Genomic DNA, 57,671 nt, shown 5'->3' on the forward strand with positions numbered 1-57,671 from the left:
TTGGGCACGCGCGCGGCGGGCACAGTAGAAGCACTACCGCTATCTACCGGGAGAGACCCATGACAACAGCCCGAATAACAGCCCACGCCACAACCCAAAACGCACCCAACAGACTCCGAATCCACCGAACCCCACCCCGCGCCCACAGCGTCGGTAGATGGGGCGAGGAACTGACCGCCCGCATCCTGGAGACGAATGGCTACCGGATTCTCGAGAGGAATTGGCGCCCGCCTGCCGGACTGGAATACGAACAAATCCGCGGTGAGCTCGACCTGATCGCCATTGACCCCGAGGACGAACTGGTTTTTATTGAAGTCAAGACCCGCAGCAGCGAAGATTTTGGGCACCCGTTCGCATCCATTGACCGCGATAAGGCGCGCCGCACGCGCTCGCTGGCGATTCTTTGGTGCAGGCTGCGCGAGAACCTGGATTTTCCGCGCTTTCGCATTGACGCAATTGCGGTGACTGGATCCTGCGAAACCTTCACCTTCGAGCATCTGAAGGCGGTGGCGTAATGGGATTCGCACGCACCTATTCCGTGGCGCTCGTGGGCTTGCGTGGGCACATTGTTGACGTCGAGGCTGATATTTCACAGGGCCTGCCCGGCTTCGTGCTGCTGGGCCTGCCCGATACCGCCCTTAACGAGTCGAAAGAGCGTGTACGCTCCGCCGCGAAGAATACCGGCATCACCCTCACTCAGCACCGGCTCACCGTGAACCTGACCCCGGCGACCCTACCCAAGCGCGGCTCTGCGTTTGATCTAGCCATTGTGGTTGCGGCGCTACAGGCGGAGAAGAAACTTCACCCCAGCGGCGATAGCGTTTTTCTGGGTGAGCTGGGACTGGACGGAACGCTACGCCCTGTGCCGGGCATCCTGCCGGCAGTCAAAGCTGCCGTGGATGCCGGACACCACCGCGTGATTGTGCCCGCCGAAAATGCTGAGGAGGCGGCGCTCATCCCCGGCGCGCAGGTGAGCGGTTTCCGCTGCTTGGCAGAGGTTTTTGCCGCTCTCGGCGCGGAGAGTCAGAAGCTGACCTACCCGCCCGCCCCGCAGACTGAGGCGAGCGTACCGGTAGCGAAACCGGCTGAAATTCCCTCGGATATGAGCGATGTCGCCGGTCAGTCACAGGGCCGTTTCGCCCTGGAAATTGCCGCTGCGGGTGGTCACCATATGCTGCTGACCGGACCGCCTGGTTCGGGTAAAACCATGCTGGCGGAGCGCCTGCCGAGCATCCTGCCGACCCTCGACAACGATGCCGCGATGGAGGTGACCGCGATTCGTTCCCTCTGCTCGGCGGGGGAGCACCTGAGCGAGCTGGTGCGTCAGCCGCCGTTTGAGGCGCCGCATCATAGCGCCTCCGCGCCGGCGATTTTGGGTGGCGGCAGCGGCATTCCCCGCCCGGGCTGCGTGTCTAAAGCGCACCGCGGCGTGCTCTTTCTCGATGAGGCGCCGGAGTTTAAACGCACGGTGCTCGATTCGCTCCGTCAACCCCTGGAGTCGGGGACCGTGACTCTGGACCGTTCGAGTGCATCGGCGACGTATCCGGCGCGTTTTCAGCTGATTCTGGCGGCGAACCCGTGCCCCTGTGGCATGAACGTGGGTACCGGTACGGAGTGCACGTGTGCTCCGCGTGAGCGTCGCGCCTATTTTGGGCGGCTGTCCGGCCCGCTGGTGGACCGTATTGACGTGAATGTGACGGTTCCGAAGGTGTCGTCCACGGAGCTTGCGGGCGGTCAGGTGAATGAGAGCTCGGCGCAGATTCGCGAGCGCGTTATGGCGGCGAGGCAGGCTCAGCGGGAGCGCCTGGAACCGTACGGGTTGAAAACGAATGCGGAGATGAACGGCAAAATTTTGCGAGGTCCGCTGCGTCTGGATGCGAAGCTCACCGGCGAGCTGAACGCCGCCGTGGATCGCGGAACGCTGACGGCTCGCGGCTATGACCGGGTGTTGCGTATCGCCTGGACCCTCGCTGATTTGGAAGGTGCCGCCTACCCGAGCCGGGAGCATCTGGATGTGGCGCTTTTCCTGCGGCAGCAGGGGCAGCTGAAATAGGGACAGCTGACATAGCGTGCTGGTTTATAGAAGGAATCACCCACGAGAGGAGAAGAACGTCATGAGTGAGAAGAAACTGAGAAAACGAGTTGAAGATACCGAATTGAAAGATTATGGGCTGAGAGAAACAGCACTGGAAGAGCAAGCGCCAGAAGAGAGCGCGGCTGAGGATTTTGTACAGGAGGTACTGCAGATCCGCCTGCCCGGTCGCACTCTGGATGTGCACGCCCTGGTGCGTGAGAGGGCGGCTCATATCCTGTCGCTGGGGCAGGAACCTTCGCCGAGCCCATACAACGGGGCGCGGTTGCCGGGATTCCTCGCCTCCTGCCTGAACCCGGTGTATCTGGAAGAGATGAATCAGCAGAAACTGAGCCGGGAGGAACAGCCGGGAGAGGAGCTACAGGGTGAGGGGCTACAGAGCGAGCGCCCCGAACCTGCGGTGGGCACAGCCTCCAGCGGCTCTGATCCTGTACATCTGTTCACTCCTGAGCCCCTGTTCAATCCCGCCCTCAGCGCGCCGGAGCTTGAGGCGGCGTGCCGTGAGTACATCCGCTGCTGCACCGCTCAACTGATGCGCTACGCGGAGCCCGCCGATGAGCTCGTGGTCGAATCCCTCGCCAGCCTGGGTGCGCCGCTGACCCTGCACTACCTGTTGACCGGGCATATCCCGGATGAGTACACCTGGGAGAACGGCGAACCGGACGAACAGCTCAGCGAATTTCTGCACTCGGTGGGTGCGCCTGTGGCAGGGGAGTCCGCCCTGTTCTCCAGCGCGAATGGCTACTACACGCCGGGTGAGCATCAGATGAGCCGCGATAAGTTCGGCAAGTTGCTCGCGACCCGCCGCCTGCGCTGGAACCGCCGCATGGAACGCACCCTGAACGCGGAGGCGCATATGGCGGCAACCTGCGGGGCGTGGCTGGTCACTCCTGCTGATCCGCTGTGGCCGCCGCAGCTGAACGATTTGGGGCCTGCTCGACCATACGGGCTGTGGTGCCGAGGCGATTCGCGGCACCTGCTGGATTTGGCCTCTACCCCGAGCGTGGCGCTGGTCGGTTCGCGTGACCCGAGCATCTACGGTACGGAGGCGACGACCCACCTCGCCGCTGAGCTGGCGCGCCACGGGTACACGGTGATTTCTGGCGGTGCGATGGGCATTGATATTGCGGCGCATCGGGCGGCGCTGACCCAGCAGGGTAGCGACCTGCCGACCATCGCTTTCATGGCGGGTGGGTTGGACCGGCTGTACCCGGCGCAGAACTCGGATGCGCTGAACATGATTATTGACCGAGGGCTCATCATGAGCGAGGTGAGCGTGGGTAATACCCCCACGCGGTGGCGTTTTCTGGAGCGTAACCGGCTGATTGCGGCGTTAGCGCGGCATACCATTGTGGTGGAGGCACGTTGGCGTTCCGGTGCGCTGAATACGGCTCGTCACGCAATGGAGATTGGGCGTACTCTCTGGGCGGTTCCGGGCCAGATTAACTCGCCGAATTCGGTGGGCACGAACCGTCTGCTACGTGATGGACTAGCGCAAACACTTACCGAGGCCGCCGACATTCTCGAATACGATGCCGCCGCGGGTTTCGAGCTGGGCACCGAGCACGAGAGCGAGTGGGATCAGGCTGCCTCCTCTAGCACGCTGGATGAGCTGACCGAACGGCAGGGCAGGGTCTGGGATGACTTGAGCCCGCGCTCCTACCGTGGCGTGGACGAGATTGCCGCAGCCCTTGGGTTGAGTGCTCGCGACGTGATGGCTGATCTGTTCCACCTGGAGCGCTGCGGCCTAGCGGAGAGTAGCGGAACAAGCTGGAGAAAGGTCCGCCCGGCTGTTGCAGCGTAGAAGAGCCCCTGAACACCCCTACTGAACACCTGAGGCAGTAGCGGGTTGTGAGAGCCGGTCATGACAGGGCGGCATGTAGAGGAGACTGAACCTCTCTACAATTGGGGTAGGCCTGCGCGTACTGGTGCGGAGCCTACCCCGCCGCCCTATCGGCAGATGCGTGGGGAATAGAAATACAACGTCGAGAAGCATCAATGCCGCTAGACCCAGGAGCCGGAACCACGAAAGGAGGGACGCATGACCCCCGCCCGCCAGCACGAAAACTGGGCTGAAAACCGGAACGAGAACCCGGAAGAATACCGGGACGAGAACCGGGATGATGATCCCTCTGCGACCCTGCCGGTGACCTATACCCGCAGCCTCGCCGCAGATAACCCACAGAGGCACGGTGAACGCCTGGATTCAGCCCTGTCCGGCTCCGCCTTACCTGAATCAGCGCTGGGCGTTTCTGGCGAAGTATTCCGCCCCGTCCTGGACCGTTTTGAGCGTTTTCTGCGTTATGAGAAGCACCGTTCTGAAGAGACGATTCGTTCCTATATTTCGGATTTGGAGGGCTTTTTCGGTTATATGGCGCGCCGCGGTGTGCGGCATCTGGAGAGTATTGATGCGTCCCTGATTCGTGAGTGGTTGGGTTCGCTACATCTGCGGCAGGCGGCTCGTTCTACGGTGGCTCGCCGCGGCTCGACCCTGCGTACGTTCTTCACCTGGGCTCAGGATGAGGAACTGGTGCACGCCAATCCCACGCGCGGTATGCGCACCCCCAAGCGGGAGAATCACCTGCCGCCGGTGCTGAGCCAGGAGCAGATGAACCAGTTACTGACTACTCTGCAGAAGCGCCGGGTGCAGGATCCTCGTGATGCGCGCCTGCTGCGCCTGGAAGCTGTGGTTGAGGTGCTGTACGCCTCGGGCATGCGTATCTCTGAGCTGACCGGCCTGGATTTGCAAAGTGTGGACCGGGCAAATAAGACGGTGCGCGTGCTGGGTAAGGGCAATAAGGAGCGAGTGGTGCCGTTGGGTACCCCGGCGCTCAAGGCGTTGAATCGTTGGGTTTCGTATGGTCGTCCGCAGTGGATTCCGGAGGGCGCTCAGGGCGTGACGGCTCTGTTTATTGGCCCTCGGGGTGGGCGTGCGAATGCCCGTCAGATTCGTGAGGATCTGACCCGCTTGCTGCGCACGGTGGAGAACACAACCGCCTCGGGTGCGCACGTTTTGCGTCATTCGGCGGCGACTCATCTGGTTGATGGTGGTGCCGATATTCGTTCGGTGCAGGAGCTATTGGGGCATTCGTCGTTGGCGACCACGCAGATTTACACGCACGTGTCGATGAAGCGTCTGGCGGAGACGTATGCTCGGGCGCATCCGCGAGCATAGGGGTGGAACCCGAAAGTTAGCTGTCTCTCTATTTGAATCTTGCCCGTGCGGGTTGTACGATTCAATCTAAGCTATACACTGTTCAATGTCTATCTGGATATCCTGTGCACCCTAAACTTTCTGCACAGCGATGTTTATTCAAAGCCGCTGAACAAGGTAGCATAGGTAACAGGCTAACCGTGGTATCCGTCTCTACGGAGGCACCGCGTACGAGTATTAAAAACTAGAAAGGTCGCACCGCATGCGCGCACTCGTTTGCCCCGGACAGGGTTCTCAGAAGAAAGGCTTCCTGAGCCCCTGGCTCGAGATTGAAGGTGTGCGTGAGCACCTGGAACGACTCTCCGAAGCGGCAGGCATCGACCTAATTCACTACGGCACTGAAGCCGAAGAAGAAACCATCAAGGACACCGCAATCGCCCAGCCCCTCATCGTGGCTGCAGGCATCGTCACCGGTCGCCTCGCACTGCACGAACTCGACGGTGAAGAGCTCATCTTCGCGGGCCACTCCGTCGGCGAAATCACAGCAGCGGCACTTGCAGGCGTACTCAGCGACGAAGACGCAATGCGTTTCGTGCGCGTGCGCGCCAACGGCATGGCGGAGGCGGCAGCCGCCTCCCCGACCGGCATGGCTGCAGTACTCGGAGGCGTTGAAGAAAACGTCCGCGAAGCCATCGACGCAGCAGGCCTCGTCGCAGCAAACTCCAACGGCGGCGGCCAGATCGTAGCCGCAGGCCCCATCCCCGCCATTGAAGCATTCGCCGCGAACCCGCCCGCACGCGCACGCGTCATCCCTCTGAAGGTCGCTGGCGCATTCCACACCGAGGCAATGGCACCCGCCGTGCCCGCACTGGAAGAGTTCGCCGTTGCCCTGCAGGTATCCGACCCGACCTCCGCGCTACTGACCAACCGCGACGGTTCCGCAGTGGCATCCGGTGAAGAGTTCGTCAAGACCCTCGTCTCCCAGGTGACCAGCCCCGTGCGCTGGGATTTGTGCATGGCAACCCTGCTTGAACGTGAAGTCGCCAGCATTATCGAGGTCGCCCCCGCAGGCACCCTGGTCGGGCTGGCAAAGCGCGCGATGCGCGGCGTGCCCGGCACCTCCATCAACGCTCCGGAGGACCTCGCCTCACTGAAGGGCTAAACGCCAGAGGAGAGAACCCAGCTCTCCCTGCGCTAGGAACCCTTCACACTAGACATGCACTTTAGATATGCGAGGCACACAGTGTCTTGCGAGCATCAGCACTAAGGATTGAATACGTGACTACCCTCAAGCAGTACGAAATCAACCGCTACTCCCGCATCCTCGGTTACGGCGCAGCCCGCGGTGAGGTCATCGTCCCCAACGATGACATCGTTGAGGCAATCGACTCCTCCGACGAGTGGATAAAGCAGCGCACCGGCATCGCAACTCGCCACCGCGCCAGCGAAAACCAGTCCGTAACTGACCTCGCCATCGGTGCCGCCAAGGACGCCCTGGCGGCATCCGGTGTAGCCGGTGAGGACATTGAGGCGGTCATCATCTCGACCATCTCGCACCCCTACGCAACTCCCTCCCTGGCAACCCTGGTCGCCGATGCAATCGGCTCCAAGTGCCCCGCATACGATATCTCCGCAGCGTGTGCAGGTTTCTGCTACGGCATCGCCCAGGCAGACGCCCTCGTCCGCGCAGGCACCGCAAAGCACGCGCTGGTCATCGGCGTTGAGAAGCTCTCCGACTTCATTGACAACACCGAACGCACCATCTCCTTCCTGCTCGGCGACGGCGCAGGCGCAGCAGTCGTGGGCGTTTCCGACGAACCCGGTATCGCTCCCACTGTATGGGGTTCGGACGGCTCCCGCTGGGGCACCGTTGGCATGGACCGCTCGATGCTAGACATTCGCAACCGCGACTTCGTAGCAAACCCCGTACAGGAAGGCGAAAAGATCTGGCCCACCCTGCGACAGGACGGCCCCTCCGTCTTCCGCTGGGCAGTATGGGAAATGGCAAAGGTCGCCAAGCAGGCACTCGAAACCGCCGGCATCATCCCCGACGAGCTTGGCGCGCTCATCCCGCACCAGGCAAACGCCCGCATCATTGACCAGATGGTCAAGACCCTCAAGCTTCCCGACACGGTGGCAGTGGCACGCGATATCGTTGATGCTGGTAACACCTCCGCCGCATCGGTCCCCCTCGCCGCACATCGCCTGCTTAAGGAGAACCCGGAACTCTCCGGCAAGTTCGCCCTGCAGATTGGCTTCGGTGCCGGCCTGGCATTCGCAGCTCAGGTAGTCGTCCTTCCCTAAGGAAAACCACAAGAGCCCGATGCTCACCGCCCCTCATAACCGGCACCACACCGGTGCACGAGAAAGAAAATAAAGCGGGAAAGCATCCCCTAAACTCCGAGTTTCCGCATGCGTACACCACGTAGACACGATAAACTCGGTAATGCACGCGTACCCCCAACCGGCGGGTGCGATGACCATCGAACAACAAAGGAGCCCCTGAATGGCTAACAAGGAAGAGATCCTCGCAGGTCTGGCAGAAATCGTTAACGAAGAGACCGGCGTTGAGGTTGAGGACGTTCAGCTAGACAAGTCCTTCACCGAGGACCTGGACATCGACTCCATCTCGATGATGACCATCGTCGTGAACGCTGAGGAGAAGTTCGAGGTGACCATCCCGGACGAAGAGGTCAAGAACCTCAAGACCGTTGGCGACGCAGTCGAGTTCATCGCGAACGCTGCCTAAGCTATCACCAATAACGATGCGGCGCGGGCTCTCACCGGCCCGCGCCGCATCGCTGTTTACCCAACTAACCCAATACACCCCGGGAATACAGCGAGGAACCCGCAGTGCGGACCCCACGCGGAACACACACGTATACCCCCCGGGACCTACAGGTTTTTATCCACACACCACCGGATAAACCACCAAATCGACCACCGAAGAGAAAGTGCCACAATGTCTCGAAAAGTGCTGGTGACCGGCCTCGGCGCGACCACCCCCATTGGCGGCGACGTCCCCACCACCTGGGAAAACGCAACCAAGGGCGTATCTGGTGTATCTACCCTTGATTACCCCTGGGTCAAGGAATACGACCTGCCCGTATACATTGCAGGCCAGCTCGCCGTGCCCGCCCTCGAATCCGGCCGCCTCACCAAGGTAGAAGCAAAGCGCCTGGATCCCTCGGGTCAGCTCGCCCTCATCGCCGCACGCGAAGCATGGGAAGACGCAGGATTCACCGGCCCCGACGCCGACTCTGCAGAAGAAGTTGACCCCGAGCGCACCGGCGTAGCCTTCGGCACCGGCATTGGTGGCGTGTGGACCCTCCTCGACGCATGGGACACCCTCCGTGAGAAGGGTCCCCGCCGCGTCCTACCCATGACTGTTCCGATGCTTATGCCCAACGGTAACGCAGCAGCAGTCTCCATGAACCTCAAGGCACGTGCCGCAGCGCAGACCGTCGTCTCCGCATGTGCATCCTCCACCGAGGCCATGCAGCTGGGTGCCGAAATGATTCGTAGCGGCAAGGCTGACGTGGTCATCGTTGGTGGCGCTGAAGCAGCTATCCACCCGCTACCCATGGCAGCATTCGCCAAGATGCAGGCACTCTCCTCCCGGAACAACGAACCCGAAAAGGCATCTCGCCCCTACGACGTCGACCGCGATGGCTTCGTCATGGGTGAAGGTGCAGCAGCACTCATCCTCGAATCTGAAGAGCATGCCAAGGCACGCGGCGCACGCGTCTACGCGGAACTAGCAGGCACCGGCGTATCCGCCGACTCCTACCACATCACCGCACCGGACCCCGCAGCACTCGGCGCAACCCGCGCACTGCGCGAAGCCCTCGAAGATGGCAACATTGACCCGAAGACCGTCGTGCACATCAACGCGCACGCCACCAGTACCCCTGCCGGTGACCTGCCTGAAGCAACCGCAATGCACGAAACCTTCGGCGAGCACACCAAGAACATCGCCGTCTCCGCAACCAAGTCCATGACCGGCCACCTGCTCGGCGGTGCGGGTGCCCTTGAGGCTGTGCTGACCGTCCTGGCTCTGCACCACCGTATCGCACCCTGCACCATCAACCTGGACAACAAGGACCCCCAGATTGACCTGGATGTGGTGACCGAGGCTCGCGAGCTACCCGCCGGCGACATCGTGGCACTGTCGAACTCCTTCGGTTTCGGCGGTCACAATGCTGTTGTAGCGTTCCGCTCAGTAGAGGGCTAAAACTCTTCGACAGCCTCATAGAAAGGGCACGTCGGAAATGCTAGCGGGGGAGTGCCATCTCTGCGGCGCCCCTAATCATCAATAACCCAGCCGCCTTGAAGATGGAGTCCCGTCGTATTCCCGAGAGGCACCCTCTGGAGGCTTGGCAATAAACAGGGGCGCCTGCGATAGATGTCTATCGTAGGCGCCCCTGTTTGCGTATGAAGTTTTACCTGCGGGTTAGTTGTTTGAGAAGTTGTACCGTACACCGCTCGCGGGGGAGTGCCCCCACCTCGCGTGTCCGGTACACACTCTAGGTCGCCTGCCCCTCGGGGAAAGATATAAAGGGGTAGCTTCTCGGGGTAGTTTGCCTCAGTCCGGGGCATATGAGGTCGGTGTGGGGCTGAGTTTCGTGTGCAGCTCTCCTGAGTGTGGGTAGGCAGGGTTTTACACGTTATAAACGGGTGGCGTATTCGCTCCTGTACTGCGAATACGCCACCCAAACACACCACACTCCACAAGACAATGCAGAGCGCACGGGATCAACCATCCCGTAAGGTTCCCGTAACTCCCATCGCGCACCGCGGTAGGCGACGACAGAAGAATGGGAGTTTATGACCGGTTGACACACACAGAGCCCCATAGAAAGGTGGACGCTGTGCGTTCTTCTGGAAGTTTATCGGAAGAGCTCCCCCGCCGGTTCCGCTTTTCTAGCTTCAAATGGCAGAAGCTTAAGGGTTTGATGTGAGTGCTCGGATGGTCCGAATCATGTCGTTCCCAACGGAACCGGTTTATCGGTGATGGGCGCTCCTGTAGATAAGAATAACCTTAAACCACCCCTGAACTAATCCTTAAACCAATAATTTAATCTTATTTTATAATTCCTTGTCGTAAAGGTAGTGATGGGTGTTCAATATGCTCTGGGTAATCCGCTGGAAACCGCTGTAACTCTTTGGCCTGTTTAGCACTCTCCACCGTTATGAAACCGTGATAAATCATCCCCGAAAAGTTGAAGAACAGAACTCCTAAATGACTCCACAGGTGACTGTCGATAGAAGCAAGCTGATGGGTCTTGAAAACGTACTCGGAACGTGGTCACAAAACGTCATCTTGTCACGGAAGTTATCCCAGAGAAAACAAATTAAAACCCCGGCGTGCGCTGTGGCATAATCAGTATCAACATCGTGCTCCGGGGTCGGTGAAATTCCGAACCGGCGGTCACAGCCCGCGAACCACTCTCGCAGGCAGGCAAAGAATCATACGAATCTTCGCATCCGGGCAGGACGCCAAGACTCCGCTAGAGACGCCCGCTTGCAAGAGAGGCCGAACCGGTGAAAATCCGGTGCCGACAGTACAGTCTGGATGGAAGGTAGCACGAGCAGAAAAAGGCAGGAGCGCACTCCGCCGAGCCTCCCGAGAAACCTCGAGGTAGCGTGTAGGGTGCACCGAAGCAGTTATTTGAGAAAACTGTTGCTCGAGAAAAATACTTGAGAAAACCGTTGCCCAAGGGCACAGCGGTTTTCTGTATGACGGGGGAGAGGCACCTTTCGTAGGTGCCGGTACATTATTCCCCTCGACCGCAGTCACTGATTTCAGCCATGGTGGGCTGATTCGCCGCTCCCGCCTCAGCACGGATACCGGGCACTCCCTAAGAACCCCGCGTTAGCCGCGCCTTTTTCTGTTCCTCTCCCCGGAGCCGCCGCAGATGCGCACACAGCGCATCCGACACACGGTCCAACTCAGAGAGGAAAGAAACAATGGACATTGTGCGGTGGCTCTTCGACGCACAAATTCACGTGGGGGACCAGTCTCTCCTCGTGCGCGAAGTTCTCGGAAACGCATTCGGCTTGGCATCGGCGCTCGGTGGCATGCGACGCAAAGTATGGGCGTGGCCCGTCGGCATTCTCGGCAACCTACTGCTCCTCACTGTCTTCCTGGGCGCCCTCGTCGGCAGCCCGCACCCCGTGACCATGCTCGGCCAGGCAGGCCGACAGGTCATGTTTATTGCCGTGTCCATCTGGGGCTGGCACCGCTGGCGCGTAACCCGCGCCTCCGGCGGTGACGCCTCCGAAGGTGTCGCGGTAATCCCCAAGTGGGCTACCAACACCGAACGCACAGGCCTGGTTGTCGCTATGGTTGCAGGTACTCTGCTGCTCACCCCCATCTTCCGCGCCCTCGGCTCCTACGAACCGGTCTGGTCCGACGCCTGGATCTTCACCGGCTCACTGCTCGCCACTTACGGTATGGCGCGCGGTTGGGTTGAATTCTGGCTCATCTGGGTTGCCGTTGACCTGGTCGGTGTGCCGCTACTGTGGAACGCAGGCTACTACGCAACCTCCTTCATGTACGTGTTCTACGGATGCTTCACCCTGATTGGCTTCTTCGTCTGGTGGCGCACCCGCAACCTGGAGGCGCAGAAGACTCAGGTGCAGACCCAGTTCCCCGACGTGGCCGTTGAGGTAACCGATGTACAGAAGGGTCGTGCTTAAGATGTCGCAGAACCCCTCGCTGCAGGTGCTGGCGAGCGCACACCAGCCCGCAACTGTTGCCCCGAGTGTATCTTTGCCGCACAACGATTTGGACTACTCCGCCGCGGAGTACGGGCACCTTGCCGGGCTGGCCGCCGCACGCACTCTCCAGCTGCCCGGCCCCGAGCAGACTCTCAGCCACGCAGAAGCTATGACCCTGGCACTGCAGGCGGCACGCCAGGGTATCCGCGGCGCGAACCCGCTTGTCGGCGCCGTTATCACCGACGCGCACGGGCACGTGCTGCACGTGGGCTACCACCGAGGTGCAGGCACCCCGCACGCCGAAGCCGACGCTCTCGCCGCCGCCCGTGCTGCGGGAACTGACCTTACCGGCGCCCGCATGTACGTGAGTCTCGAGCCCTGCAACCATACCGGACGCACCGGCCCCTGCTCCCACGCCGTCGCCGAGGCGGGCATTAGCGAACTCTACTACGCCTACAGCGACGACACCGAAAACGCTGCCGGAGGTGCCGCCTACCTGCGCTCGCAGGGCGTCACCGTGCACGCCATGGAGGAATTCGCGAACGCATCCTACCTGCTGAACGAGCGCTGGTTCATTGCCGCCGCCGAACGCCGCCCTTTCATCACCGCAAAGAGCGCCTCCACCCTGGACGGGTTCATCGCGGCTGCTGACGGCACGAGCAAGTGGATTACCGGCCCCGCCGCGCGCATTGACGGGCACCTGATTCGTCACCGCGCCGACGCCGTCATGATCGGCACCCGAACCACCCTCATGGACGACCCGACCCTGGACGCGCGCGACGCCAACGGGGAACGCTTCAAGAAGCAGCCGCTGCGCGTGGTCATGGGCAAAACCGAGATTACCGAGAACTACCGCGTGCGCGGCCTCAACCCGCCCGAAGGTGTGGAGGCGGACCCGCAGAACTTCCTACAGGTCTTCACCCACGACCCGCGTGAACTGCTCGACGAGCTGTACGCCCGCGGGGTGCGGCACCTCATGATTGAGGGCGGCCCCGGCATGGTCGGCCTCTTCGCCGGTGAAGACCTCATCGACGAGATGGTCTGGTACCGCGCTCCCATGATCATGGGGCAAGGTAAGAGCGCCGTGTACCGTCTGTTCGTGGACACCCTGGCGCAGGCACTGCGCATGAAGCTGGATGACCTGGGCATGTTCCCGGCGGTGCGCGTGCTCGGCAATGACACCGCAACGCACCTGGTGCCGGCACCTCGCGGAACTGCGCAGGACTCCGGGTAGCGGCGCACCCCGGCGAAGCTGGATGCCTGCCACGCGCCCGAACCGAGGCTGGACTAGTCGCGGCTGGACTAGCATCCGCCTGGGTTGAGCGCGGGCGGGGGAGTAATACCTCAAGGAGAACCTCCGCCTGCGCCCGAATAGTTGGCGCTGGCTAGTTCATGCCAGCTGATTCATACCGGCTGGTTCGCATGCTGGCACAAAACCTCCCCGTCACGGGGAATATTCGAAAAATACGTATAGTTATACCGACGAACAAACCATCGCCGCCCGTCGCCCTCAACGACGACGCCCCGGCGGACACGGCGAGAAAAGGAAAGCACACATGTTTACCGGAATCATTGGCGCCCTCGGCACCGTAGAATCCATCACTCCCATCGAAGGTAGCGACGCAGCCTACCTGACCCTCAACGCCGGAGATGTCGTCGCCGACCTCGAACACGGCGGATCCCTCGCCGTCAACGGTGTATGCCTCACCGCTATCGACCTCGACCAGCTACAGCCCGGCCAGTTCCGCACCTACGCCATGGGCGAGACGCTGCGCCGCACCAACCTCGGCAACCTGAACCCGGGTGACACCGTCAACCTGGAGCGCTGCCTGCCCGCCGGTGGCCGCTTCGACGGTCACGTCGTGCAGGGTCACGTGGATGCGGTGGGCACCCTCGCATCCGTTACTGCGCACGAGGCATGGAGTACCCTGCGCTTCAACTTGCCCGCCGACCTGGCACCCCTGCTCGCTGAGAAGGGATCCATCGCTGTTTCTGGAGTGTCTCTGACCGTCACCGCAGTATCTGAGCCCGGCGAAACCCCCGCGTGGTTCGAGGTTGGCCTGATTCCCGAAACTCTGAAGGCAACCAACCTCGGCGCTCTCAAGGTCGGCGACAGCGTGAACCTTGAGACCGATGCGCTCGCTAAGTACGTGCAACGTCTGACCGCATTCGCTGGCGTACCGCAGACCGGCCCTGCACACTCCGGTGAGCAGGTTGCGCCGCGCCGCGCCGACGCCGCAACCGTCCTTGACAGCGTGCAGACCGCAGTGGACGCTATCGCCGCAGGTCGCGCCGTAGTCGTCGTCGACGATGAAGACCGCGAAAACGAAGGCGATATCATCTTCGCTGCCGAGCACGCAACCCCCGAGCTGATGGGCTTCATGATCCGCTACACCTCCGGCGTGGTCTGCGCGCCCCTGAGCAATAAGCGTGCCGACGAGATGAACCTGCCGCCCATGGTTGCCAACAACGAGGACCCCAAGGGCACCGCATACACCGTCTCTTGCGATGCGGCATCCGGCGTGAGCACCGGCATCTCCGCGGCAGATCGCGCACGCACCGTGCAGATCCTCGCGGATACTTCCTCCACCCCGGCTGACATCACCCGCCCGGGCCACATCTTCCCGCTGCGCGCCGTTGACGGCGGCGTGGCGGAGCGTCCCGGCCACACTGAAGCCGCAGTGGAACTCTCCCGCGCGGCGGGCCTGTCCGGTGTGGGTGTTATCGCCGAGGTTGTGCACGACGACGGTTCCATGATGCGTTTCGACGCCCTGCGCGCCTTCGCCACCGAACATAACCTACCCATGATCTCTATCGAAGACCTCATCAAGTACGTAGCTAAAGCGTAGGAGAACGCATGAGCGAAAACCCTAACACCCAGGCAACGCCGGGCACCTTGGCAGATCCGGTCATCTTGGTCGAGCCGGTTGAGGCGCAGGCTGAAGAGCTCAGCGCCAAATCCCTGCGCATCGCCTCCCAGCTCGCTGAAGGCTATCGAGTCAGCCCCCTCGACATGGTGCCCAGCCCCAGCCCGCTGCTGGTCGAAAGCACCGAAGAGGTCGCCGTACCCACCCCCCAGGGTCTGTTCGGTTTGCGCGCCTGGCGATTTGCAGATGGTGCCGAGCACCTCAGTGCCCGTGCCCTCGACCCTGATGGTGCCCCCGTACCTGCCGAGGATGGGGGAGCGCCCGCAGTACGTGTCCATTCTGAATGCGCCACCGGTGACATTTTCGGTTCCTTCCGATGCGATTGCGGCCCCCAGCTGGAGAACGGCCTGCGCATCCTCAACCGCACCGGCGGGTACCTCATCTACGTGCGCAACCACGAAGGACGCGGCATCGGCCTGGTCAACAAGCTCCGTGCCTACGCGCTGCAGGATGCCGGACTCGACACCCTCGACGCGAACCTGGTGCTCGGCCTGGACGGCGACATGCGCGACTACTCGCAGGCGGCACTGATCCTGCAGGAACTCGGTATGAACGAGCTGAGGCTCGTGACCAACAACCCCGCCAAGCGGGAGGCGCTCGAAAGCCTCGGCCTGCAGGTTACCGAACTCATCCCGGACGAAATTCCCGCTCGAGTCGAGAACGCACACTACCTGCAGACCAAGCGTGAGCGCATGCGCCATATGCTCAAAAGCGCATAGCGCACAGATTAGAAACCCTGCAGATAGCCCGTGTAACCCCCTGCACACTAAACTTTTCAAAAACCCACAACCCACAAGGAGAACACAATGAGCGGCGTAGGCGCAGCAGATATCACCCTCAACCCCGAAGACTACAGGGGCTTCAAGCTCGCAATCGTAGCGGCAAGCTGGCACACCCAGGTCATGGACGGCCTCATCGACGGTGCGCAGCGTGCAGCACGCGACGCAGGCCTCGAGCCGACCCTCGTGCGCGTTCCCGGTACCTTCGAACTGCCCGTCGCAGCAACCCGCCTCGCTGAGAAGTTTGACGCAATCGTCGCGCTCGGCGTGGTGATCCGCGGCGGCACCCCCCACTTCGACTACGTCTGCCAGGGCGCAACCAACGGCCTGACCGACGTGTCCGTGCTGACCGGCCGCCCCATCGGCTTCGGCGTGCTCACCTGCGACAACGAGCAGCAGGCACTCGACCGTGCAGGCCTGGAAGGTTCTAACGAAGATAAGGGCTACGAGGCAACCGCAGCGGCACTGCAGACCGCAGCAACCCTCAAGCAGTTCAGCAACTAACACCACTGAACGGTACGCGGCTCAGTTTCACGAAGAGACCTATTGACTCTTCACCGTGAAACTGGGTTGCAGCACCGGTTAAACTGAAACAACCCGCGCACCGGACTTACCGGGCTTTATCAGGCATAATCGGGCGTCTATGAATCTGGCATGTATGCACCAGAAAGATACATGCCGGCACATACGGTAAACCCCCGCGCGGCAGCTAAGGGACACAGCGCACCGACGCGCTCCCACCCCAACACCAAGGAGTACAGCAATGCAGGATTTGGGCACTATCACCCCCAGCCTCGAAGAATTTCGCGCCCGCGCAGCCAGCACCCGCGTCATTCCCGTACACATCAAAATCCTCGCCGACTCACTCACCCCCATCGGCATCTACCGAGCCCTCGTACTCCAAAACGACCAGGGCGAACCGGTCGAAGCAGCCCACGGTACCTTCCTGCTCGAATCCGCCAAAATCTCTGCAGAAGGCGAATCCGCAGCCTGGGACCGCTACTCCTTCATCGGCGCGTCCTCCCGCTCCACTCTCACCACCGTCGACGGCGCAGTCCACTGGCAGGGACGCACCCCCGCTGGCGCACCCGTCGACGGTGACCCCGTAGAAGCCATCGCCAAGACCCTGCAGATGCTCTACACCGAACCCGACCCGACCCTGCCGCCGCTCACCTCCGGATTGGTCGGCTACCTCGGCTGGGACGTCGTCCGCCACTGGGAGCACCTACCCTTCCCGCCTGCTGATGACGTGAACCTACCCGAATTTGCACTCAACATGGTCTCCGACATGGCAATCCACGACAATAAGGACGGCACCGTCCTACTCGTCGCCAACGCCATCAACTTCAACGGCACCAGCGAAAACGTCGACGGCGCCTACGAAGATGCCGTCGCGCGCCTGCACAGCATGCTCCGCCGCCTACAGCGCGGCGCCGCAGCCACCACCTCCATTCTCTCCGGCGTGGCAGACGTAGACCGTAAGGTCCGCGAAGACGTCACCCTCACCTGGAGCGAACAGGGCTTTAAGGATGCCATCGACCGCTCCAAGAAAAACATCATCGACGGCGACGTCTTCCAAATCGTGCTCTCACGCCGATTCGAAGCCGAAACCAACGCCAAGGCCCTCGACGTGTACCGTGTACTGCGCCAGTCCAACCCCTCGCCGTACATGTACCTCTTCAACTTCGAAGACAGCAACGGCACCCCCTTCCATATTGTCGGATCCTCCCCGGAGGCGCTCGTCACCCTCAAGGACGGCATCGCCAGCACCCACCCCATCGCCGGTTCCCGCCCGCGCGGCGCAACCCGCGAAGAGGACCTCGCGCTCGCTGAGGAGTTGCTCGCCGACCAGAAGGAACGCTCTGAACACCTTATGCTCGTCGACCTGGCACGCAACGACCTCTCGCGCATCGCCAAGCCCGGCACTGTGTCCGTCGACCAGTTCATGATCATTGAGCGTTTCAGCCACATCATGCACATTTCATCCGCCGTTAGCGCCGAACTCGACCCGCAGTTCAGTGCCTACGATGTGCTACGTGTCGCCTTCCCGGCGGGCACCCTTTCCGGCGCGCCCAAGCCGCGCGCCATGCAGCTCATCGACGAATATGAACCCACCCGCCGCGGCGTCTACGGCGGCGTGTGCGGCTACTTTGACTTCGCCGGCAACATGGACATGGCAATCGCCATCCGCACCGCCGTCCTCAAGGAAGGCACCGCCTACGTACAGGCAGGTGCGGGCCTCGTCATGGACTCCAACCCGGACTCCGAAACCCTCGAAACCGTCAACAAGTCCGCCGCCCCGCTGCGCGCGGTGCTGACCGCCTCCGGCCTGGCACCGCTGGACGCAGACGCAGCCCTCAACGCCACCAAGTAACCCAAGGAGACACCATGAGCACCGTTCTCGACGAGATCATTGTCGGCGTCCGCGAAGACCTCGCCGCCCGTGTACAGCAGGTTCCCCTTGAGGAAATAAAGAAGCGCGCCCTCGCAGCTGCACCCGCCCGCGATGCACTCGACTCCCTACGCGGCGAAGTACCCGGCGGCGGCAACGGCACCACCGCACGCATTATTTCTGAGGTGAAGCGCTCCTCACCCTCCAAGGGTGCACTCGGCGAAATCCCGGACCCCGCCGCGCTCGCCGCACGCTACGAAGCAGGGGGCGCCGCAGCAATTTCCGTGCTCACCGAACAGCGCCGATTCAACGGCTCCCTCGCCGATCTTGACGCAGTCCGCGCCGCCGTGAACATCCCCGTGCTGCGCAAGGACTTCACCGTCGACGAATACCAGATCTGGGAGGCACGCGCACACGGCGCCGACCTGGTGCTGCTCATTGTCGCAGCCCTCGACGAGCAGACCCTGTGCGAGTTCCTCGAACTCACCGAATCGCTCGGCATGAATGCCCTCGTCGAAACCCACACCCCCGAAGAAATCGAAGTCGCCCAGCGCATCGGCGCCAAGATTGTGGGTATCAACGTGCGTAACCTCAAGACCCTCGAAGTCAACAACGAGCACTACGCATCCCTCGCAGCGCACCTGCCCAACTCCGTCATCAAGGTCGCTGAATCCGGTGTCGCCGGCATCGAGGACGTGCGCGCCTACGCCGGCGCTGGCGCCGATGCGGTCCTCATCGGTGAAGCGCTGGTACGCTCCGGCGATCCGGAGGGTACCGTGCGTGAATTCTCCAAGGTGCCTGTGACCCGATAGGTCGTTCTCTTGTCATAAGGCCGGTGTCTGCCATGAAGCAGGCACCGGCCTTACTCTTTCTCAACGTCATATTACCCGCAGGTCGTGCGTTCACATTGAGATGCAGTCAGTTCGTTGATAGTCTACCCAAGGATAGTTCACCAAACTGCACCACATATATTGATTGGGTAACACGCACCACATCAAATGGACGCGGTGTCGGGACATCCATCATGCGTCCACACTACACTCGCGAGAATACTTATGGCTCAATCCCCAGAAAAATCTGTGTCCTTCATCGAACGCACCCTCTCTTCCGGTTCCTCCACCCGTCCCGTGCCCACCCTCGAAGCATCGCGTTCCTCAGCTGAAACCCTGGGGAGTAACACCGAGTTAACCAACCCCCAGAAGCTGGCCGCCTACCGCACCTGGATGCCCGCCCTCATCATCTGGGCACTAGCCTGCGCAACCCACCTCGGCACCTTCGCATACTCGCTCGCAGAAGACCAGCGAAACCCCCTCAGCCACGAGAACAAGAGCCATAATGGTTTCCTCTCCTACCTCAACATATGGGACGCCGGCTGGTACCGGGGAATCTATAAGGAGTGGTACCCCACCGAACTACCCCTGCGCGCCGACGGGTCCGTATCCTTCAACTCCTGGGCCTTCATGCCCCTCCACTCAATGATCAGCGGTAAAGTCGCTGACATTTTCGGTATCGAGTACCGCCTTGCCGCGGTCGGAGTCAGCCTCGCCGCCGGCCTCGCCTTGGCCGTTGTGCTCTACCGCCTCTTCATCGGCTCCCTGAACTGGCGTGACCGCGGCACCTTCGACACCCGCCCACTCGTTGGCGACGAAAGCCGAAACCGCATCGCCCTGTGGGCGCTCGCCGTGTACGCGTTCAGCCCGGCAAGCCCCATCTTCGTCACCGGTTACGCCGAGGCTCTTTCCACTCTGCTCCTTGCCCTGAGTGTGTGGTGTGTGGTGTGTGGCCGCTACATTCTGCTCCTTCCTGTGGCACTTCTGACGGCACTGTCCCGCCCGCTGGGTGTACCACTCGGCGCGTTCATAGGCCTATGGTGGTTCTGGTGCACCGTTTCTGACTATCTTGCCCGCCGCTCCGATGACTCCTCGCAGTCTGTCCTGTCGGATGCGTGGGCCGCGTTCCGCGGACGCTTCGTCCAGCTCCTCGGTGCCCTACTGGTCTGCAGTTTCGCCTTCGTACACCCCCTGCACGCGGCTCTGCGCACCGGACGCATGGACGCCTACCTCGCCACGGAACTCGGCTGGAGCTTCCGCAAGGTCGAAGACGGCCACCAGTACTTCGCCCAGTGGGTCCACCAATTCAACCTCTACTACGTGGGCTCCGTACCCGCCATCATCATGTGGGCCGCCCTGGTGCTCCTCATCCTGAGCTTCTACTGGTGGATGTCGCAGAAATTCACCCGCACCCTGCTACACCCCGCCCTGCGGCTGTGGACCGCCTGCTACGCCGGATACCTGTTCATCTTCTGGCTCCCGACGTCATCCACCGTACGTATTCTGCTGCCGCTGTTCCCCCTGTCGCTACTAATCGCCGCGTACCTGCCGAAGAGCCGCATGTACCGCCTCCTGCTGGTACTGGTGGGTCTGCTCGGCTCCGCCCTGTGGATGCGTCTGCTCTGGGGCGGCCCGGACGTGATTGGCCCCGTCTGGCTGCTGCCCTAAAATCAAAAATAGCTGCATAAAGCCGGTGCTCGGTTCTTGTCACGCAACAGGAACCGGGCACCGGCTTTTCACCTATTAGAGAGCTCTTAGCGGCCCGTATAGTCCGCGTCCGCGATATCCTTCGGCCAGCGCGCCTTACGGAACGGCGCCCACGTGAAGGCTGCCGCCACAAGCAGCAAACCACTGATGATGAATGCTGGAACAAAGCCCCACGCATCCGCAATCAACCCAGCCACCAGCGGGCCCAAAATCATACCGAAATCACTAAACATCTGATACACTGCCAACACCTGACCACCACTGCGGCGAGTACCAATCACATCAGACACCGCAGCCTGAATCGACGGGCCCATAAATGCCGCACCAATACCCAAGCACCCCGTCAACGACACAAACACCCACGCCACCGGCGCGAACCCCATAAACGTCACCGCAGAACCCGCCAACAGCAGACCCGAAAACGCCATCACACGGCGACCAAAACGATCGGAAAAACGACCCGAGAACGTCTGCGTCAACGCATTACCCAACGAGTTCGTCGCCATCGCCAAAGAAGCCAATAGAGTACCCGCCACTGAATTCGACATATCGCCGCCAGTCGCCAAGTACGCCGCCGCCAACGGAATAATCGACGACTGCACACCAAACACCGACCAGCCAATCGCCCAATTTGAAACCAGCGCAGAACGGTAATTTGAGAACTTTAACGCGTCACGAACCGTCATCGCCGGCAGATCGCTCTCACCCCAAGAAGACTCAGGCTTAGCGCCCTTACCGGATGCACCAGCAGGTGAATCCGTCAGCAACTCATCAGCCGACTCAGAAGTAGGGGAAGGTGCCGCTGACGGCAACGACCCGGCGCCCTTACCCTCAGCCAGCGCCGCCGCCTCCATAATGGCGTCACGCTCCGCCTCCAGCGCCGCCTGCGAAGGCATCAAGAACCACACAATCAGGCCCGCCGCCAACAGCGAAAAACCATACACAATGAACGGCGCACGCATACCAAAGGGTGCCAGCGCGCTCGCAATAACCGGGCCCAGCAGGTTACCCAGCAGGAACGCCGTCGCATAATAGCCCGAAATACGGCCACGCATATGCGCCGGGGACAGACGCACCAGCAGACCCATCGCAGAGACCGTGAACATAACCGAGCCGATACCCGCCACCGCACGCGAACCCAGCAGCACCCAATAATCCCAGGCGAACGCAATCATAAACGACGTCACCGACACAATCAGCATGCCAATCGTGTACACCGGACGTTCACCCCAACGGGTAATCATCTGACCCGCCGACGGCGCAAAAATCAGGCGCGTAATAGCCAACGCAGAAACCACCATCGTCGCCATAGCGACCGTGGCATTAAAATTCTGCGCATAATTTGGCAGCACCGGCGCCACCAAACCAAAACCCACCGCAATCATGAACGACGCAGCAATCAGAACCTTCAAACCGGTTGGCACGCGGTTCGGATCAATCGTGCGCGGGTCAAAAACAGGCGGTGTTTTGGCAGGGTTCCTCATGCTCGTCCTCGAAATAGTGCGGTGCCTTACGGCAGCCGCGGGCCCCACCCGCAACTGCCCATCATGTATTCGGCTAAAAAACTTAACAGTGTCCAGTCTACTCGCCGACAGCCGGGCACGCGCGTCGCCTCGACCAGTCAAACCGCCCAAACCGGTAAGCTAGTAGTGTGAATGAAACGATGATAATAATCTGCGCAATCGTGCTGGGTGTACTGGTTATCGCCGGTGTAGTTTTCGCCATTCTGCGCCGACCCAAGAAGACCGCGAATCTGCAGTCTTTGCGTCAGGAAGCGGCAGAAGCCTCTGGCGGTTCGGCGGAAGAACCTAAAAGCCTGGCACCTCGCGCTATTGAACTTGATATGCCCGACCCGTCCGCGGGGCGCCTGGTCCGCCTGCGTGCCCGTCTGGCACGCTCCAACAACATGCTCGGCCAGGGCCTGCTGGCTCTGCTCTCCCGCGACCGCATCGACCAGGATGTCTGGGACGAGGTTGAAGAAACCCTGCTGCTCGCCGACCTCGGTTCTGAGCCGACCACCCGTCTAGTGGAGGCGCTGCAGCAGCGTGTGCGCGTTGAGGGTACGAGCAACCCCGCCGCCGTGAAGAAGATGCTCCGCGAAGAGCTTGTGAAGATTGTTCGCCCCGACATGGACCGCGAACTGAAGACCGCCGGCAGCGATGGCAACCCCGGAGTGGTGCTAGTTGTTGGCGTGAACGGCGTGGGTAAGACCACGACTGTCGGCAAGATCGCCCGCGTGCTGGTCGCTGACGGTCAGTCCCTGATTCTGGGTGCTGCGGATACGTTCCGTGCGGCTGCGTCTGAGCAGCTGACCACCTGGGGTGACCGCGTGGGCGTGAAGACCGTGCGTTCCGAGAAGGAAGGCGCCGACCCTGCATCCGTTGCATTTGATGCTGTGAAGGCTGGTAAGGAGCAGGGTGTTGACACTGTGCTCGTGGACACCGCGGGCCGTCTGCAGAACAAGTCCGGTCTGATGGATCAGCTCGGCAAAATCAAGCGCGTTATCGAGAAGGAAGCGCCGGTCACCGAGGTTCTGCTCGTGATTGACGCGACCACCGGCCAGAACGGTATGGTTCAGGCGAAGGTCTTCGGCGATATCGTGGATGTCACCGGTATCGTACTGACTAAGCTCGACGGCACCGCAAAGGGCGGCATCGTGGTTGCTATCCAGGAGGAGCTCGGCGTTCCCGTCAAGCTTATCGGCTTGGGTGAAGGTCCGGACGACCTAGCGCCGTTCGACCCGGAAGCGTTCGTGGACGCACTGCTGGACTAACATCCTCATATTCCGCCGAGAAGCCACATGTGTTTTGAGAAGCCACCAAAGACGTGGCTTTTCGAAACACGTGTGGCTTTTCGCGGTTAACGGGCGTGTAATGATGGCGGGCAGTATACGAGGCGAGACTCTGGGGTATTCTGAGGGATATTCTGAAACTAGAAGATGAAACACCCCTCAGACGGCCCCGATCATCGCACACCATACAACCCAATTCACCCCGAAGTTCAGCGAAGGAGTTACCATGGCAGCCACCAACCTCCTTGGAACTCTTCCCGACCCCAACTACTGGCGCCTACCTATGCTCCAACGGCGCGTGCGACGGCCTTGCCCAGCTCGTTACACCGTACAGCCTTTCCCACACCCAGCTGGCTGAGGCTACCGGCATTGCTGACGAAGCTACCGTGAACAGCTGGGTTGAAGCAGCGCCGCCCCGACCTCTCGGCGGATGCTCCCGCGCCCCTGGAACCCGCGCTGCGGTACCTGGATGGAACCTACCTTCCCGACCCCGCAAATTGGCCTGGCGATAACGCCTACGACCTGGGTTGTGGCTGTTAATTTCGCTGCGTGACGTGTCTATGTTGTGCGGTTTTGTTTTCACAGGTATGAGCAATACAGAACAAATGTGCATTATGATGCAAAGTCTGTTGAACGGGTTCCAAAATGACGTCAGAAAACTTTTTCAACATGCACATGGGACGCATATAACACGCTGGGGATAGGGGGAGAAAGTGGCTGAACGTTTAATCCGTCCTGTAGACTTTAAATGATTGAAATTTGATAAAGGAGAAGAGTTATGTCAGAGCTGACCACTCAAAATCAGGCGGAGGAGCAGGGCCCGGCCCGCACTGTCGTCGTGGCAGAAGATGAGGCATTGATTCGCCTCGACATCGTCGAAATTCTGAAGGACCAGGGTTTCGATGTAGTCGCTGAGACTGACAACGGCAAGACCGCCGTCGAGCTAGCGCAGAAGCACCGCCCGGACCTGGTCCTCATGGATGTGAAGATGCCGATTATGGACGGCATCACCGCAGCTGAAGAAATCGCGAAGGAACAGATTGCTCCCGTCGTTCTGCTGACCGCATTCAGCCAGAAGGAACTCGTTGACCGTGCCGTTGAGGCAGGCGCTATGGCGTACGTTGTCAAGCCGTTCTCCCCGAATGACCTGGTTCCCGCAATCGAGGTGGCAATCAGCCGCTACGAGCAAATTCGCGCCCTCGAGAAGGAAGTTGGCACCATCCGCGACCAGTTCGAGACCCGTAAGCTGGTTGACCGTGCAAAGTCGCTGCTCATCACTAAGATGAACCTGACCGAGCCGGAAGCATTCCGTTGGATTCAGAAGACCTCCATGGACCGCCGCCTGTCTATGCGTGAAGTTTCTGACACCATCATCAAGCAGCTCTCCTAAATACGAGACATACACAGTACACATCGGTATAGGTATGAACGTACGCTACGGCGAAGACTAGGAATCGCCCGTATGCGCCTTCGGTTGGTCAGCATCTGACCTGCACCTTTTCTGACACGCTAACGCCCCATCCCTCACAATGAAGCTTAAGGACGGGGCGTTAACGTTTTATCTTCTGAAGCTCACACCCTGCCAGAGCAGTCGGAGCGTTTCTATGTCAGTGCTGCAGGCAACTCAGTACCACAAGAGGCGCAGTGTCGGACAGGCTTAGCGCATGTAGCGGCTCAAATCGTCTTCGTTATTGTTGGGGCCGCTAATCGGGCGGTCCGTGGGGGAGCCAGCCCAGAGCATGCCGCCGGTACCGAGCATCACGCCCAGCCACCAGAAGCTACCGGGGTTATTAATTGCGGTCACCAGGCACACCAGCATCACACCGATCGCGATGGGCAGGACAATGCGCTTGGCGCGCACAATCTTCGGGTAACGCTTGAAATAGGGGGTGCGCTCGCGGGCCATGGTGCTCCTTCTGGTCGTACCTTCTGGTGGGGGTGCTGTGTACCCCGTGCTTCTACGATTTTAGGCTACTTGCTGAGGCTGTAGGACTTCATGCTGCGGAAGATTATACTGCGGGAGATTATGCAGTGGGGCGGGGGATCAGCATGTTGGTGATGCGCGCCGTGCAGGTGGTGCGGCCGCGCTCATCCACAATGTCGATGGAGTGGATGCACAGGGTGCGTCCGAGCTTGACGGCGGTGCAGGTGGCGGTGACCATGCCGGAGACTGCCGGGCGCACGTGGGTTGCGTTGATGTCCACACCGACTGCTACGAGGTCTTCACCACCATGCACGCCCGCTGAGAGTGAACCGAGGGTTTCGGCAAGGACCACGTTGGCGCCGCCGTGCAGCAGACCGATGGGCTGGGTGTTGCCGGCGACGGGCATGGTTGCGACGGTGCGTTCTTCGGTGAGTTCCTGGAACTTAATGCCCATGGCGGGAATAAGCTCGCCCAGGCCGTGGGGGAAGTAGGAGTGCAAGTGTTCGGGGATGCCACTTTCGATTAGCTGCGCCTTGATTTCTTCTGCGGTGAGGGTGGTGGGTGCTGCCGCACGGACGGGTGCGTGCTGTGTGTTGTTTTTAGTCATGCCTTCCAGTGTACTCCCCGGTTAGGGTGCCTTTGGTGCAACGGTCGGTTTCTTGGTCAGCGTCCGGGTATGATTCAGCCCCGCCTCCTAAACGGGGAGGCGGGGCTGAAAAACGCTATGTGAGCGGATGAGAATTAGGCGGAAATAGCTTCTGCCTTTTCGATGTCTTCGTCGCGGATTTCTTTATCGGGGTTCACGCCGCTTGCCTTGGAGATACGCTCGGTCAGGGCTGCGATGGTTGCGTCACCGGTCACGTTGGTTGCGGTACCGAAGGAGTCCTGAGCCAGGTATAGGGCAATCATCAGAGCAATCATGGAGGTGTCAAAGCCAAGCATGGACTGCAGCAGACCGATTGCGGTCATCACGCCACCGCCGGGAACGCCGGGAGCGGCCACCATCATCACGCCAAGCACCAGAATCATGGGGATCAGGCTACCAAAATCAGGGTGCTGACCGGTCATGAACAGCACTGCCACCGAGCAGGAGGTAATGGTAATCATAGATCCGGAAAGGTGGATGGTTGCGCACAGCGGGATAGCGAAGTCCACTACGCGGGGAGAAATGCCAGCCTTCTTAGCTGAACGCACGGTCACCGGGATAGTTGCAGCCGAAGACTGGGTACCGATTGCGGTGAAGTATGCCGGGAGCATGGTCTTGAGCATCTGGATGGGGTTACGGCGGGAAATTGCACCAGCCACCGAATACTGCAGGGCCAGGGTGACCCAGTGCAGGATAATCACCATGACAAAGACGAGGCCGAAGACCGAGAGAATCTTCGCTACCTGACCGGCGAGGGTCATGTTCGCGAACACGCCCACAATGTGCACCGGCAGCAGGGGGATAATTACGTAGCCGAGCATCTTTTCAACGATGACCTGGAAGTCCTCGAAGAGGTTCAGCATCGCACGGGTCTTCAGCGCGGTAATGCCCAGACCCAGGATGAAGGAGAGAATCAGCGCGCTGAGTACCCCCATAATCGGGGTTAGCTCGATGGAGATGTAACCCTTGGACAGTGCGTTCTCCGGGTTGTCGAATGATGCCAGCTGCTGACCCTGCAGAATGATGGGGTAGAGCAGCAGTGCGCAGGCCAGTGCCAGGAAGCCAGCAAGGATGCTGGAGATGTACGCCAGACCCACGGTGATACCGAGCATCTTACCGGCGCCCTGAGCGAGGGAACCAATGCCGGGCACGATGAAGCCGATAATAATCAGCGGAATCGCGAAGCTCAGGAAAGCGCTGAATACGGTGGAGAAGGAGACGAAGATCTGCACAATGAGGTCAGTGGAGATGGCTGCGCCGGTGGCGTCATTGATGCCGCTAATCATTCCGGGGGTCAGCGTGCCAATCAGCACGCCCGATGCGATGGCGATAATAATCCACGCGAGGAGGGGGAGTTTTTTGAGTACCTTCATAGTTTCCTCAATGAGGGTTCGTTGTGTTAAGTGCGGGAGGGGCCCTCACAGTCCGGTGAATCCTGTCGGTGAATTCTGGGTAGAGTTCTGCCTATGAATACACGGGGTGTGGGGGTTTCCTACGCTGGAGGCGATAATAAGGTTATATATTATCCGGAAACTGTATTATTATCCACCTTACACAGTGGCTTGGGGCACAATCTTTGGGAAGAAAACTCACCAAATACACCCCACCGGTACCTATATATGAGGTAAAACTCTTTCCACACACCCCATTATTCCGCTATATGGCTATATGGCACAGCACCGGCACCCAATACGGCGCGGGCACCCCCCACAAGACTGACCAGACGCCATCACAAAACCAGCCATCACAAAACCAGCCATCACGAAACCCTCTGTCACGAAGTTAGCCACCGAGAAAACTCAGACTCGATACACTAGAGGGGTGACTACAGAGAACAAAACCCTCCTGCTCATTGACGGACACTCCCTCGCCCTACGCTCCTTCTTCGGTATCTACACCATGGCCGAAAAGACCGGACAGCACATCTTCGTGCGCAGCGACGGCCAACACACCGAAGCCGTCCACGCCTTCCTCTCCACCCTGCTGAGCATCATCAAAGACAACCAGCCCAGCCACATCGCCGTAGCCTTCGACCTGCCCGGCGGCACCTTCCGTACCGCCGAATACGGCGAATACAAGGGCGGTCGCAACGCCATCCCTGAAGCCTTCAACGGCCAGATCGACCTCATCAAAAAGATGCTTGGCGCGCTCAATATCCCCGCGCTCACCTACGAAAACTACGAAGCCGACGACATCGTCGCAACCCTCACCCACCGCGGTATCGAAGCCGGCTACCAGGTCCTCATCCTCTCCGGCGACCGCGACATCTTCCAGCTTGTCACCGACGACGTCACCCTGCTCTACCCGGTCACCACCGGCCCCTCCAAAGGTATTCAGCGCATGGACCCCGCCGCCGTCGAAAAGAAAACCAAGGTGCCCCCGCACATGTACCCCGACCTTGCCGCCCTCACCGGCGAACAGGCGGACAACCTGCCCGGCGTGCCCGGCGTGGGCCCCGGCTTCGCCGCCAAGTGGCTCAGCGAATACGGTTCCCTCGATGCCATCATTGAAAACAGCGACAAAATTGGCGGCAAAAAGGGAGAGGCGCTACGCGAAAACATCGACAACGTGGTGCGCAACCGCCGTCTCAACCAGCTTGTCAAGGACCTTGACCTGAACGTCACTCTCGAAGACGCCGCATTCACCCCCGACCTGGATGCACTCAACACCTTCTTCGACGAAGTAGAGTTCCGCACCATCCGCAAGCGTGCAGCCGACACCCTCGGCCCCATCGTGCGCGCCGCAGGCTCCACAAGTTCAGCCGCAGAAGCAGGGGAGGAGGGTGCAACCAAGAAGGCACCCACAGGCCCCGTCTACGCACCCATTGCTACCAGTGCACCCACCAAAAACGCAGACGCAGCGGCATTCCGCGCCTTCTGCGCCGCCGCAGCCGAAGAAAACTACGGTAGTGACGAACAGGGCGCGCCCATTGCCGTACCCGAACGCCTCGAAGGTGCCGTGACCCTCTACCCGGTCACCAGCCTGCCCGTAGCGCGCCCCGCCATCGGCGACGCACCCGCCGTCAAGGTCACCAAAACCAAGATCCGCGCCGCCGAAGAAAACCCCGAACTGCTCGGCATGCTCCTCACCAGCAAGAGCATCAGCCTCTGGATTGACACCCGCACCATCGACCCGGAACTCGACGCCGCCCTCGCCGCCTGGCTCTCCGATGAAGCAGCCCGCAAAATCGTCATGGACCTCAAAAACCAGCGCAAACTCCTGCGCGCCTACGGCTACGAACTCGCCGGCGCCGTCGAAGACCCCGCACTGTCCTCCTACATGTGCGGCTTCATCCCCACCGCAACCCGTAAGCTCTTCTCCGAACGCATGGAAGACGTCGCCGAACGCTACCTCTGGATCCCCAAGGACCCCTACGCGCAGCTCGTCTTCCAGCCCGAAGAAGAGGCAGCACCCTCCCTCTTCAGCCTGCCTGGCGAAGCCGAACCCGTCGAAAACCTGCGCTACTTCACGCAAATCAGCCGCATCATCCACGAACTCGCGCGCCTGCTGCACTTTGAAATGGAAGAGCACGGCCAGCTGAAAGTCTACGAAGAAATCGAACTGCCGTTGCTCTACGTCCTCGCAGACATGGAACAGGCAGGCATCGCCGTCTCTGACGCACTCCTGACCGAACTGCACGACACCTTCTCGGCACGTGCCGCCCAGTCACAGGACGCCGCACGCGCCATCATCGGCGACACCGTCGAAACCGACGACGGCGAAGAACCCCTCAACCTCGCCTCCGTCAAACAGCTGCAGACCGTGCTCTTCAACAAGCTCGCCCTGCCGCATACCCGCAAAATCAAGTCTGGCTACTCCACTGACGCCGAATCCGTCACCGAACTGCTCTCCAAAATCTCCCCGGAGTCCGACGGTGCCGCATTCCTCGCTGCGCTCGCCGCCTACCGCGACAACATCAAACTCGTCCAGACCGTCGAAGGCCTGCAGAAAGCAGCCGCCGACGACGGACGCGTGCACACCACCTTCCAGCAGGGTGCCGCCTCCACCGGTCGACTCTCCTCAACCGCGCCGAACCTGCAGAACATCCCGATCCGCACCGAGGAAGGCCGCCGCATCCGTGGAGCCTTCATCGTCGCGCCTGCACCCGTTGACGGCGTGGAGTACGAGGGTCTGCTCACCGCCGACTACTCGCAGATCGAAATGCGCATCATGGTGCACCTCGCCGCCGATGAGAAGCTTATTGCAGCCTACGAAGCGGGGGAGGACCTGCACCGTTACGTTGGCTCCGAAGTCTTCGGCGTAGCCCCCGAAGAAGTCACCCCCGAGCAGCGCTCCAAGGTCAAGGCAATGTCCTACGGTCTGGCATACGGCCTGTCCCGATTCGGCCTCGCCAAGCAGCTGAACATCAGCTCCGACGAGGCAGGCGAACTGCGCACCAACTACTTCAAGCGCTTCGGACGCGTGGGACGATTCCTGCGCGGTGTGCTCAAGCAGGCACACCAGGACGGCTACACCGAAACCATTTTCGGCCGCCGCCGCGTGCTGTCCGACCTGGACTCGCCCAACCGCGTACGCCGTGAAGCCGCCGAACGCGCCGCCCTCAACGCCCCGATTCAGGGCACCGCCGCGGACATCATCAAGATCGCCATGATCAGCATTCACCGCCGCCTGCGCGAAGAGGGCTTCAAGACCCGGATGCTGCTGCAGGTGCACGACGAAATTATCCTTGAGGTCGCTACCGGTGAGCGTGAAGCTGCCGAACGCTTGCTAGCCGAGGAGATGAGCGGTGCCGCATCCCTGCGTGTTCCTCTGGATGTGCAGGTCGGCTGGGGCAAGTCCTGGCAGGAGGCGGGCCACTAGGCTCAGCTCCTCAGTTCCCGCTTGGAAAATAGTGCTCATCCTGGGGGCCACTTGGAAAGGCGGTGCTCAGCTTTGCTCCGCACGGAAAGCGGTATTCGTCCTCGTTCCTACAGGGGCACCCCCACCCTTCCCAGGTTGAGAGGAACGAGGACGAACGTTGTCCCCTCATCACCCCCTCCGCAAACTGCAACTCTAAAACCGCAAATAAGTACGGGAATCCCGGGCGCGTAACCATTGACGACACGCCCGGGATTCCCGTACACTGTTAATCGCGTGTACCAACGTACGGGTTTTCTATGCTCTTTTTCTCCTTAAGAAAACGGGGAGAAAACGGGCATAGACCGCTCGCACACCCTGCCTAGAGCATCTGCTTCCGGTGGGTGGTACACAATGTAAGTATCCGTCAGCTCGACGTTTCCTCACCCCATTCAAAGGTGCTAGCGGTCCTATGCCGTGCGCGCCGGGGTGAAAAAGTGAGCCGGTCGACGCCTCCACCCGGGGGTGTTGAGTGGTGAACCGGCAGCGTCGACCTATTAGAAACCCAATTGGAGCCCTCACTACATGAGCACCAACATCCCTCAGGTCGCAATCAACGACATCGGCGACGAGCAGGCATTCCTCGAGGCTGTCGAGAAGACCATTAAGGTCTTCAACGACGGCGATCTCGTCTCCGGCCAGGTCGTTAAGATCGACCACGATGAGGTTCTGCTCGACATCGGTTACAAGACCGAAGGCGTCATTCCCTCCCGCGAGCTGTCCATCAAGCACGACATCGACCCCTCTGAGGTTGTCGAGCTCGGCTCCGAGGTTGAGGCACTCGTCCTCACCAAGGAGGACAAGGAAGGTCGCCTGATCCTTTCCAAGAAGCGCGCACAGTACGAGCGTGCATGGGGCGACATCGAGAAGGTCAAGGAAAACGACGGTGTCGTTACCGGTACCGTTATCGAGGTTGTCAAGGGTGGCCTTATCCTCGACATCGGTCTGCGTGGCTTCCTGCCCGCATCTCTCGTTGAGATGCGCCGCGTCCGCGACCTCGCACCTTACATCGGTCAGCAGATCGAAGCTAAGATCATCGAGCTGGACAAGAACCGCAACAACGTTGTTCTGTCCCGCCGTGCATACCTGGAAGAGACTCAGTCCGCTGTTCGCTCCTCCTTCCTCAACGAGCTGGAGAAGGGTCAGGTCCGCGAGGGCGTTGTCTCCTCCATCGTCAACTTCGGTGCATTCGTGGACCTGGGTGGCGTGGACGGTCTGGTTCACGTTTCCGAGCTGTCCTGGAAGCACATCGACCACCCGTCCGAGGTTGTCGAGGTTGGCCAGCCCGTTACCGTCGAGGTTCTCGAGGTGGACCTGGACCGCGAGCGCGTGTCCCTGTCCCTCAAGGCAACCCAGGAAGATCCGTGGCAGGCATTTGCTCGCACCCACGCTCTGGGTCAGATTGTGCCCGGCAAGGTCACCAAGCTCGTTCCCTTCGGTGCATTCGTGCGCGTTGAGGACGGCATCGAGGGCCTCGTCCACATCTCCGAGCTGGCAACCCGCCACGTTGACTTGGCTGAGCAGGTCGTCTCCGTTGGTGAAGAGGTCTTCGTTAAGATCATCGACATCGACATGGACCGCCGCCGCATCTCCCTGTCCCTCAAGCAGGCAAACGAGGGCGTTGACCCCAACGCTACCGAGTTTGACCCCGCTCTGTACGGCATGGCTGCAGAGTATGACGAGGCTGGCAACTACAAGTACCCCGAGGGCTTCGACCCCGAGGCTAACGAGTGGCTGGAAGGCTTCGACGCACAGCGCGAGGCTTGGGAAGCACAGTACGCAGAGGCACAGGCTCGCTTTGAGGCTCACAAGGTTCAGGTTGCTAAGGCTCTCGAGGCTGACGCAGAGGCTGCAGCAGCAGCTCCCGCAGCAGCTGAGCCCGCACCGACCTCTTATTCCTCCGAGGAGCCCGCTTCCGCAGGTACCCTCGCATCGGATGAGGCACTGGCTGAGCTCCGCAAGAAGCTGACCGGCAACTAATCTGCCGCTCAGGTGAGCACTCATCAGGCATAATAGCCGATAGGTAACCCCGGCGTGGGGTGCCTAGAGCAGAGGAACCCCCTCATCTCCCGTTTGGGAGGTGAGGGGGTTCTTTGCGTTATTGGGGTTTTGGAGCTGGGCGCGTTGGGAGCCGGAGGGCGTGTGCCCGGTGTTGCCGGGGAAGATTTTTAGGTGGCTTTTAGGCGGCAATCATTTGCGCCCACACGGCGTGCACCTGCTTGGCGGTCTCCTCCAGCGAGCCGCCATTATCAATAATCCAGGTTGCAACCGCCTCACGCTGCTCGTCGGTTGCCTGTGCGGCGATGCGGGCGCGCGCATCCTCCTCACTCATACCGCGCGAAGATACGAGGCGTTGCAGGCGAGTCGCTAGGGGAGTGCGCACCACGACCACACCCTCAAAGGCGGATGGGTTGCCGGTCTCCACGAGCAGGGGAATGTCCTCAAGTACCACGCCACTAAAACCGGGTTCGGACTGCGCCTGCTCCACCAGCTGCGTGGCACGCTCACGAATAGCGGGATGCACAATTGCGTTCAGACGCAGGCGCGCCTGCTCATCATTGAACACGATACGCGCCAGGGCGGGGCGGTTGAGGCGGCTGTCCTCATCGAGCAGATGTTCACCGAACTCTGCGACCGTGCGGGCGAGCACCGCCTCGCCGGGCTCCATGAGGGAGCGGGAGATGGCGTCCGCATCTACCAGGAATGCGCCCTGCTCAACGAAAAGGGAAGCGATGGTGCTTTTGCCGCTGCCGATACCGCCGGTGAGGGCGTAACGGCGCAGGGCAACGGATGCGGGGAAAGAAGGCTGGGGCATGAGACGGTGCTCCTGACGGGCTGTGCCACAATAGATAGGTACTGATCAGAGGAGGACACATGCAGGAAGAAACTCGCGCCAACCGATACCTTGTGCCGCGCGGCGATGAGCCCTATGAGAGCCTCCTCGAAATTAAGCGTAGCGAATTTATTGGTCACATCAAGCGGGTGAGCACCGTTGAGGAGGCGCGCGCCTACATTGAGTCAGTGCGGAAGACCTACCACGACGCCCGCCACGTGTGTTCGGCGTTCATTATTGGTGCTGACCGCGATATTCAGCGTTCTTCCGATGACGGTGAGCCCGCCGGTACCGCCGGTGTGCCGATGATGCAGGCGCTACTGGTGCGTCAGACCCGCGAGGATGGCACTACCGACCTGTCGGATGTGGTTGCGGTGGTCGTGCGCTATTTCGGTGGCATTAAGCTCGGTGCCGGTGGTCTGGTGCGTGCCTACACTGATTCTGTGGTGCAGACCCTGGATGGCGCGTTATTCGATTCGCGTGAGCGTCTGCGCGTGGGTAAGGTGCCCAGTTCGCATGCGGATGCTGGCCGCCTGGAGAACGAGATCCGTGCCGCCGGTCTGAATGTGCTGGGTACCGAGTACAGCGCGGAGGGCGCCATGATTTCCCTGGGCGTGTTTGACCGCCCGGAGGAGCTGGCGCGTGCCGAGGAACTGGTGGTGAGCTTGAGTTCCGGCGCGGCTAGCGTGACCTGGGGCGATACGCAGTGGGTGGATTTGCCGGTCTAGGTTACCGGCCCCTAGATTCCCGCTCCCAGATTTCCTCCTAGGTTTCCGGGCTAAAGCGCCTGTGTAAAGCTCTCAAAACCTAAAACATAGCTCAACCTTAGTTAATAGTTACTCTAACCCTAGTATTTGCCTGTTTTTGTTGCTAGGGTAGAAGGAGTGTCAAAAGGCTTATCCAATATCTGAGGTCGTGAAAACGTGACGCAGTCGGGAACCTACCGAGAACAAGCAGGCAAAAACTCATCAGAGCAGTCCGCGGGCAGCCGCGGCGGCACCGCAACCCTCAACCGTCAGGGCGCGCGTCTCCCCACGAGGGGCACCGTCGAGCAGCTTGAACCCGCCACCGTCGCCCAGCTGCTCAACGCCTACCACCAGCAGAACCTCGGCACCCTGTTGGGTGTGCTCACGCAGCGTCCGGCAGAATTTGCCCGCCAGCTTGGCAGGCTCTGCCGCGTCTTCCCTGAACATGTTCAGGCTATCGCCCAGGCGTTCGGCACCGTGGGCCGTGCCCTGCCCATTGACGAGCTGGTGCGCCTGCACAACCGCTACTCTAACGCCGCTCGCGGAGTTGGCGAACACCTCAGCCTGGACAACTCCGGTGTGGCGCACCTGGTTCAGAGCCCCGCACTGAGCCGTGAAGGTGCGGGCCACCTGCTCATGGCGATTGAACTATGCCTTGCCGGCAGGATGCGCGGGCTCACCATCGCTATGCCCTCCACCGAGGCATTCACCCCGGCTGAGCAAGCGCCGAGCCTCGGGTCCTGCAATCCCGCCCTGGACGGTGCGCTCAATGCTTTTGAACCGGCAGGCTGGGAGCCATTCCCCCTGAACGGCAGCGAAGTTCTGCTTGCGACCGGTGTGCGCGATGTACCCGACGGCTACGAACTGTCCCTCTGGCTGCTCGATGACGACTATCGGTGCCGCGCCCGCATTGAGCGAGGTACCCCGCAGGTGTGCGTAGCAAGCTTCTACGATGAAGAAGTCATCACCCGAACCGTGGAAGAAACTGGGTCGGGTGAAGCCGGTCTGGTTGAGAACTACCGCGTGGAGGAATACGCGGAACTGGACTTTCTGAACGCCATGGACCGGCAGGTACGCTACGTGGCGGTCACCGCTGCCGTGGGGGAGCCGCTGCTGTCTGTGCTGAACGAGAAGAGTGCGGCGCCGAATAGTATTCCCGCCCCTGCCGCTTTTGCGAACGGTGCAGGCGCCTCCCGGTTTGAGGGCAGCGCTCGTCCGGATATTCGCACTGCCGCTGTGGTCGGTAAGGGCCTGCGCACCGTCAATCACCGCGGCATGCTGCCGGTATTGGGTGTGCCGAACCGCACCGTGTGCGCTGTGATTGATCTGTATAAGCAGCGCATCTGCGTGCCGGGTGTGGGTATTCCGCGCGGACTGAGCGTGGAGGATGAAGAGCGCACCATGCAGCTGATTTTGAGCGCCCTGAACGGGTACCTTCCACTGACGAACCGGGTGCTGATGAGCCTCGCCGGAGCGACTGTGGAGGTGCACTAACGCTGTGGCACCCCCACGGCTGCAAACCAATAAAATACCGCCCGGAATCATGCTGTGAGCGCTGTTCCTAAAAGCACCGTTATCGCGCGGGAGAATGCTTCCGCTCGGTTCCTGCCCGGTAGCGCATATGAACTAGTCGAATACCCCTTATCTTTTGCGCTACCTCTTTTATGAACTTGGGCACTTTCATGGTGATGGCTTGTTACCTGTCGTGTCTGGACTATTGCGCCAGTAGAAAAGGGCGACCAATCCGAGGGCACATCGGGCGGCTTTCCCCTAGGATGGATACATGAGTTACGCACCTGAAATTAACCGTGTTGTTGCCCCCTTTGAAGTAGTCAGCCCCTTCCAGCCTGCCGGTGATCAGCCGAAGGCTATCGCCGAGCTCACCGAGCGTGTGCAGAACGGTGAGAAGGACATTGTGCTGATGGGCGCTACCGGTACCGGTAAGTCCGCGACCGCAGCCTGGCTGATTGAGGCAGTGCAGCGTCCGACTCTGGTGCTCGTGCAGAATAAAACTCTGGCGGCGCAGCTGGCGAATGAGCTGCGCGAGCTGCTGCCGAATAATGCGGTGGAGTATTTCGTCTCGTACTACGACTACTACCAGCCTGAGGCGTACGTGCCGCAGACCGATACGTTCATTGAGAAGGACTCCTCCATCAATGAGGAAGTGGAGCGTCTGCGCCACTCGGCGACGAATTCCCTGCTGACTCGCCGTGACGTGGTGGTGGTTGCGACCGTGTCCTGCATTTATGGTCTGGGTACGCCCGAGGAGTACATTGAGCAGATGGTGACTCTGCGTCGCGGTGAGGAGATTGACCGCGATGAGCTGCTGCGTCAGTTCGTGGCGATGCAGTACGCGCGTAACGACATGGACTTTCACCGCGGCACGTTCCGTGTGCGCGGCGATACCGTCGAAATCATCCCCATGTACGAGGAGAACGCAATCCGCATTGAGTTCTTCGGTGATGAGATTGAGGCGATTTACACCCTGCACCCGCTGACCGGCGAGGTAATTCGCGAGGAAGAAGAAATGTATGTCTTCCCCGCAAGCCACTACGTCGCCGGTGCTGAGCGTATGGCGAAGGCTATTACCTCCATTGAGGATGAGCTGCGCGAGCGCCTGCAGACCCTCGAATCCCAGGGCAAGCTGCTGGAGGCGCAGCGTCTGCGCATGCGCACCACCTACGACCTGGAAATGATGGAGCAGATGGGCTTCTGCAATGGCATTGAGAACTACTCGCGCCATATTGACGGTCGTGCCCCCGGCAGCGCCCCGAACTGTCTGTTGGATTATTTCCCGGATGATTTCCTACTAATTATTGACGAGTCACACGTGACGGTCCCGCAGATTGGTGCCATGTATGAGGGTGATATGTCCCGTAAGCGCACCCTGGTGGAACACGGTTTCCGTCTGCCGTCGGCGATGGATAACCGCCCGCTGAAATGGGAGGAGTTCCTGGAGCGCATCGGTCAGACGATTTACCTCTCGGCAACCCCCGGCAAGTATGAGCTGTCGCAGGCTGATGGTTATGTGGAGCAGATTATTCGCCCGACCGGCCTGATTGACCCGGAGATTGTGGTTAAGCCGACCAAGGGGCAGATTGATGATTTGCTTGAGGAGATTCGCGTGCGCGTTGAGCGTGATGAGCGTGTGCTGGTTACGACCCTCACCAAGCGCATGGCAGAGGATTTGACGGAGTACCTACTGCAGCATGGCGTGAAGGTGCAGTATCTGCATTCTGACGTTGATACGTTGCGCCGTGTGGAGCTTCTGCGTGAGTTGCGCCTGGGCACCTTTGATGTGCTGGTTGGTATTAACCTGTTGCGTGAGGGGCTGGACCTGCCTGAGGTGTCTCTGGTTGCGATTCTGGATGCCGATAAGGAAGGCTTCCTGCGTTCGACCACTTCGCTGATTCAGACGATTGGTCGTGCGGCGCGTAATGTATCCGGTCAGGTGCATATGTACGCGGATAAGATTACGGATTCTATGCGTGTGGCGATTGATGAGACGAACCGCCGCCGCGAGATTCAGCAGGCGTACAACCGTGAGCACGGTATTGACCCGCAGCCGCTGCGTAAGAAGATTGCCGATATTACGGATGTTCTCGCCCGCGAGGAAGAGGATACCCGCGAGCTTCTGCAGTTGCGGAAGAGCGGTAAGAAGGGTGCCCGGACGGTGAGTGCGGGTGTGAAGACCGGTTCTGCGACCTCGTCGAAGATTGCCACGAGCACCCTGGAGTCGGAGGAGCTTCTCGCCCGTGCGGAGGCGCGTGTTCGTGCCGACGGCCTGGCGGCGGCACCTGCCGAGGACCTGCTGGATTTGATTGAGCAGATGAGCGAGCAGATGCGCGTGGCGGCGGAGAACTTGCAATTTGAGTTGGCGGCACGTCTGCGTGATGAGCTTGCCGATTTGAAGAAGGAGTTGCGCCTGATGAAGGAGGCGGGTCACGCCTAAACCCGGTGTTCTAAGCCCGGTGTTTAGGGTCCCGACTTGGGTTTTTCGCCATGAGGTAACTTATCGTTCATGAACTTCCACTGGGTGCAGATACATGATGTAGACTATCAAGGTATTTTACGTGTCAAATAACACCTTGATGTTTCTGAACGACGAAGAAAAATCTGCGACTACTGTGAATCAATCTCCAGACGCACACACTACGGGAGCTCGTTTTGTTACCCGCCGCAACCTCACCCGCGGCGCACTCTGGGCTGTGCCCGCTATTGCTGACTCCACGGCGGTGCCCGTATTCGCTGTTTCGGCTGATGATTGCAAGGCGGTTCAGGGGCCAGACTTTACCCATGGTGAAATCATTGACCGTCAGATCTTCACCACTGACCCGACCGGTAAGGCGGCCGTCATGACCCGCAACGGCAAGACTCAGACCGTTCGGGGGCAGGTCATTCCGTTTGCATCGAGCATGAATGATCAAGCGACGGACATCTCCGCGCGTTTTGCGCTGTGTGGCGATAAGCTCATGGAAGGCATGTACCAGTTTGAGGTGGTTATTACCGTCCCGATGATTCATGAGAACGGCACAGTGGATACCAACAAGCAGGTAAACGCGATTGCTTTCACCCCGCCGACCTTCAACATGGTCTCCTCATAGAATGAAATATAGAAGTAGCCTTCCCCGTAATAGTTCACGGGGAGGGTTACTTTGATATGGGGTTGCTGTACGGTATTGAGCTGTGCGGTGCCTCTCTACACTGCGTTTTTATATACTATGCCGCTCTATGCTGTACTTTTTTACGTTGCGCCTTTTACACGTCGCCGTTCTCTAGTGCGGTGGCGTCGTAGCGCTTGCGGGCTTCGAGTACCGCCTGCATATTGTCCTGCGCCCAGTGGCGCAGGGCGGACATCGGCTCAATGAGGGTCATACCGAGCGCGGTCAGTTCGTAGTCCACGCGCGGCGGAATGGATGCGGTGACCCGACGTTCTACCAGGCCGTCACGTTCCATGGAGCGCAGGGTCTGGGTGAGGACCTTGGGGGAGACACCCTGAATACTTACCTTGAGTTCGCCGAAGCGGGCGACGGGCTGTTCGGAGAGCACCGCAACAATGAGCGGGGTCCACCGGTCGGTGAGGTGGCGCATCACGGTGCGGGAGGGGCAGGCGCTGGTGAGAATATTGGCGCGCAGGTCGTCCTTCTGGGTGCAGGTGCTTACTGCAGTTTCGTGTGTGGGGGAGGTGAGCGGGGTGGTCATAGCTGCTGTCTTTTCAATCTGCCAAGGGGCTGTTTTAGGGGTGGAGAGGGGGGGCGAAAAATATTTTTAAATATTTTCTACGCATCTCCAATAGTTACCTTGAGGTACCCGGTTTCTAATAGATACTATAAAACCATTACGCGGAACACCGCAAGAAAAACTACAGAAGACCTACCCGAAAAGAACCCCTCATGAACATCGCAATCATCGGCGCAACCGGCATGGTCGGCGCACACACCGCAGCAGAAGCAATCTCCCGCGGCCACCAGGTCGATGCATACACCCGCTCCGGCAAGGCACCCGAAGGCACCACCGCCCGCAGCATCGACCTTACAGATACCGCGGCACTGGTCGACATCGTCAACAATCACGACGTCACCATCGTCGCCGTTCCGGGCGGTCGCGGCACCTCCGCGCAGCCGGTCATCGACGCACACCGTGCGCTAATCGCGGCAGCACCTACCGGTCGACTGCTGGTCGTCGGTGGTGCTGGCTCCCTTGAGGACGGCAACGGCAACCGTTTCGTTGATAGCGAAGGCTTCCCGGAAGAGTACAAGCCCGAGGCGAAGGCGTTCGCGCAGATTCTCGACGATTACCGCGCATCCGAGGGTCTGAACTGGACCATGCTCTCCCCGGCGTTTGAAATCGCACCGGGTGAGCGCACCGGCAAGTACAACACCACACTGGACACCCCCGCAGGCGAGTTCGTTAGCGCCGAGGATTTTGCTGTCGCCCTGATTGATGAGGTAGAAGAGCCTAAGCACGCGGGCCGCCGCTTCACCGTTGCCAACTAGTAACAGCGCCAACTCATAGCGTCGCCAGCTAGACCCCCAACTAGGCAGTGCTTATTCATCACCCGAAACGCCGCATCCGTCAGGTCACCCCTGCCGGATGCGGCGTTTCGGTACATCTCGCTCCTGAAAGTTCTCCCGGAGGGGCTCCTGCGTAAAAACCCCAACCTGCTGTATAATCGTTCACCGAGCAAGGGAGTATCCCACCAATCGACTCATCGTCAGCACGTTAGCCGAAGGCGTCTAACCGGTGAATCGAGCCGACCTCCATTCAGGTCGGCGGGAGAGACTTGTGGTCCTGTACGCACACCACAAGAAAGGCTCCCCATGGAAGTTACCGGGTTGCAATGGTTGGTTACTATTCTCATCATCGCGGGTCTATTGGCCTTCGACTTCGTGTTCCACGTCCGTAAGGCGCACGAACCCACCGTCAAGGAAGCGGCCATCTGGTCGAGTATTTACATCAGCATCGCGCTGCTGTTTGGTCTGTACATTTTCGTGACGAACGGCCCCTCCGCCGCTACCGAATTCTACGCAGGCTACATCACCGAAGAAGCTCTCTCGGTCGATAACCTCTTCGTCTTCATGATCATTATGGGCACCTTCCGTGTCACCCGTGAGAATCAGCAGAAGGTCCTGCTCTTCGGTATCGTCTTTGCGATCCTGGCGCGTGGCTCCTTCATCTTTGCCGGCGCAGCATTCATCAACTCCTTCGCCTGGGTGTTTTACCTCTTCGGACTGATCCTGCTCATGACCGCAGGTAACCTGCTCAAGGATGAAATCACCGACGGCGACGGTGACGACGAAGCAGACAACATTATGGTCCGCCTCGCCAAGAAGTACCTGAAGACCAGCGACCACTTCGACGGCGACAAGCTCTTCACCATCGAAAACGGCAAGCGTGTCATGACCCCCATGATGCTCGTCATGGCCGCTATCGCCGGTTCCGACCTGCTCTTCGCACTCGACTCGATCCCCGCGATCTTCGGCCTCACCCAGTCCGTCTACATTGTGTTTACTGCGACCGCATTCTCACTTATGGGTCTGCGCCAGCTGTACTTCCTTATTGACGGTCTGCTGGACCGCCTCATCTACCTCTCCTACGGCCTGGCGACCATCCTCGCGTTCATTGGTGCGAAGCTCATCCTGCACGCAATGCACGAGAACAACCTGCCGTTCATTAACCACGGCGAGCCCGTGCACGTGGTCGAAATCAGCACCGAAATGTCGCTGATGGTCATTGTGGGCGTTCTAATCATTACCGTGCTTGCTTCGCTGCTCAGCCCCAAGGGCCGCGCACTGCAGACCATCCAGCGTGTTCAGGCGCTCTCCGAGAAGTACCTGGCACTGCCCGAGGACGCACCCGCCGCCGAGCGTGCAGACATCACCGTCCGCTGGCAACAGGAAACCGAGAAGCTCAACGCCATTCCCGCCAAGCTGCGTGAAGAGCTGATCGAGAAGGAAGACGAGTACCACACCCTCGTGATGCGTGCCCGCACCGCACAGGATGCGCACTCTTCCTCCAAGTAGTTACTGAGCCTGTAGCCTCACCAGGCTAAGCGCTCACACGAAAGCCCCTCACACCGGATTAACCGGGGTGAGGGGCTTTCGCTATCTTGAAAGTTTTACTGGTTGTGCACCTCAGCCAGCATGTTCTTCAGGTGACCCAGAATGGTCAGAGAGTCAGAACCGAAACCGTCGTGGTGGTGGGTCTTCGAGGTCCACACCTGAGTGTTACCGACCCATCGAGCGGTCTCCATGGAGTGCTCAAAGTCCACGTACACGTCCGGGTTGTACGCCGCAGCCACTACGGAAACCTCGTTCTTATGCAGCTGTGCGTGGTCGTACAGGCGACCCCAGTCCTTCTTCTCAGCCAGCAGGTTAGCAACCTCAGCCAGCGGACGCAGCGAGGGATCCTCCTCGTAGTACCAGGGGAAGATGTGCTCGCCGGTGAAGAGCAGACGATCCGCATCCGGTGCGAACTCGGGGCGGGAAGCCGCCACGCGAGCAGCAGACCAGTTGGTCGGTGCGGGGGAGGGGGACAGCTCGTAGCCGGGGATGCCGGGCAGAACGCCGTCAGCGGGGCCGTCAGCGTAAATGGTCTCGTGCATCAGGGCGTACAGCGGGTTCGCCTGGAAGGTTACCTCGGCACCCATAGCGGTCAGGAACTGATCGGAGAGGTGGTCGTTACCCTCGGCGAAAGCGGTCTCCAGGAAGTAGTGCAGACCGCGCTCACGCCAGCGGCCACCCAGGAAGTGGCCAGCCATCTGGAAGCGGTGATCGGTCAGACGCTCACCGGTGGGCAGGTACTCCTTGTGGGTGCGTAGGTGCTCAGCGATGCGGGTGGCGAGCTCAGCATCCTCGGGGAACCAGCTGTAGTACTCCTCAACACGTTCCTTCATTCGGTCGAAGGTGTGCTGGTAGACGTTATCCACGGAGGTACGAATCGGTGCCAGACCCGCAGTGATGCGGCAGTCACGCAGCGACTGAGGTGCGAACGACAGGTAGGACAGAGTCAGGAAGCCACCGAAGGACTGACCAATGGTGGACCAGCGCTTGTCTGCACGGTTAGCGAGCAGCACCTCGCGGACAGCCTCAGCGTCAGCAATGATGGAATCCGCCCGGAACAGCTCCGTGTACTCAGCCTGAACCTGCGGGTCACCCACAGCGGTGATGTTGCGAGCAGACAGCGGGGAAGACATGCCGGTACCGCGCTGATCCAGAAGAATCACGCGGTGAGTCTTCGCCAGCTCAGCAATCCAGCCGCCAATGGAGCCGGTCTTCGGCGAACCGAAACCGGGGCCGCCCTGCAGGTACACAATGTAAGGACGCTTATCAGCCGAAACGGTCAGAGTCTCGTTGATGCTCACGACCTCGCGGGCGAACACGGTGATGGTCTGGTCCGCGAAACGGGAGGAGAGAGCGGCATCCTTGCCCTTGGAGAAAATCAGACCGTGGGTCAGGGGAACCTGGAACCAGTGGTCGGTAATCTCGTAGCCGTCGTGCTTGACGACCGAACCCTTGCGGTACTCAACCTTGGGAAGCGAAGAAACGGTCAACGGTGAACCTTCTTTCATTCAAATAGATAGATACTCTGTATTCTAGCCCACTACGGGCAACATCGTGGCTGAGCCTCGGACGGAGTTTCATTCGGAGTCTTAGAACTCGCCCACGCTCAGAATCTTCAATACCGGGTACCCAGCCTCATCGGAGGCAACCAAATCAACCTCGGCACGAATACCGAAGTCAAAGTTGTCTTCGGGATCGGCGAAGCTCTGCTGAACCTTCCACACGCCCGGATGCGCGGCGGTGTCCTCATCCATGCTGACCAGGCGAGGCGAGCGCGCATCGGCGTCCGTGTAGATGTCGTCGTAGACGTCGAAGTAGTCGTCCATAGCGTCCGCCCAGCGGTCGGCATCCCAGCCGCACCACTCGTCCAGGGCGCCCAGGGCGCGGTCACGCTCCTCAGCGAAGAGCTCCACTCTGCGGAACAGGGCATTGCGCACCATCACACGGAAGGCGCGCAGGTTCTTCGTCACGGCGGGAGGCTCTTCCTCCTCGATGGAGGCGTGCTCGGCGGCAATGGTGGCGGTGTCTTCGCCGGCAGCTAGCTTCTCCCACTCATCCACCAGGGAGGAGTCGGTCTGGCGCACGAGCTCGCCGAGCCACGCGATAATGTCGTCGAGCTCGTCGGTTACGGCAGAATCAGGGATGGTGTGGCGTAGCGCCTTGTACGCGTCAGAGAGGTAGCGCAGAAACACGCCCTCGGCACGTTCCAGCGAGTAGTACTGCACGAAGTCATTGAAGCCCATCGCGCGTTCGTACATGTCACGCACAATCGATTTGGGCCGCGGCTCAAAACGAGCCACCCACGGTGCGGACTGCTTGTAGGTCGTGTACGCCTGCTCAATGAGCTCCGCCAGAGGCTGCGGGTAGGTGACCTTGTCCAGCTCGTTCATGCGTTCGGTGTAGTCCACACCGTCCGCCTTCAGCTGTGCCGACAGCTCGTTCTTTGCCTTGCGTTCCTGCGCGTACAGCACCTGGTTCGGCGATTCCAGGGTCGCCTCGATGAGGGAGAGCGCGTCCAGCGCGTAGCTGGGGGATTCGGGGTCGAGCAGTTCCAGTGCGGCGACCGCAAAAGCGGACAGCGGCTGGTTCAGGGCAAAGTTATCCTGCAAATCCTCGGTCAGGCGCAGGTAGGAGCCGTGCTCGTCCGGGGTGTTGGTTCGCTCAATCACGCCGCCGGTCAGCAGCTCCTTGTAGATACCGATTGCCTTGCGCAGCAGCTCGCGGCGGCGCGCAGGGCTCTCGTGGTTCTGCTGGATGATGCGGTACGCGGCAACGACCGGGTTCTCCGGGCGGTGCATCAGGTTCAGCAGCATCGAGTGGGTGATGTCGAAGGAAGAGGTTAGCGGCTCCGGGGCGGCTTCTACCAGCTGGTCAAAAGTCTTCTCGGACCAGCCAACGAAGCCTTCCGGTGCCTTCTTACGCTTGGAGGACAGTGACTGGTTAATGCGCTTAGTGTCGTCACCGAACTTCGCCTGAGCCTTAGCCAGCAGGCGAGCATTCTCAATATCGTGCTCGGGTGCCTGAACCACCACGGTGCCGGCGGTATCAAAACCGGCGCGGCCGGCGCGTCCAGCAATCTGGTGGAACTCGCGGGCGCGCAGACGACGGCTGCGGGCACCATCAAACTTCGACAGCGCCGTAATCAGCACGGTACGGATGGGAACGTTAATACCCACACCCAGGGTGTCGGTACCGCAAATCACCTTGAGCAGGCCCTCCTGAGCCAGTTGCTCCACCAGGCGGCGGTACTTGGGTAGCATACCCGCGTGGTGAATACCGATACCGGCACGCACCAGCTTATTCAGTGCCTTACCAAAGCCCGGACCGAAACGGAACTTCGCAATCAGCTCCGCGATGCGTTCCTTATCTTCCTTCGAGGCAATAGCCACCGACAGCAGCGCATTCGCCTGCTCCAGCGCCGCCTTCTGCGAGAAATGCACAATATAGACCGGAGTCTGCTTGGTCTGCACGAGCTCCTGCACCGTCTCCTGAACCGGGGTGGTGGAGTAGTAGAAATGCAACGGAATAGGACGCTCAGAATGCGCCACCAGGTCACTCTCACGACCGGTCAGCGCCGTCATCTCCTCCTGGAAGCGAGTCGTATCGCCCAGGGTCGCGCTCATCAGCAGGAACTGCGCCTGCGGAAGCTCCAGCAGGGGAAGCTGCCACGCCCAGCCGCGCTGCGGGTCAGAGTAGAAATGGAACTCGTCCATAATGACCTGGCAGAGGTCCGCATCCTTACCCTCGCGCAGGGCAATATTGGCGAGAATCTCCGCGGTGCAGCAGATAATGGGCGCCTCCGTATTAATGGCGGAGTCGCCGGTAATCATGCCCACGTTCTCGGCACCAAAAATATTGATCAGATCAAAGAACTTCTCAGACACCAGCGCCTTAATGGGGGCGGTATAGTAGGAGCGCTGACCGGTTGCCAGGCCCGTAAAATGCGCGGCAACAGCCACAGTGGACTTACCCGAACCGGTCGGGGTTGCCAGCACCACGTTATGTCCGGCGGCAATGCTCAGAACAGCCTCGTCCTGGGCGGTGTACAGGGTCATGCCCCGGGTCGAAATCCACTCGGTGAAGGATTCATAGATTTCTTCGGCGGTGAGGGGGTTGCTCTTAAAATCGCGTCGATTGTAGTCGCCGGGATTCTCACCCAGCGTGGGAGAAAGAAAATTCAAAATACTCATGAGGATTCCAGTCTATCGGGAATAGCGCGGGTGCGGGGGCGTTATCGTTACGAGGGAACAAACGGGTACTCGCGGAGTGTTTGCGGGGTGTTCGCTGCATCTTTGCAGGGTGGTTGCGGTTCCTTTGCGGAGCGTTCCGGAGGTGCGGTGCCGCGCTAAAGCGGGAATTCCCAAAATTCGTGTAGTGTAGAACAAAGCACTAAAAGTGCAGTGGTGCAAAAACTTGGTGCTTAGAAGGTCGAAAACACAGACCTCCATGTCGTATAAATTGCCACCTAGGTTCAAGTCCTCCGATTGACGCCGGCTCATACCGTGCGGTTGATACACGCCCCAAAATACGTTGCATAAATAACGACACACCCCACCTAATACACTCTTAGTGTTGCGTGCCACATTGATAAAGGAATAGGGTAAGAGAAAGGAGAAACGTTGAATGACTGAATGCAATGATGACAAGGCACAAGAAAACGTTGCGCGTGAAGAATCTACGCATGAAGAATCCATGCATAACAAAACTACGCAGGAAAAAGCCGCTCAGAAAAAATCTGCACAGGAAATAACCGGCAGCGAACTGCGCAAGGCCGAAGAGGAAGCCCTCAAAAAGCGCCTCGCCCTGCGTGTCACTGCGCCCGGACACAAATACCCCTGGCACCGCTGGGCAATCCCCATCGTGGGTGAAGCTACCGCAGGTATCGGCGCAATCCTGATTCCCGTCATGGTAGGTCAATTCATCAACCAGTACATCGCAGGAAAAGCCACCGACGCCTGGCCCATGTTCTGGGTAGTTGTCGCATCCATCACCTTCATCGTGATTAACGAGTTCTTCGGCTGGGGTACCTCCATGACCCTCAGTGCAGAACTCGGCCGCGATTGGCGCATCTACATCAACCGGCTCATGGGCAAAACCCGAGCCAGCGTAGACTCCGGCGAAGCGGTCACGGTCATGAACAAAGATGTACGCCGCATTACGGACGTCTACTTCTCACTGCCGCTATTCGTTAACGCCATGATCATCGCGACCCTCGGTGCCGTGCAGCTCTGGCTCATCAACCCCGTCACTGCGGTCGTCACCCTTATCGGCACGCTCATTGTGGTCGTCGTCATCGCCTGGTACTCGACCTTCCTCGAATCCAAGATTGGCGAATACCGCGAAAAGGACGGCGAAGCCTCCTCACGCGCCTCCGACATCGCCACCGGTCTGCGCACCATCGCCGGCCTCGGCGCCGAAGAACAGATACGTGAACGCTACCACCGCGGCACCGCCGAAGTCTTCGACAGCTACATGCGCTACGAAAAGACGCACCGCTGGATGTACCTCATCCGCGCACTGCTCGGCGGTGCCGTCACCCTGCTCGGCATCGGCTTCGCCCTCACCGGCCACGTCGAAAACGGCCGCTGGGTCTCCGACACGCCCGCTGCGTCCCTGGTGACCGTCGCCTCCATTATCGCGATGATGGGCGGCCCCATCTGGATTACCCAGAACTTCCTCACCGCATGGCGATACGCCAAGATTGCGCTCGCCAAGGTCGCCCGCCTCGAAGGTCACGCGGGCGTACGCCAGGGCGTGCTGAAGAGCCCGCGCACCGATGAAGAAATGGCGCAGCTGGCACGCGCCGTACAGGCAGTCGAGGCGAGCACCTTTGAGGTGTCCGTACCCGTCGCTCCCACCGGCGCTAGCAACCCGCGCATCGTGTACGTCAACCCGCGCGACTACAACCTCACCGCGCAAGACTACGCCGAGGCGCTTGCCCGCACCCTGCGACGTGGGGGAGAGGACCTCAAGGACGCTACCGGCCGCCGCGTGCTGCTGAGCGAGCCGAACCCCATGATTTTCGCCGGAACCCTGCAGGAGCACCTGCGCCTGGGCACCGTGCCGAACCCCGACGAGGAGCTGGCACAGGCAAAGGACCAGGAGCTGCTGAAGATTACCGACTCCCGCGAAATCGCCTACCGACTGGGCGGACGCAACCCCGAAGACTACTTCGCCGCCCGCATCACCAGTGAAGGCGCGAACCTCTCCGGTGGTCAGCGTCAGCGTCTGGCACTCGCCCGTGCGCTCGCACAGGATGCGCAGGTGCTCATCCTGACTGAGCCGCTGAACTCCGTGGACGAACCCAGCCAGCGCTACATCTACGATGCGATGGAAACCCAAATCGGTAGCGACCGCCTGCCCGTCGGTTATCCCGGCCTGCTACAGGATTTGGAGCAGGTCTACGTTGTCTCCACGACCGCGGAGACGACCCGCCGCATGGAACGCGACGGCTACCCGGAAACCACTCAGAATCAGGAGGTGAACTAGCATGGCAAAGCAGCTCCCCATCGAAACCCCCGCTTATGTGGCACGCCGCATGTGGAACTACCTCGCAGTGCATAAGGGGCGGGCCCTCTACACCTTCGTCATCTACATGGTCAGCACCCTCATGGGTGCGGTGGTGCCCCTGCAGATTGGTGCCACTGTGGACGACGTGGTGGCGGGCAAGTTCTCCAGCTACCCGTGGCAGCCGATTCTGATTATCCTGGCGGCGTTCATCGTGCAGGCGATAACCCTCATGGTCTCCTCGTACAGTGCGGCCCGACTAGGTGCACTCGTCACCCGTGACGCCAACCAGGACACCCTCGACGGCACCCTCGATCTGGACGCACGCACCGTGGAAGAAGCCGGTAGCGGCGACCTGCTCACCCGCGTGACCGACGACCTGTCCTCGGCAGCAAACGCTGTCAGCACAGACCTTCTCGGTGCAATCTACGTGATTCTGTACTTCCTGGTTTCCACGATCTCTCTGGCGTTTGTGAGCCCAGCAATGGGCCTGATCATGCTGCCCATGATTGCCGGTCTGGCGCTCATTATGTCGAAGATGCTACCGCTCATGGCGGCACGCAACCAGGCCACCCAGGAGCGCGTGAGCGACCTCAACAGCGTGCTGACCGAGAATATTCGCGGCACATCCACGATCCGTGAGCTGGGCGTTCACACCGCCCGCGAGGACGCCTTCGCCGGCGAGAACAAGCGCCAGTTCGCCGCGCAGCTGGGCATGGTGCGCATCCGCCAGCTGTACTTCACCGTGGACGCTATCAACGCTTGGATCCCCACGGTTCTGTGCATGCTCTGGGGCGCCGCCTGCGTGGCTCTCGGCTGGGCAAGCTGGGGTGCCGTAGCGACCGCCTCGGTCATGGTTTTCAGCCTGCGAACCCTCGCCGACATGCTGAACCACCACGTTAGCAACCTGCGCATCATGCTCGTGAACATGGGCCGCGTGTTCGGCGTGGTCTCCTTGGCGAAGAAGCAGCGTGAGGAGCGTGCACAGCACCGCGCCGAAGCGTTCGCCGCCGTGTCTGATGAAGCCGTGAAGAACCCGGAGTATGCCGTTGACTGCTCCCACGTCTCGTACGGCTACTCGCCGGACGCTCTCGTTCTGGAAGGCATCAACCTGAAGATTCGCCGCGGCGAAGCGCTCGCCTTGGTGGGTCGATCCGGCTCGGGCAAGACCACCCTGGCTCGTCTGATTGGTGGTTCGCTGACCGCCTTGGACGGCACCATTAACGTGATGGGTCGCCCGGTGGGTCACGGCGACTTCCCGACCGATGCCGCCACCGACGGCCGCCCGCGTCTGCTGGTCTGCACCCAGGAAGCACACGTCTTCTTCGGTACTCTCGCCGATAACTTTACGGTGGTCGTGCCGGATGCAACCGTCGAGCAGATGCGCGAGGTACTGGACGCTATCGGTGCCCGCTGGTGGCGCGACCTGCCGCAGGGCATGGACACCGTCGTCAGCGGCGCGGATTCGCCTCTGACCCGCGACCAGATTCAACAGCTGGCACTGGCACGTATCGTGCTTGCTGACCCGCACGCCGTGATTCTGGATGAGTCCACCACCCAGCTGGAGCTCGCGGACGCAACTGAGTCCCTGAGTGCCGTGCTGGCGAACCGTGCGGTGCTAATCATTTCGCACGATGCGCGTATCGCCTCACTGGCTGACCGTGCGGTCCTGTTGCACGAGGGCAGGATCATTGCGGAGGGCTCCCCGGCAGAGATTTTCGCCCTGACCTAAGCCCGGCAGGTATGCCCGTCTGATAGCGCCCGGTACTGTCTAAAGCGGTACCGGGCACTGTCTTTTAATGGGCGAGTTCTGGGTGGGGTGTGTGCTGAAACCTGCGCTGGAAAAACTGAGCTGGAGTGGTGGTGCAGTACCGCAATGCTTAAACGAAAATTTCGGAGAGAATCACTTGTCACCCACAAAACTTTCAGCTAGTGAGAATCATTGTGATAACCTGGCAGAGCGATATGGGGTGCCTTGACGCCATGCCCCTTCACCAGCACAAAGTCTTCTGATAGGTGCACCCGGTGAAGTACATGCTTCTCAAGGCTGAGAGAATCACCCATTGAACCTGCTCTAGTTCGAACTAGCGAAGGGATTATCGATAATGGCAGAGCAGCCTACCGTGCGCACCAGCACACCCGCCACGAACACCGCCGTTGGAACCCTCAACGTGCCGAGGGTCCTCTCCATCGCGGGAACCGACCCCTCCGGCGGTGCAGGCATTCAGGCGGACCTCAAGTCCATTACCGCTTCCGGCGGTTACGGCATGTGCGTGACCACCTCACTGGTCGCCCAGAACACCTGCGGAGTGCGCGAAGTATTCACCCCGCCCCTGGAATTTTTGACCGCGCAGCTTGCCGCTGTTTTTGATGACGTCACCGTTGACGCCGTGAAAATCGGCATGCTCGGGGACGCAGATACGATTCGCACAGTCCGCACCTGGCTGAGTGAGCACCCCGTGCCCGTGGTCGTGCTCGACCCGGTCATGATTGCTTCTAGCGGTGACCGCCTGTTGCAGGCGGAAGCGGAGCAAGCGCTGCGCGACCTCGTGCCGCTCGTAGATGTGATTACCCCGAACGTTCCGGAGCTTGCCGTGCTCTGTCAGAAAGAGCCCGCCCAGACGTTTGATGAGGCTCATGAGCAGGCGGCGAACCTTGCGGCGGATACCGGAACCACCGTGATTGTGAAGGGTGGCCACCTGCACGGTGAGGACGCCGGTAACACCGCGGTCTTCCCGGATGGCACCTGTGCGCATGTGCGTACCCCGCGCCTGGAAAGCCGCAATACGCACGGCACCGGATGCTCCCTGTCCTCCTCGCTGGCAACCCGCCTGGGCGTGGAACTGCTACAGCATACCGAAGCCGCAGAGCACGCTGCAGACCAGCAGCTGACCAGCGAAGACACCCACCGCGCCCTGCAGTGGAGCACCCGCTGGCTCCACGAATCCATCGCCGCAGGTGCCGGATTGCAGGTTGGCTCCGGTGAGGGCCACGGCCCGGTGGATCACGCCGCTCGTGCCCGCCGTCTGGAGGCTGCCGCTTCCTCGTACCCGTGGCATCACCTGCTCGCCACCACCGACTCTGAGGGCAATACTCTTGACGGCACCAGCCCGGAGCGTCTGCTGCCGGTCAGCCCTGTGCCCGCTGGTAAAGCCGTCGTAAAGCCCGCCGGTCCGTGGACCGCCGCCCTCTGGGCAGCCGGTGGCGAAACCTGGCACCAGATTCTGGACCTGCCCTTCGTGCGTGCCCTCGGTGAAGGCACCCTCGACGAGGACCTGTTCGCCTTCTACCTGGACCAGGACGCCCTCTACCTGCGTGATTATTCGCGTGCGCTCGCGACTCTCTCGGCGCGTGCTGATACCGCTGCGGCGCAGGTGCACTGGGCAGCCGGTGCGCACGAGGCGATTGCTGCCGAATCGCAGCTGCACGAGGGCTGGTTGGCGAACCGTGCGCGTCTCGGTGGCGCCTCGCCGATTACGATGGGGTACACGAATTTCCTGCGTGCCTCTGCTGCCGGTGATGATTACGTGGTCGGTGCCGCGGCGATTCTGCCCTGCTACTGGCTGTACGAAGAGGTGGGCGCTGTGCTCTCCTCACAGAATCACGCGGACCACCCGTACGCGGAGTGGTTGAGCATGTACGGTGGTGAGGATTTTGCCGCGGATGTGGCCCGTAGCCTCGCGGAGGTAGAGCGTGCGTTTGAGGCGGCTTCACCGGCTCAGCGTGTGCGTGCGGCGCGGGCGTACCTGTCGGCGTGCGTGTACGAGCGTGAGTTCTTTGATCAGGCGCACCGAGCATTGCGTTAGTTTGCCGGGCGCTGCGCTAGGGTAGTACCGGAGCCAGCTCGTAGGTGCTTTAGGTACCGATGCTTTTAGGTGCCGGTTTTTTGGCTGAATACTGCCTCAGCATGGTGCGAGATGGGTGATTGATGCTTCACTCAGACTGCCGCCGGTTCGGCGGTTGTGCCGGTTATGCTTAAGGCGTCGGTGAAAACCGTTTACGGTAGGATTCCGGCCCTCACCCAACTGGCTGATGTACCTGCCGCGCCCGCACCTCTACGGTGTGTAGCCGACCTAGGAAAGTTTGGCCCGCCGCAACCACCTCATCCAACCCCCGCGGCGGGCCAAACGCCTTCCTTCCCGGGTTTTCTTCTCGGGCTCCGTTTGAAAGCGTTTCGCGTATAAATCCCGCATAGAAATATCCCGTGCAGATACTCTCACCTGCACGGGATATTTCTATGTTTCTCACCGCTGCGAATCTGCCGCTGCGGCTTGCAATTCGGGGGAGAAGCGCCTACTTGCTCTCACCCTTGAGCGCACCCATGAGCGGGCCAATCACGTCCATGGGCAGCGGGAATACCACGGTCGAGTTCTGGTCGGCACCCAGCTCCAGCAGGGTCTGCAGGTAACGCAGCTGCAGGGAGGCGGGGGACTGGCTCAGAATGTCGGATGCTTCCTTCAGCTCGCTCGAAGCCTCCAGCTCACCGCGGGCCGAAATGATCTTTGCGCGGCGCTCACGCTCAGCCTCAGCCTCACGAGCCATGGCGCGCTGCATAGCCTCAGGAATCTCAACGTCCTTAATCTCGACGAGCTCCACCTGAATACCCCACGGCTCGGTACGCGAACCAATGATGGAACGCAGATCCTCGTTCAGGTCCTCGCGGTGCGCGAGCAAGGTGTCTAGGTCAACGCGACCAAGCAGGGAACGCAGAGTGGTCTGCGCAATCTGGCTGGTGGCAATCGGGTAGTTCTCAACCTCAAGCACAGCATTCTTAGCGTTAGTCACGCGGAAGAGGACCACGGCGTTCACGCGGGCAGGGACGTTGTCCTTGGTGATGACTTCCTGCGGGGGAATGGTCAGGGTGATAACACGCATGTCAACGCGTTGCAGAGAATCAACAAAGGGGAAGACGACGTTCAGGCCGGGCTTCAGCTCTGAGCGCAGGTGGCCGAAGCGGAAGGAGATGCCACGCTCGTATTCGGGGATGACGCGGAACATACGAATCAGAATAAAAAGAACAATAACGGCAACTGGGATGAGGATAGTTGCCAAAGTGACGGGATCCATGGTTTTCCTTCACAAGTATTGGGGGAGGATGGTATGTGTGCCTACCTGCCCGCGCCCCGTACGGTGCAGGTAGTAGGGGATGCCCGGTATCGGACATATGGAGGAGTTTGGGAAGGGGAATTTTCCGTCCCGGCGTACGTCGCGGCGGGTCGGCGCTTTAGCGGCACCCTGCGTGGAAAATGCAAAAGAGAAATGAAAGAGAAATCCACACAGGGTAGCCACCGAAGCTAACAGACGGACCCAACCGACCGGTCAGCCGCCGGAACGGAAAAACTTATGCAGCGCTACTTCTTCGCCATTTCCTCCGCGACCTGAGCATCAGCAAGGTTCTGCTGTTGCAACACCTCGTTCGTGGTCTTATGCAGACGCGGAACGGAGGTGCCGGTACCACTCCATGCGGGGCGGTCCGGGTCGAGGAAGGAGGTACGAACCGGCAGGGTTGCATCCGCAATTATCTGCTTACGGGTCTGCTCGGTGCGGCGCTTACGCTCATTCGACACGCCACCCCACTTCGCCGCGAAACGATCCATCTTCACGTTCACCGATTCATCAGCGGTGGATGCGTGAATATGCTTCGGATCGTTCTGGAAGTTCGCGGGGGAACGCATGAGCTTCACAGCCAGCGGGTAGGTCAGCGACAGGCAGACCACAACGACCGCACCCTCCACCAGAAGCTCCAGCGGGGAGTGCCAGACGATGGCGGCACCAATGAGGGTGACCACACCTAGCAGTGACACTGCCACTGCCAGTCCGCGGTGGAAACGGCCCGACTCGGAGTAGGGCCATTCGTCCACTTCGCGGGTGAGCTCGCGGCCGTTCGCCGAGACGGTGCAGGTGTCCTTGATAGGGCAGGTGTTGCACACGCTGGGCTTGGCGCGGTAACGCATCACTCGGTTATCCGAGTCGAATGCGGTCGCCCATAGCCACTGGTCTTCGGGGCAGAGCCACGCGTCGCTCTCTTCGTGGTAGGTGAACCCGAAAGTTCGCGCCGCCACGAAACGCTGACTGGTGCGCTTAGCGAGAATATCGAAGCCCCAACCCACGGCGACCAGACCGAGCGCATACACGCAGGCCAGCCACACGAAGAAAGAAACTCCAGCAATCTGCTCAGGCATGATTAGCCTCGACGATCGCTACGGTAGGGGCTGGTCTGCTCGGGTAGCTCCTCGGCAGCCTGAGCACCGGCGAACTCTGCAATGCGAGCGTCCTCAACCTCTTCATACAGCGGCGGCTCGGGCAGCTCCAGAACGGTTTCCTTAGCGTTCTTGGAGAAAATCTCCTTGATACCCAGCAGTGCCAGCTTGATCAGCGGGATGATGCCAACCAGGAAGATGACGTCGCCGGGCATACGCATCCAACCCATCACGGCGGAGGCGCCGTCGTGAATGAACGCGAAGGAACGAGCCTCGTAGTAGCCCTCACCCACGGACTTGTACAGCTGAGCAATACCCAGCGGCAGCAGCGAGATGAAGGACATCCACAGCAGACCAATATTCAGAGTCCAGAAGGAGAACTTCAGGCTCTTCTCCGGCCACTTGTTCTCCGGGAGCAGGTAGCGCAGACCGAACACCGCGAAGGCAATCGCTAGCATACCGTACACACCCATCATGGAGGCGTGTGCGTGGTTTGCGGTCAGTGCCGTACCAATCTCGAAGTAGGACACGATCGGCAGGTTGATGAGGAAGCCGAACACACCTGCGCCGAGGAAGTTCCAGAAGCCTACAGCAATTAGGAACATGACAGCCCAACGGTGCGGGAAAGGCTTGGTGCGGTTGGAGTACTGGCGAGCACCCAGCTGCATGAAGCCCCATGCCTCAACGGTCAGGAAGGTCAGCGGGATAACCTCAGCTGCGGAGAAGAACGCACCAAATGCCATCTGTTCGGAGGGGGTACCGACGAAGTAGGTGTGGTGCAGGGTACCGACCACGCCACCGACGGAGTAGAGCACAGCGTCCATCATGATGATGGAGATGGCGATGCGCTCGCGGACTACGCCGAGCAGCACGAAGATGTATGCCACCATGACGGTGGTGAACAGTTCGAGGAAGTCCTCCACCCAGAGGTGAACCACCCAGAATCGCCAGAATTCGGCGACGGTCACGTGGGTACGCTGACCTGCGAGCAGGCCGACTGCGTAGAACATGGGGATGGCCAGGCCGGAGAAGAGGAACAGCCACGGCAGGGAGGTCTTCTTCGAGTCCTTCAGACGAGCGGAGAGGGTACGCCAGACGATGACAATCCAGATGAACATACCTGCGGTGAGCAGAATCTGGAAGAATCGCGGCAGGTCCAGGAACTCCCACTGCTGCGAGAAGAAGCCGGTGAGGTCCTTGGGGATCAGGCCCTTCTGCGAGAACCATTCGTTCAGCAGCGAGCCGAGGACCACGAAGACCACGGCGCCGATGAGAACGTAGGTGAGCAGACCCTGCTTCTTGGGTTCGCGGCGGGTAATCAGCGGGGCGATGAAGATACCGCCTGCCAGGAACGCGCCTGCGGTCCAGAAGAGGGAGAGCTGAAGGTGCCAGGTTCGAGATACCGTGTAGGGCAACAGCTGACCCATGTCGATACCGAAGAATCCGGTGAGTTCTTCACGGTAGTGCTCGGTGAGTGCACCCACCAGAGCCTGCAGTAGGAAGAGCACCAGAATCGTTGCGAAGAGCAGGCAGGCTGCCTTCTGCGAGGGGGTTAGGCGAACTTCGTCGGGCTGACGGAAGTCGAGGACGGGTGCCTCTTCCGCGTGCCAGCCGATAGCGCGGGACCAGCGGCCGTAGATGGCGAACATGAGACCGGTACCACCGATGAGGGCAATCAGGGAGAGTGCCGACCAGACCATCAGATCCGCGGTGGGCTTGTTGTCCACGTTGGGTTCGGAAGGCCAGTTGTTGGTGTAGGAGTAGGGCTGGTCGGGGCGGTCTGCCGCCGATGCCCATGCGGTCCAGCCGAAGAATGCGACGATGTCGTGCAGTTCTTCTTCGTTCTTAATGGCGTTGGGGAACAGGCCCTGCGAGGTGTCACCCTTCATGAGGGTTTCGCGGTAGTGCTTGAGCATGAGCTGGTAGCCCTTGGTCTGACCAGCGGACCAGGTGATGGTCTTGGTGTGCTCGTCGTACTTGTTCTCCTTGCGCCATTCGTTCTTGACGAGTTCGCGGGGGTCCTGCTTGCCCTGTTCGCGGTACTCCTTGACGGCGGCATCGGTGGTCAGGCGCAGGTATTCTGCAGTGTAGTCGGGGCCGAGGTAGGCGCCGTGGCCGAGCACGGATCCGTACTGCTGCAAGCCGCGTCCCTGGAACAGCTCCTGACCGTGCAGAATCTGTTCTTGGGTTGCGATGGTTTTGCCGTCGTTACCGACGATTTTGTCGGGTAGCGGCATGGAGAGTGCGTAGGTGCGCATTGCAAGGACTGCCATGATGGTGAAGCCCAGGAGCATCACAAACGCAACAGCCTGTACCCAGCCTTTTCCGGCATAGGCACCGACCGTGTCTGAGCGGCGGGCAATCTTTGCTGCCTGCGCACGCGAGACGGGTTTTGTAGCCATAGTGTATGTCTCCAGTGTGCGTGGATTGTGTAGGTGGAGTGGTTCCGACGCACATCCGCTGGAGGGGCGGCTCACTATGTTCAGGGTGAATCGTCCTTGAGGGAGGTGCGACAGCCCACCCTGCTCCTATTTTTGCATATTAAATGCGTATTTAAGAAACTTTACTGACGCTTCGTCGCAATGTGACGCGGCTACCTTGCTGGAAAATCTGCAATCACACGACGAAAAACCTGAAATATTACGTTGAGGTTGAATCCTTGGCGGGAGGCGCATCCCAGCATGTGGAAGGGAGGTGCGGCACCCCTCACGTTCCTACACTCGGGTGTGGAATAATAAAACCCGATACTACTAAACACAGTACAAATTTTTTCAGTATAGATTCTGTGCACCCACACGGTGCATCATCAGAAGGGGTCATTCACCCCGCATCCACGGCGGACCGCCGCCACAGCCCGCAATCTATCGGCACCTCAGGAGAGTTCACGTGCTTCTCTACAGATCCACCCAGAAAGCAATCACCGGAATCCTGCGCACCGTCTTCCGCGCCCGCGTGACCGGACTCGAAAACTTCCCCGCCACCGGCCCGGTGATTGTCGCCT

At 60.3% G+C, this 57,671-nt stretch carries 42 protein-coding genes and 1 riboswitch (1 of these 43 running past the window's edge); of the genes, 31 read left to right on the forward strand and 11 right to left on the reverse strand.

Features of this window, described 5'->3' with window-relative positions:
• Positions 1-59 precede the first annotated feature (59 nt).
• From QFX05_RS02565 to QFX05_RS02640, 16 genes are all read left to right on the forward strand, one after another.
• The gene (locus QFX05_RS02565; RefSeq protein WP_279740659.1) at positions 60-515 is read left to right on the forward strand and encodes a YraN family protein; all 456 of its coding nucleotides are present in this window, start codon (positions 60-62) and stop codon (positions 513-515) included.
• Positions 515-2,053, forward strand: coding sequence for a YifB family Mg chelatase-like AAA ATPase (locus tag QFX05_RS02570; RefSeq protein ID WP_279740661.1), 1,539 nt, complete (start codon positions 515-517; stop codon positions 2,051-2,053). The genes QFX05_RS02565 and QFX05_RS02570 overlap by 1 nt, the downstream gene beginning before the upstream one ends.
• Positions 2,054-2,114: 61 nt before the next feature.
• Complete coding sequence (gene dprA, locus QFX05_RS02575) at positions 2,115-3,896, forward strand: DNA-processing protein DprA (protein WP_279740663.1); 1,782 nt, start codon at positions 2,115-2,117, stop codon at positions 3,894-3,896.
• A 237-nt stretch (positions 3,897-4,133) separates the two neighbouring features.
• A complete protein-coding gene (locus QFX05_RS02580) occupies positions 4,134-5,267 on the forward strand; it encodes a tyrosine recombinase XerC (protein ID WP_279740664.1) in 1,134 nt (377 codons plus the stop codon).
• Between the two features lie 241 nt (positions 5,268-5,508).
• Positions 5,509-6,408 carry an ACP S-malonyltransferase gene (locus QFX05_RS02585; protein WP_279740665.1) on the forward strand — a complete coding sequence of 300 codons (900 nt, stop codon included), beginning with the start codon at positions 5,509-5,511 and terminating at the stop codon, positions 6,406-6,408.
• A 116-nt stretch (positions 6,409-6,524) separates the two neighbouring features.
• On the forward strand, positions 6,525-7,550 hold the full coding sequence (locus QFX05_RS02590; protein WP_279740666.1) for a beta-ketoacyl-ACP synthase III: 1,026 nt from the start codon (positions 6,525-6,527) through the stop codon (positions 7,548-7,550).
• Positions 7,551-7,752: 202 nt separating this feature from the next.
• Entirely contained in the window at positions 7,753-7,995 is a 243-nt protein-coding gene (locus QFX05_RS02595) for an acyl carrier protein (RefSeq protein ID WP_005507475.1), read from the forward strand.
• A gap of 213 nt (positions 7,996-8,208) precedes the next feature.
• The gene (gene fabF / locus QFX05_RS02600) at positions 8,209-9,480 is read left to right on the forward strand and encodes a beta-ketoacyl-ACP synthase II (protein ID WP_279740668.1); all 1,272 of its coding nucleotides are present in this window, start codon (positions 8,209-8,211) and stop codon (positions 9,478-9,480) included.
• Positions 9,481-10,639: 1,159 nt separating this feature from the next.
• A riboswitch (FMN riboswitch) is annotated at positions 10,640-10,839 on the forward strand.
• A 377-nt stretch (positions 10,840-11,216) separates the two neighbouring features.
• On the forward strand, positions 11,217-11,948 hold the full coding sequence (pnuC, locus tag QFX05_RS02605) for a nicotinamide riboside transporter PnuC (protein ID WP_279740670.1): 732 nt from the start codon (positions 11,217-11,219) through the stop codon (positions 11,946-11,948).
• Position 11,949: 1 nt separating this feature from the next.
• Complete coding sequence (gene ribD / locus QFX05_RS02610) at positions 11,950-13,203, forward strand: bifunctional diaminohydroxyphosphoribosylaminopyrimidine deaminase/5-amino-6-(5-phosphoribosylamino)uracil reductase RibD (RefSeq protein WP_279740752.1); 1,254 nt, start codon at positions 11,950-11,952, stop codon at positions 13,201-13,203.
• A gap of 322 nt (positions 13,204-13,525) precedes the next feature.
• Positions 13,526-14,818 (forward strand): 3,4-dihydroxy-2-butanone-4-phosphate synthase, encoded by a 1,293-nt coding sequence (gene ribB, locus QFX05_RS02615; RefSeq protein ID WP_279740672.1) that lies wholly within the window; start codon positions 13,526-13,528, stop codon positions 14,816-14,818.
• An 8-nt stretch (positions 14,819-14,826) separates the two neighbouring features.
• Complete coding sequence (locus QFX05_RS02620; RefSeq protein WP_279740674.1) at positions 14,827-15,615, forward strand: GTP cyclohydrolase II; 789 nt, start codon at positions 14,827-14,829, stop codon at positions 15,613-15,615.
• Between the two features lie 87 nt (positions 15,616-15,702).
• Positions 15,703-16,179 (forward strand): 6,7-dimethyl-8-ribityllumazine synthase, encoded by a 477-nt coding sequence (gene ribH, locus QFX05_RS02625; protein ID WP_279740676.1) that lies wholly within the window; start codon positions 15,703-15,705, stop codon positions 16,177-16,179.
• Positions 16,180-16,438: 259 nt separating this feature from the next.
• Positions 16,439-18,049, forward strand: a complete 1,611-nt coding sequence (locus QFX05_RS02630; RefSeq protein WP_279740677.1) for an anthranilate synthase component I — start codon at positions 16,439-16,441, stop codon at positions 18,047-18,049.
• A 14-nt stretch (positions 18,050-18,063) separates the two neighbouring features.
• Complete coding sequence (trpC, locus tag QFX05_RS02635; RefSeq protein ID WP_279740679.1) at positions 18,064-18,879, forward strand: indole-3-glycerol phosphate synthase TrpC; 816 nt, start codon at positions 18,064-18,066, stop codon at positions 18,877-18,879.
• A 243-nt stretch (positions 18,880-19,122) separates the two neighbouring features.
• On the forward strand, positions 19,123-20,565 hold the full coding sequence (locus QFX05_RS02640) for a hypothetical protein (protein ID WP_279740680.1): 1,443 nt from the start codon (positions 19,123-19,125) through the stop codon (positions 20,563-20,565).
• Between the two features lie 86 nt (positions 20,566-20,651).
• On the opposite strand, the gene QFX05_RS02645 is transcribed toward QFX05_RS02640, so the two are convergent.
• Entirely contained in the window at positions 20,652-22,088 is a 1,437-nt protein-coding gene (locus QFX05_RS02645; protein WP_279740682.1) for an MFS transporter, read from the reverse strand.
• A 179-nt stretch (positions 22,089-22,267) separates the two neighbouring features.
• Between QFX05_RS02645 and ftsY the strand changes: the two genes are divergently transcribed.
• The 3 genes from ftsY (at position 22,268) to QFX05_RS02660 (ending at position 24,785) form a co-directional block, all read left to right on the forward strand.
• Entirely contained in the window at positions 22,268-23,377 is a 1,110-nt protein-coding gene (gene ftsY, locus QFX05_RS02650; RefSeq protein ID WP_279740683.1) for a signal recognition particle-docking protein FtsY, read from the forward strand.
• A 417-nt stretch (positions 23,378-23,794) separates the two neighbouring features.
• Positions 23,795-23,935: a hypothetical protein gene (locus QFX05_RS02655; protein WP_279740685.1), complete on the forward strand. Its 141-nt coding sequence runs from the start codon at positions 23,795-23,797 to the stop codon at positions 23,933-23,935.
• A gap of 238 nt (positions 23,936-24,173) precedes the next feature.
• Positions 24,174-24,785, forward strand: a complete 612-nt coding sequence (locus QFX05_RS02660) for an ANTAR domain-containing response regulator (protein WP_005509159.1) — start codon at positions 24,174-24,176, stop codon at positions 24,783-24,785.
• A gap of 267 nt (positions 24,786-25,052) precedes the next feature.
• On the opposite strand, the gene QFX05_RS02665 is transcribed toward QFX05_RS02660, so the two are convergent.
• The 3 genes from QFX05_RS02665 to QFX05_RS02675 all read right to left on the reverse strand — a co-directional run bounded on the left by QFX05_RS02665 (position 25,053) and on the right by QFX05_RS02675 (position 27,338).
• The gene (locus QFX05_RS02665) at positions 25,053-25,301 is read right to left on the reverse strand and encodes a hypothetical protein (RefSeq protein ID WP_279740688.1); all 249 of its coding nucleotides are present in this window, start codon (positions 25,299-25,301) and stop codon (positions 25,053-25,055) included.
• Between the two features lie 118 nt (positions 25,302-25,419).
• On the reverse strand, positions 25,420-25,926 hold the full coding sequence (locus QFX05_RS02670) for a PaaI family thioesterase (RefSeq protein ID WP_279740690.1): 507 nt from the start codon (positions 25,924-25,926) through the stop codon (positions 25,420-25,422).
• 134 nt (positions 25,927-26,060) lie between these two features.
• Positions 26,061-27,338, reverse strand: a complete 1,278-nt coding sequence (locus QFX05_RS02675; protein WP_279740692.1) for a dicarboxylate/amino acid:cation symporter — start codon at positions 27,336-27,338, stop codon at positions 26,061-26,063.
• A 448-nt stretch (positions 27,339-27,786) separates the two neighbouring features.
• On the opposite strand from QFX05_RS02675, the gene polA reads away from it, so the two are divergent.
• Both polA and rpsA read left to right on the forward strand, forming a co-directional pair.
• Positions 27,787-30,786 carry a DNA polymerase I gene (polA, locus tag QFX05_RS02680; protein ID WP_279740694.1) on the forward strand — a complete coding sequence of 1,000 codons (3,000 nt, stop codon included), beginning with the start codon at positions 27,787-27,789 and terminating at the stop codon, positions 30,784-30,786.
• Positions 30,787-31,347: 561 nt separating this feature from the next.
• A complete protein-coding gene (gene rpsA, locus QFX05_RS02685) occupies positions 31,348-32,802 on the forward strand; it encodes a 30S ribosomal protein S1 (protein ID WP_005506223.1) in 1,455 nt (484 codons plus the stop codon).
• 199 nt (positions 32,803-33,001) lie between these two features.
• On the opposite strand, the gene coaE is transcribed toward rpsA, so the two are convergent.
• The gene (gene coaE / locus QFX05_RS02690) at positions 33,002-33,637 is read right to left on the reverse strand and encodes a dephospho-CoA kinase (RefSeq protein ID WP_279740696.1); all 636 of its coding nucleotides are present in this window, start codon (positions 33,635-33,637) and stop codon (positions 33,002-33,004) included.
• Between the two features lie 59 nt (positions 33,638-33,696).
• On the opposite strand from coaE, the gene QFX05_RS02695 reads away from it, so the two are divergent.
• From QFX05_RS02695 to QFX05_RS02710, 4 genes are all read left to right on the forward strand, one after another.
• Positions 33,697-34,383 (forward strand): IMPACT family protein, encoded by a 687-nt coding sequence (locus tag QFX05_RS02695; RefSeq protein ID WP_279740698.1) that lies wholly within the window; start codon positions 33,697-33,699, stop codon positions 34,381-34,383.
• A gap of 195 nt (positions 34,384-34,578) precedes the next feature.
• The gene (locus tag QFX05_RS02700) at positions 34,579-35,895 is read left to right on the forward strand and encodes a 2-oxoglutarate dehydrogenase (protein ID WP_279740700.1); all 1,317 of its coding nucleotides are present in this window, start codon (positions 34,579-34,581) and stop codon (positions 35,893-35,895) included.
• Between the two features lie 289 nt (positions 35,896-36,184).
• Positions 36,185-38,353 (forward strand): excinuclease ABC subunit UvrB, encoded by a 2,169-nt coding sequence (uvrB, locus tag QFX05_RS02705; RefSeq protein ID WP_279740701.1) that lies wholly within the window; start codon positions 36,185-36,187, stop codon positions 38,351-38,353.
• 121 nt (positions 38,354-38,474) lie between these two features.
• Entirely contained in the window at positions 38,475-39,005 is a 531-nt protein-coding gene (locus QFX05_RS02710) for a hypothetical protein (RefSeq protein WP_279740702.1), read from the forward strand.
• Positions 39,006-39,159: 154 nt separating this feature from the next.
• On the opposite strand, the gene QFX05_RS02715 is transcribed toward QFX05_RS02710, so the two are convergent.
• On the reverse strand, positions 39,160-39,603 hold the full coding sequence (locus QFX05_RS02715; protein WP_348635930.1) for a winged helix-turn-helix transcriptional regulator: 444 nt from the start codon (positions 39,601-39,603) through the stop codon (positions 39,160-39,162).
• A 191-nt stretch (positions 39,604-39,794) separates the two neighbouring features.
• On the opposite strand from QFX05_RS02715, the gene QFX05_RS02720 reads away from it, so the two are divergent.
• Both QFX05_RS02720 and QFX05_RS02725 read left to right on the forward strand, forming a co-directional pair.
• Positions 39,795-40,397, forward strand: coding sequence for an NAD(P)-dependent oxidoreductase (locus tag QFX05_RS02720; protein ID WP_279740703.1), 603 nt, complete (start codon positions 39,795-39,797; stop codon positions 40,395-40,397).
• Between the two features lie 324 nt (positions 40,398-40,721).
• Entirely contained in the window at positions 40,722-41,924 is a 1,203-nt protein-coding gene (locus QFX05_RS02725; protein ID WP_279740704.1) for a TerC family protein, read from the forward strand.
• A gap of 95 nt (positions 41,925-42,019) precedes the next feature.
• Here QFX05_RS02725 and QFX05_RS02730 read toward each other — a convergent pair whose 3' ends face one another.
• Both QFX05_RS02730 and QFX05_RS02735 read right to left on the reverse strand, forming a co-directional pair.
• Positions 42,020-43,471 (reverse strand): alpha/beta fold hydrolase, encoded by a 1,452-nt coding sequence (locus tag QFX05_RS02730; RefSeq protein WP_459550491.1) that lies wholly within the window; start codon positions 43,469-43,471, stop codon positions 42,020-42,022.
• Positions 43,472-43,552: 81 nt separating this feature from the next.
• Entirely contained in the window at positions 43,553-46,153 is a 2,601-nt protein-coding gene (locus QFX05_RS02735; RefSeq protein ID WP_279740707.1) for a DEAD/DEAH box helicase, read from the reverse strand.
• 433 nt (positions 46,154-46,586) lie between these two features.
• Here QFX05_RS02735 and QFX05_RS02740 point away from each other — a divergent pair, with 433 nt between their 5' ends.
• The 3 genes from QFX05_RS02740 (at position 46,587) to QFX05_RS02750 (ending at position 52,276) form a co-directional block, all read left to right on the forward strand.
• Positions 46,587-48,452, forward strand: coding sequence for an ABC transporter ATP-binding protein (locus tag QFX05_RS02740; RefSeq protein WP_279740709.1), 1,866 nt, complete (start codon positions 46,587-46,589; stop codon positions 48,450-48,452).
• Position 48,453: 1 nt separating this feature from the next.
• The gene (locus QFX05_RS02745; protein WP_279740710.1) at positions 48,454-50,202 is read left to right on the forward strand and encodes an ABC transporter ATP-binding protein; all 1,749 of its coding nucleotides are present in this window, start codon (positions 48,454-48,456) and stop codon (positions 50,200-50,202) included.
• A 373-nt stretch (positions 50,203-50,575) separates the two neighbouring features.
• Positions 50,576-52,276, forward strand: coding sequence for a bifunctional hydroxymethylpyrimidine kinase/phosphomethylpyrimidine kinase (locus QFX05_RS02750; protein ID WP_279740712.1), 1,701 nt, complete (start codon positions 50,576-50,578; stop codon positions 52,274-52,276).
• A 487-nt stretch (positions 52,277-52,763) separates the two neighbouring features.
• Here the strand turns inward: QFX05_RS02750 and QFX05_RS02755 are convergent, their stop codons facing one another.
• The 3 genes from QFX05_RS02755 to QFX05_RS02765 form a co-directional block, all read right to left on the reverse strand.
• Positions 52,764-53,537 carry a slipin family protein gene (locus QFX05_RS02755; protein ID WP_279740714.1) on the reverse strand — a complete coding sequence of 258 codons (774 nt, stop codon included), beginning with the start codon at positions 53,535-53,537 and terminating at the stop codon, positions 52,764-52,766.
• Between the two features lie 284 nt (positions 53,538-53,821).
• Positions 53,822-54,652, reverse strand: a complete 831-nt coding sequence (locus QFX05_RS02760; RefSeq protein ID WP_279740716.1) for a transposase — start codon at positions 54,650-54,652, stop codon at positions 53,822-53,824.
• 2 nt (positions 54,653-54,654) lie between these two features.
• Entirely contained in the window at positions 54,655-57,072 is a 2,418-nt protein-coding gene (locus QFX05_RS02765) for a nitric-oxide reductase large subunit (RefSeq protein WP_279740718.1), read from the reverse strand.
• Positions 57,073-57,556: 484 nt separating this feature from the next.
• On the opposite strand from QFX05_RS02765, the gene QFX05_RS02770 reads away from it, so the two are divergent.
• Positions 57,557-57,671, forward strand: the 5' portion of a protein-coding gene (locus QFX05_RS02770) for a lysophospholipid acyltransferase family protein (protein ID WP_279740719.1). It continues 566 nt past the right edge of the window; only the first 115 of its 681 coding nucleotides appear in the window; it begins with the start codon at positions 57,557-57,559; its stop codon lies beyond the right edge, outside the window.

Origin of the sequence: Rothia similimucilaginosa (genome assembly GCF_029850875.1) — a bacterium.
GTDB lineage: Bacteria > Actinomycetota > Actinomycetes > Actinomycetales > Micrococcaceae > Rothia.

What these genes read in the sequence shown, in the direction of transcription:
- QFX05_RS02720 (WP_279740703.1), top strand. Translation starts at nt 39,795, where the DNA reads ATGAACATCGCAATCATCGGCGCAACCGGCATGGTCGGCGCACACACC.
- QFX05_RS02725 (WP_279740704.1), top strand. Translation starts at nt 40,722, where the DNA reads ATGGAAGTTACCGGGTTGCAATGGTTGGTTACTATTCTCATCATCGCG.
- uvrB (WP_279740701.1), top strand. Translation starts at nt 36,185, where the DNA reads ATGAGTTACGCACCTGAAATTAACCGTGTTGTTGCCCCCTTTGAAGTA.
- QFX05_RS02565 (WP_279740659.1), top strand. Translation starts at nt 60, where the DNA reads ATGACAACAGCCCGAATAACAGCCCACGCCACAACCCAAAACGCACCC.
- QFX05_RS02750 (WP_279740712.1), top strand. Translation starts at nt 50,576, where the DNA reads ATGGCAGAGCAGCCTACCGTGCGCACCAGCACACCCGCCACGAACACC.
- QFX05_RS02695 (WP_279740698.1), top strand. Translation starts at nt 33,697, where the DNA reads ATGCAGGAAGAAACTCGCGCCAACCGATACCTTGTGCCGCGCGGCGAT.
- ribH (WP_279740676.1), top strand. Translation starts at nt 15,703, where the DNA reads ATGAGCGGCGTAGGCGCAGCAGATATCACCCTCAACCCCGAAGACTAC.
- QFX05_RS02640 (WP_279740680.1), top strand. Translation starts at nt 19,123, where the DNA reads ATGGCTCAATCCCCAGAAAAATCTGTGTCCTTCATCGAACGCACCCTC.
- rpsA (WP_005506223.1), top strand. Translation starts at nt 31,348, where the DNA reads ATGAGCACCAACATCCCTCAGGTCGCAATCAACGACATCGGCGACGAG.
- QFX05_RS02660 (WP_005509159.1), top strand. Translation starts at nt 24,174, where the DNA reads ATGTCAGAGCTGACCACTCAAAATCAGGCGGAGGAGCAGGGCCCGGCC.
- QFX05_RS02595 (WP_005507475.1), top strand. Translation starts at nt 7,753, where the DNA reads ATGGCTAACAAGGAAGAGATCCTCGCAGGTCTGGCAGAAATCGTTAAC.
- ribB (WP_279740672.1), top strand. Translation starts at nt 13,526, where the DNA reads ATGTTTACCGGAATCATTGGCGCCCTCGGCACCGTAGAATCCATCACT.
- QFX05_RS02735 (WP_279740707.1), bottom strand. Translation starts at nt 46,153, where the DNA reads ATGAGTATTTTGAATTTTCTTTCTCCCACGCTGGGTGAGAATCCCGGC.
- ftsY (WP_279740683.1), top strand. Translation starts at nt 22,268, where the DNA reads ATGATAATAATCTGCGCAATCGTGCTGGGTGTACTGGTTATCGCCGGT.
- QFX05_RS02645 (WP_279740682.1), bottom strand. Translation starts at nt 22,088, where the DNA reads ATGAGGAACCCTGCCAAAACACCGCCTGTTTTTGACCCGCGCACGATT.
- QFX05_RS02740 (WP_279740709.1), top strand. Translation starts at nt 46,587, where the DNA reads ATGACTGAATGCAATGATGACAAGGCACAAGAAAACGTTGCGCGTGAA.
- QFX05_RS02570 (WP_279740661.1), top strand. Translation starts at nt 515, where the DNA reads ATGGGATTCGCACGCACCTATTCCGTGGCGCTCGTGGGCTTGCGTGGG.
- QFX05_RS02630 (WP_279740677.1), top strand. Translation starts at nt 16,439, where the DNA reads ATGCAGGATTTGGGCACTATCACCCCCAGCCTCGAAGAATTTCGCGCC.
- QFX05_RS02715 (WP_348635930.1), bottom strand. Translation starts at nt 39,603, where the DNA reads ATGACCACCCCGCTCACCTCCCCCACACACGAAACTGCAGTAAGCACC.
- QFX05_RS02670 (WP_279740690.1), bottom strand. Translation starts at nt 25,926, where the DNA reads ATGACTAAAAACAACACACAGCACGCACCCGTCCGTGCGGCAGCACCC.
- trpC (WP_279740679.1), top strand. Translation starts at nt 18,064, where the DNA reads ATGAGCACCGTTCTCGACGAGATCATTGTCGGCGTCCGCGAAGACCTC.
- QFX05_RS02730 (WP_459550491.1), bottom strand. Translation starts at nt 43,471, where the DNA reads ATGAAAGAAGGTTCACCGTTGACCGTTTCTTCGCTTCCCAAGGTTGAG.
- fabF (WP_279740668.1), top strand. Translation starts at nt 8,209, where the DNA reads ATGTCTCGAAAAGTGCTGGTGACCGGCCTCGGCGCGACCACCCCCATT.
- QFX05_RS02745 (WP_279740710.1), top strand. Translation starts at nt 48,454, where the DNA reads ATGGCAAAGCAGCTCCCCATCGAAACCCCCGCTTATGTGGCACGCCGC.
- QFX05_RS02765 (WP_279740718.1), bottom strand. Translation starts at nt 57,072, where the DNA reads ATGGCTACAAAACCCGTCTCGCGTGCGCAGGCAGCAAAGATTGCCCGC.
- coaE (WP_279740696.1), bottom strand. Translation starts at nt 33,637, where the DNA reads ATGCCCCAGCCTTCTTTCCCCGCATCCGTTGCCCTGCGCCGTTACGCC.
- QFX05_RS02760 (WP_279740716.1), bottom strand. Translation starts at nt 54,652, where the DNA reads ATGCCTGAGCAGATTGCTGGAGTTTCTTTCTTCGTGTGGCTGGCCTGC.
- QFX05_RS02755 (WP_279740714.1), bottom strand. Translation starts at nt 53,537, where the DNA reads ATGGATCCCGTCACTTTGGCAACTATCCTCATCCCAGTTGCCGTTATT.
- QFX05_RS02580 (WP_279740664.1), top strand. Translation starts at nt 4,134, where the DNA reads ATGACCCCCGCCCGCCAGCACGAAAACTGGGCTGAAAACCGGAACGAG.
- QFX05_RS02675 (WP_279740692.1), bottom strand. Translation starts at nt 27,338, where the DNA reads ATGAAGGTACTCAAAAAACTCCCCCTCCTCGCGTGGATTATTATCGCC.
- pnuC (WP_279740670.1), top strand. Translation starts at nt 11,217, where the DNA reads ATGGACATTGTGCGGTGGCTCTTCGACGCACAAATTCACGTGGGGGAC.
- QFX05_RS02620 (WP_279740674.1), top strand. Translation starts at nt 14,827, where the DNA reads ATGAGCGAAAACCCTAACACCCAGGCAACGCCGGGCACCTTGGCAGAT.
- QFX05_RS02665 (WP_279740688.1), bottom strand. Translation starts at nt 25,301, where the DNA reads ATGGCCCGCGAGCGCACCCCCTATTTCAAGCGTTACCCGAAGATTGTG.
- dprA (WP_279740663.1), top strand. Translation starts at nt 2,115, where the DNA reads ATGAGTGAGAAGAAACTGAGAAAACGAGTTGAAGATACCGAATTGAAA.
- QFX05_RS02585 (WP_279740665.1), top strand. Translation starts at nt 5,509, where the DNA reads ATGCGCGCACTCGTTTGCCCCGGACAGGGTTCTCAGAAGAAAGGCTTC.
- ribD (WP_279740752.1), top strand. Translation starts at nt 11,950, where the DNA reads ATGTCGCAGAACCCCTCGCTGCAGGTGCTGGCGAGCGCACACCAGCCC.